The following is a 52,734-nucleotide window of genomic DNA, read 5'->3' on the forward strand; positions in this document are numbered from 1 at the left end:
GCTCCAGCAACTGTTCGGGCGGATCAAGGGAGATTCCGGCGTGGGCGCCAAGCTACATGGCGATCGTCGAGATCCAGGCTCGTACGGCGGCCCACGCCGGCTCTCGACACCTACGCTGACAGATTTTCATCAGATAAGGCTTGGCAGCCGCATCCATGCGGCTGACACCCCGCACTCCGGCACCGCCCCACCACCCACGAAATGCCTGCTTTTGCCGTTGCTGTTGCCTTGGCTTGAAGCCTCTGCAGGTGCAGGGCCGCAGGCCCTGCCGAACCACCCTCACTCCGCAACGTGCTCGACCTGCCGTGGCTCCGGCTTGGTATCGGGCAGCTGCCAGAAGATCATCGTAGAGGTCAGGGTGATCGCGCCCACGCACAGGAACGTGGCATGCAGCGCGGCGGTGGCGCTGTTGCTGTCCAGGTGGTTGCCGAACGCGGCCAGCAGGCTGCCGGCCGCAGCAGCACCAAAGCCGGCGGCGAGCATCATCACCATCGACAGCAGGCTGTTGCCGGAACTGGCGAACTCACGGTCCAGATCGCGCAGGGTCACGGTGTTCATCACGGTGAACTGCAGCGAATTGACCGCGCCGAAGAACGCAAGCTGCAATAGGCGCCAGGCCAGGTGCTGGCCGGGTGTCATCAGGATGAAGCTGGCCATCGCCAGGCCCACCAGCACGGTGTTGACCATCAGCACGCGGCGGTAGCCGTAGCGCTCCACCAGCTTCACCGCCAGTTTCTTTGAGACCATGCCGGCGGCTGCCACCGGCACCATCATCAGGCCGGCGTTCATCGGGCCCAGGCCCAGGCCGACCTGCAGCAGCAACGGGATCAGCATCGGCATGGCGCTGCTGCCGATGCGCGAGAAAAGATTGCCGAGAATGCCGATGCGGTAGCTGGGTACGCGGAACAGCGCCAGCGAGAACAACGGCGCCGTCGAATTGGCGGCGTGCAGCCAGTAACCCACCAGCGCCGCCAGCCCTGCAACGGTCATCAGCATCACCAGCGCGTGTGGCGTGCCCAGTCCGGAGATGCCGTCCAGCGCCAGTGACAGCACCACCATCGCGAAGGCCAGCATGATGTAGCCACGCAGGTCGAAACGGGTGCGATGGCTGGCGTAGTGGTCGGGCATGATCTTCATCGCGGCGATGAATCCGATCACGCCGATCGGCAGGTTGATCAGGAACACCCAGTGCCACGAGGCGATCTCCACCAGCCAGCCGCCCAGCGTGGGGCCGATCAGCGGGCCGACCAGGGCCGGGATGGCAATGAAGCTCATCGCGCGCAGGAAATCCTCGCGCGGCACTGATCGCATCACTGCCAGCCGGCCGACCGGCAGCAGCATGGCACCGCCGATGCCCTGCAGCACGCGCGCACCGACCAGCTGGTGCAGGTGCTGGGCCAGCGCGCAGGCCAGCGAGCCGAGGGTGAACAGAATGATCGCCACCAGGAAGGTGCGACGGGTGCCGTAGCGGTCAGCGATCCAGCCCGAGGCGGGAATGAAGGTGGCCACCGCCAGCGCGTAGCTGAACACCACCGACTGCATCTGCAGCGGGCTTTCGCCCAGGCTGGCCGCCATCGCCGGCAATGCCGTGTTGACGATGGTCGAGTCCAGCATCTGCATGAAGATCGCCAAGGACACCAGCCACAGCAGGGGGCGCTGGCGGTTGTAGGTCGATGGCGATGTGGACATGGGGTGCGGCCGGTGCAGCGTGGGGGATGCCATGATCGCGCACTGTGGGTCACGGCGCGATCAACATCGCGCCGCAACCGTATGCCGAATGCTCAGCGCTGGCTGTGCGCGTGCACCGCGTCGACCAGCACCTGCACGTGGGCCGGGTCCATGTCCGGCGACATGCCGTGGCCGAGGTTGAACACGTGGCCCTCGCGCGAACCGGCATTGCCGGCGGCGTAGGTGTCGAGCACCCGCGCTGCGGCTGCGGCGATCGCATCCGGCGAGGCGTACAGCGTGGTCGGGTCGAGGTTGCCCTGCAGCGCGACGCGGCCACCGGTGCGGCGCATCGCCTCGTCCAGGTCCAGCGTCCAGTCCAGGCCCAGTGCATCGGCGCCGGTCTGCGACAGCGCTTCCAGGTGCAGGCCGGTACCCTTGCCGAACAGGATCAGCGGCGTGCGCTCGCTGCCTTCGCCGCGCTCCAGGCCCTCGGCGATGCGCTGCAGGTAGCGCAGCGAGAACTCGCGGTACATGGCCGGCGACAGCACGCCGCCCCAGGTGTCGAACACCTGCAGCGCCTGCGCACCGGCCGCGCGCTGCGCGCCCAGGTACGCAATCACCGCGTCGGTGGTGACCTCCAGCAGGCGGTGCAGGGCCTGCGGATGGTTCAGCGCCATTGCCTTGATGCGCGCGAAATCCTTGCTGCCGCCGCCTTCCACCATGTAGCAGGCCAGTGTCCAGGGGCTGCCGGAGAAACCGATCAACGGTACCTGGCCGTCCAGCTCCCGACGGATCAGGCGTACCGCGTCCATCACATAGCCCAGGTCCTGTTCCATGTCCGGTACCGCCAGCCGGGCGATGGCCGCTTCGTCACGCACCGGATGACGGAACTTCGGGCCTTCGCCTTCAACAAAGTAGAGCTCCAGGCCCATCGCATCGGGAATGGTGAGGATGTCCGAGAACAGGATGGCTGCGTCCAGCGGGAATCGGCGCAGCGGCTGCAGCGTGACTTCGCAGGCGATCTCCGGGTTCTTGGCCATGGCCAGGAAGCTGCCGGCCTTGGCCCGGGTTGCGCGGTACTCCGGCAGGTAGCGGCCGGCCTGGCGCATCAGCCAGACGGGGGTGCAGTCCACCGGTTCGCGGCGCAGGGCGCGCAGCAGGCGATCGTTGCGGAGAGGGCTGGTCACGATGGGCATTCCTTGGACGAAAGTTGGCAGCGGCGTCAGTCGCCGTGCGAGAGGATCTGGAAGCCGCGATGCAGTTCGGCATCGCGGGCCTTCTCGAAGGCATGACGGGCTTCGTCAGCCTGCAGGAACAGCTCGCGCCGCAGCTGCGAGCGGTTGCCGACGCGGCCGCTCTCGCGCAGCAGCTCCCAGCCGCCGAACAGGTCCGGCTGCAGGCTCAGGCGCAGGAAGCGCGGTGCCTGCGCACCGGCGTCGGGATGTTGCAGGTAGACGTGCATGGGCCGATTGTAGCGGGGCCAGGGTGACCCCGGCCGCAACGCGGTCGTGCCGGCCGCTGGCCGGCTTCCTCGTTGCTGACGTTGCCGGCCAGCGGCCGGCACTACCGGGCCGACAGCACCTTCAGCACCGCCGCCTCATCCACGTCCGGCACCACTTCGGCGCGGCCCATGCCGCGCCACAGCACCAAGCGCAGGCGGCCGGCCACATTCTTCTTGTCCAGCCGCATGCGGCCGAGCAGGGCCTGCGGGTCCAGCCCGGCCGGGATCGACACCGGCAGGCCGAGCCGTTCCAGCAGCGCCTGCAGGCGTGCGCGATCGGCATCGTCGGCCAGGCCCAGGTGAGTGGACAGCTTCGCGGCCAGTACCATGCCCACCGCGACCGCTTCGCCGTGGTTCAGTGCATCGCGGCCCGGGGCCGAGTAGCCCTGCTCGGTCTCGATGGCATGGCCGAAGGTATGGCCGAGGTTGAGCAGGGCGCGCTCGCCCTTCTCGAACGGATCACGCTCGACGATGGCAGCCTTGTGCCGGCAGCTGCGCGCGATGGCTTCGGCCAGTACCGCATCCTCGCCGGCCAGCAGCGCATCGGCATGCTGCTGCAGCCATTCGAAGAACACGGCATCACCCAGCGCGCCGTACTTCACCACTTCGGCCAGGCCGGCACGCAGCTCGCGCGGCGGCAGGGTGGCCAGCACACGGGTATCGGCGATCACCGCGCGCGGCGGATGGAACGCGCCGACCAGGTTCTTGCCGGCCGGGATGTCGACCGCCGTCTTGCCGCCCACCGACGAATCGACCATCGCCAACAGGGTGGTCGGCAGCTGCACGCAGTCCACGCCGCGCATCCAGCAGGCCGCGGCGAAGCCGGCGAGATCACCGACCACGCCGCCGCCGAGGGCGAACACGCAGGCGTCGCGGGTGGCGCCGAGCGCGGCCAGGGCTTCGATGGCACGGCCGAATTCGGCCAGCGTCTTGGAGGCCTCGCCCGCGGCCAGCACATGCTCGCCGACGATCAGGTCGGGGCGTGCGGTCAGAAGGGTCTGCTTCACGGCATCCAGATAGCGCGGGGCCACTTCGCTGTCGCTGAGCAAAAGCACGTGGCGGCCACGCACATGCGAGGCCAGCGCGGTGCCGTCTGCCTGCGCACCGGCGCCGATGGTGATGGGGTAAGGGCGGTCGCCGCCGACGGCGACCTGCAGCAAGGCGGGGGAAGTCATAGGGTCAGGTCCTGGCGCTGCCATTGCGTGGCCAGCTTGACCACCAGGTGGGCGGTCGCGTCGGCAGCGGTGTACGGGTCGGTATCAAGGGTGATGTCGGCCAGTTCGCGGTACAGCGGGTCGCGGTGCGCGGCCAGATCGTGCAGCACCTGCTCACGGTCCGGGCGCTGCAGCAGCGGCCTGCCTTTGTCGCGGGCCAGGCGCTCCAGCTGCGCGGTCACGCTGACCCGCAGGTAGACCACGAAGCCGCGCTGGGCGATCAACGCGCGGTTGCCAGGATCCAGCACCGCGCCGCCACCGGTGGAGACCAGCTGGCCGCGACCCTCCAGCACGCGGGCAAGCGCCTCGCGTTCATGGCTGCGGAAGCCGGCTTCGCCGGAGTGCTCGAAAATGGTCGGGATGCTGGCGCCGGCGGCATCGACGATGGCCTGGTCGACATCGACGAAGTCCAGCGTGAAGCGCTCGGCCAGGCGGCGGCCGATGCAGGTTTTGCCGGCGCCCATCGGGCCGATCAGGATCAGGTTCGGAGCAGGATTCATGCCCTGTGATGCTAACACCTCCGTGCCCTGGCCTTTACGTCCTTCACGTCAGGGTAGGCGTTCCTGCGGGGTTTCCCGCGCCAACCGGAGTACAGGCCATGACGGTCGCGAAGGTCATCGAAATCACCGCCTCCTCGCCGAAGAGCGTGGAGGACGCCGTGCGCAGCGGTCTGAAGAAGGTCTCCGAGACGGTCAAGGGCATCCAGGGCGCCTGGGTGAACGAGACCAAGGTGGTGACCAATGGCAGCGGCGAAATCACCGAATGGCGGGTCAACCTGCGGGTGACCTTCTTGGTGGAATAGGCGCGCTCAGCGCACGTCCTGCACCTGTCGCTGGCCGTCCAGCACCACCACGTGGTCGGCCAGGGCGGGCAGGGCATGCAGCGCCTGGCGGCTGACCCGCTCGTAGTACTGCACGAAGCGCTCCAGCTGTGGCCGGCTCATGCCGTGCCGGCCCGGCTGCGCGGCCTGCAGGTTCTGCTCCTGCTGCCAGCGCCAGCGCGGTACCACCGAGAAATCCGGCGGCTGCAGGAACCACAGGCGGTCGCAGCGCTGCCACAGCGCCGGGTAGTCGCGGGCCAGCGCCTGGTTGCACCAGCGCCGCCAGCGACCATCGGCGTCGGCTTCGCGCTCCAGTGCGTTCAACGGGCTGTCCAGCGCGTCGTCATCCTGCGCGGGGGTGCCCAGGAACCAGCCTTCGAAGACCAGCAGGTCCAGCGGTTGCTGCAGGCGCGGCCAGTGCGCTTCGGGCAGGCGTTCATCGGCCAGCTTGTCGAAGCGCGGCATCGCGAAGGGCTGGCGTGTGGCCACGGCGTCCAGCACTGCATGGGCCAACGGCAGGTCATGGGTGCCCGGCGGGCCTCGGGTGATCAGCAGCGGGTGCACCTGGCGGGCCAGCCGCTGCCGCTGTGCGCGGGTCAGGTAGACGTCATCGATGGACAGCGTGGCGGCGTTCAGGCCGCGCGACTGGGCGCGCGCCACCACCTGCGCGGCCAGCGTCGATTTGCCGCTCCCCTGCAGGCCGCTGATCGCCAATACTGGAACCGCTGCAGCGTTGCCCAGTGCATCGTCCAGCACCTGTTCGGCCAATGTTTCGGGGAATCCTTTCACCTGGGGCATATACGCAGCAGCGGCCATGCAGCCACAATAGCCCAATCCGTGTGAGAAGAACGCAATCATGAGCGACCTGTACGCCGAAGCCCTGTCCACGTTTGCCGGCCTGTTCGAAGAGGCCAAGCAGAGCCGCGAGGTCGAGCCGAACGCGATGACCGTGGCCACCGCCGATACGGACGGGCGTCCCTCGGCACGTACCGTGCTGCTGAAGGCGTTCGATGAGCGTGGTTTCGTGTTCTACACCCACCTGGACAGCCATAAGGGCCGGGAGCTGCAGGCCAATCCGCAGGCCGCGCTGTTGTTCCTGTGGCGCAGCCTGCGCGAGGCCGGTATCCAGGTGCGCATTGAAGGCCGTGTCGAGCAGGTCGCCGATGCCGAAGCCGATGCCTATTTCGCCAGCCGCCCGCGCATGAGCCAGATTGGCGCGTGGGCCTCGCAGCAGTCGAAGACGCTGGCGACGCGCGAGGAATTCGATGCACGCGTGGCCGAGATCGAAGCCCGCTTCGAAGGCAAGGACGTGCCGCGCCCGGAAGGCTGGAGCGGGCTGCGCGTGGTGCCGGACCGCATCGAGTTCTGGTACGGCGCGCAGTTCCGCCTGCACGAGCGCTGGTGCTATGAAGCCGGTGCAGAGGGGCGCTGGAGCAAGCGCCTGCTGTACCCGTAAGGCCGCCCGATGCAACGCCTGCCGCTGTACCGCGTGGTGGTGTTCGTGCCGACTGCGGCACTGGACGAGGTGAAGCAGGGCATCCTGGCAGTGGACGCGCTGGCGGCCGGCGACTACGAGCATGGCATGTGGTGGTCGGCGCCAGGATTCGAGCAGTTCCGGCCGCACGCGGGTGCGTCGCCCGTGCAGGGTGAGGCGGGCCACACCGAAGTGGTCGACAGCGTGCGCCTGGAATTCTGCCTGCCACGCGATCCGCAGCGGCTGCAGCGCATCTTTGAACAGGGCATCGCGCCGCATCACCCGTGGCAGGTGCCGGTGGTGCAGGTGGAGGAGATCGAGCTGCTGTTGGCGGACGGGCTGCCGTTGTAGAGTCGAGCCATGCTCGACTGATGTTTCCGCACAAGCAGTCGAGCAAGCTCGACTTCTACAGGCCTTCAGCGCGCAACCAGCGCCACAGGGTGGTGCGGGATACCCCCAGCGCCTGCGCCATGCCCTCGCGGTCATTGCGATGTTCCTGCAGCAGTGCTTCAAGCTGTGGACGCGGCGGCCGCTTGCCGTTGTTGTCCACCGGCAACGCCGCGACGCCCTCATTCACCAGCTCGGGTGCCAGCTGCAGCAGTCGCGTGGCATCAATCAGCCCTTCAGCCGGCTGCCAGTGGATGCGCAGGCGATCCACCAGATTGCGCAGTTCGCGCACGTTGCCTGGCCAACTTGCGGCGGTCAGCACCGCCCGTGCATCCTCACCCAGTGGCGCGTCGATGCCGCGCAGCTGGCGGAAGAAGTGCTGTGCCAGCAACGGGATGTCACCACGTCGCGCGCGCAGCGCGGGCAGGGTGATGCGCAGCGCCGCCAGCCGGTAGTAGAGATCGCGGCGGAAGCTGCCGGTCGCCGCGCGCTGCTCCAGCGATTGCAGGGTGGCGGCCACCACGCGCAGGTCGACCGGGGTCGGTTCGGTGGCGCCCACGCGCAGCACTTCGCGTTCTTCCAGCACGCGCAGCAGGCGGGTCTGCAGCGGCAGCGGCAACTCGCCGATTTCATCCAGGAACAGGGTGCCGCCGTCAGCGGCCTCAACCAGGCCGACGCGGCCGCCACGGCGTGCGCCGGTGAAGGCGCCATCGCTGTAGCCGAACAGCTCCGCTTCCAGCAGCGATTCGCTGATCGCGCCACAGTTCAGTGCCACGAAGCGGCCACGGCGTCCGCTGGCGGCGTGCAGCTGGCGCGCCACCAGTTCCTTGCCGGTGCCGGTTTCGCCGGTGACCAGTACGGTGCTGTCATGCGGGGCGTACAGCGCGATCTGTGCGCGCACCTGTGCCATGGCCTCGCTGTCGCCGAGCAGGTCGTGGGCATCGCTGCGCGGTGCGGCACGGCGGCGCGGCGCGGGCCGGCTGCCGCCGGAGCGGGCCAGGGTCTGGGTCAGTTCCAACGCGTGCTCGAACGCTTGCCGTACCGAATCTGCCGAGTACAGCAGCACGCCGGGCAGGCCGGCCTGTTCGGCGTGGTCGATGGCCATGCCGGTGCCGACGATCACCTCGATGCCGTTGGCGCGCAGGTCGGCGATGCAGTCGCGGGCGTCCTCGCGGGTGACGAAGCGGCGGTGTTCGATGTCCAGGCCGAAACTCTGCTGGAAGTTGCTGAACACCGGCACGTCGCTGGCGTGGGTGACCAGGCCGATACGGCCGGCGATCCGCCGTGCGCGCGCCAAGGCTTCCATCAGGTCGAAGCCGTTGGCCTGGATCGGCACCAGCGGCAGCTCCAGCCGGCTGCGCAGCCAGGCCGCGTTGGAGCCGCCAGCGATGACCACGTCGCAGTGCTCGCGGCGCAGGCGCTGGCCGATCACGTCCACCGCTTCCTCGAAGCCGAGGTTGATCTGCTCGATACGCGCGCGGCGATCGAACTCGGGAATGACGTCGCCGAGAAGACCGGTCAGCCGCGAGACGCTGACGGTCCAGATCACCGGCCGACTGGGGTCGGCATCGGCGTGGCGCAGGGGCGAGCGGGGCAGGTACATGGCGGCGCGCGTTGGATGGGGTGTTTCATGATACATCTGTTTCAATGTTTCATATGTTTCACCGTTGCGTGGGAATCATTCCCGTGAAATCAACGGCTTGCAGCTTGGCATGGTGCTTGCGCTCTCTTTTCCGTACTTCAACCTGGATTGCCGCATGACCGCTTCCACTCCTTTCTCCGCCGGTGCCCGCTTCCGTGAGGCGCTGGCTGCCGAATCGCCGCTGCAGGTGATCGGCGCGATCAACGCCAACCACGCCCTGCTGGCCAAGCGCGCCGGCTTCCGCGCCATTTACCTGTCCGGCGGCGGTGTTGCCGCGGGCTCGCTGGGCCTGCCGGACCTGGGCATCAACACCCTGGAAGACGTGCTGGTGGACGTGCGCCGCATCACCGATGTCTGCGACCTGCCGTTGATGGTCGACATCGACACCGGCTTCGGCCCGAGCGCGTTCAACATCGCGCGCACCGTGAAGTCGCTGATCAAGGCCGGCGCGGCCGCCTGCCACATCGAAGACCAGGTCGGCGCCAAGCGCTGCGGTCACCGCCCGGGCAAGGAAATCGTCTCGCAGGGTGAAATGGTCGACCGCGTGAAGGCGGCTGCCGATGCCAAGACCGATCCGGACTTCTTCCTGATCGCGCGTACCGACGCCATCCAGGTGGACGGCGTGGACAAGGCCATCGAGCGCGCCATCGCCTGTGTCGAGGCCGGTGCCGACGGCATCTTCGCCGAGGCGGCCTACGACCTGGACACCTATCGCCGCTTCGTCGACGCGGTGAAGGTGCCGGTGCTGGCGAACATCACCGAGTTCGGCGCCACCCCGCTGTTCAGCCGCGATGAACTGGCTTCTGCCGGCGTTGCGATCCAGCTGTTCCCGCTGTCGGCCTTCCGCGCCGCCAACAAGGCCGCCGAGAACGTCTACCAGGCGGTGCGCCGCGATGGCCACCAGCGCAATGTGGTGGAGACCATGCAGACCCGCGAAGAACTCTACGACCGCATCGGCTACCACGCCTTCGAGCAGCAGCTCGATGCACTGTTCGCCGCCAAGAAATAAGCAGTACCCTGCACCATCAAGTTTTCGGAGGGAAACATGAACGATACGACCGCAACCCCGACCTTCAAGCCGAAGAAGTCCGTCGCCCTGTCCGGCACCGCTGCCGGCAACACCGCGCTGTGCAGCGTGGGCCGTAGTGGCAACGACCTGCACTACCGTGGCTACGACATCCTGGACCTGGCCAACACCAGCGAGTTCGAGGAAATCGCCTACCTGCTGGTGCACGGCAAGCTGCCGACCCGAGCCGAGCTGGTTTCGTACAAGGCCAAACTGAAGTCGCTGCGTGGCATTCCTGCTGCGGTGAAGGCGGCGCTGGAAGAGCTTCCGCCGTCGGCACACCCGATGGACGTGATGCGTACCGGCGTGTCCGTGCTCGGCTGCGTGGCGCCGGAGAAGGACGACCACAACCATCCGGGCGCGCGTGACATCGCCGACAAGCTGATGGCCTGCCTCGGTTCGATGCTGCTGTACTGGTACCACTGGAGCCACAACGGCCGTGCCATCGACGTGGAAACCGACGATGACTCGATCGGCGGCCACTTCCTGCACCTGCTGCACGGCGAGAAGCCGCAGGAATCGTGGGTGAAGGCGATGCACACCTCGCTGATCCTGTACGCGGAGCACGAGTTCAACGCCTCGACATTCACCTGCCGCGTCATCGCCGGCACCGGCAGCGACATGTACAGCGCGATCTGCGGTGGCATCGGCGCGCTGCGCGGTCCGAAGCACGGCGGCGCCAACGAAGTGGCGTTCGAAGTGCAGAAGCGCTACGACAGTCCCGATGAGGCCGAGGAAGACATCAAGGCCCGCGTCGAGCGCAAGGAAGTGGTGATCGGTTTCGGCCACCCGGTCTACACCGTCTCTGATCCGCGCAACAAGGTGATCAAGGACGTGGCCCGCGAGCTGTCCGAAGAGCAGTCGAGCATGAAGATGTACAACATTGCCGAGCGCCTGGAATCGGTGATGTGGGACATCAAGAAGATGTTCCCGAACCTGGACTGGTTCAGCGCCGTCAGCTACCACATGATGGGCGTGCCGACCGCGATGTTCACTCCCCTGTTCGTGATCGCCCGCACCGCCGGCTGGAGCGCGCACATCGTCGAGCAGCGTATCGACGGCAAGATCATCCGCCCGAGCGCCAACTACATCGGTCCGGAAGACCGCGACTTCGTCGCCATCGACAAGCGCGTCTGATCCACCTGCCGTACCCATCCGGCCGGCCGCGTGCCGGCCGGGTGCTTTCGCCGCCGCACCGCCGGCACCCGGCCCGCCCCAAGTACTCCGCCAGCCCATGAATACCGATTACCGCAAGAACCTCCCCGGCAGCGCGCTGGATTATTTCGACGCGCGTGCCGCTGTCGATGCGATCCAGCCCGGCGCCTACGCCACCCTGCCGTACACCTCGCGCGTGCTGGCCGAGAACCTGGTGCGTCGCTGCGATCCGGCCACGCTCGGCGATTCGCTGAAGCAGCTGATCGAGCGCCGTCGCGACCTGGATTTCCCGTGGTTCCCGGCGCGCGTGGTCTGCCACGACATCCTCGGCCAGACCGCGCTGGTGGACCTGGCCGGCCTGCGTGATGCGATCGCCGACAAGGGTGGCGACCCGGCCAAGGTCAACCCGGTTGTGCCGGTGCAGCTGATCGTCGATCACTCGCTGGCGGTGGAGTGCGGTGGTTTCGATCCGCAGGCGTTCGAGAAGAACCGCGCGATCGAAGATCGTCGCAATGAAGACCGTTTCCACTTCATCGACTGGACCAAGCAGGCATTCCAGAACGTGGATGTGATTCCGCCGGGCAACGGCATCATGCACCAGATCAACCTGGAGAAGATGTCTCCGGTGATCTACGTGCAGGACGGCGTGGCCTTCCCGGACACCTGCGTGGGCACCGACAGCCACACCCCGCACGTGGATGCGCTGGGTGTGATCGCCATTGGTGTGGGTGGTCTGGAAGCGGAGAACGTGATGCTGGGCCGCGCGTCGTGGATGCGCCTGCCCGACACCGTCGGTGTCGAACTGACTGGCCGCCCGCAGCCGGGCATCACCGCCACCGACGTGGTGCTGGCGCTGACCGAGTTCCTGCGCAAGGAACGCGTGGTCGGCGCGTGGCTTGAATTCTTCGGCGAGGGTGCCGCGGCACTGACCATCGGTGACCGTGCCACCATCTCCAACATGTGCCCCGAATACGGGGCCACCGCCGCGATGTTCTACATCGACGCACAGACCACCGATTACCTGCGCCTGACCGGGCGCGAGGAGTCGCAGGTAGCGCTGGTGGAAAACTACGCACGCACCACCGGTCTGTGGGCCGACGATCTGGCGACCGCGCAGTACGAGCGCGTGCTGCACTTCGACCTGTCCAGCGTGGTGCGCAACATGGCTGGCCCGTCCAACCCGCACAAGCGCGTGGCCACTGCCGAGCTGGCCGAGCGCGGCATCGCCGACGAGGCCAAGCTGGAAGCGGGCAAGGCCGAGCAGGCGCAGGGCCTGATGCCCGATGGCGCGGTGATCATCGCGGCCATCACCAGCTGCACCAACACCTCCAATCCGCGCAACGTGATCGCCGCCGCACTGCTGGCGCGCAACGCCAACGCGCGCGGCCTGCAGCGCAAGCCGTGGGTGAAGTCGTCGCTGGCGCCGGGTTCCAAGGCCGTCCAGCTGTACCTGGAAGAATCCGGTCTGCTGCCCGACCTGGAACAGCTCGGCTTCGGCATCGTCGCCTTCGCCTGCACTACCTGCAATGGCATGAGTGGTGCGCTGGATCCGAAGATCCAGCAGGAAATCATCGACCGTGACCTGTATTCCACGGCTGTGCTGTCGGGTAACCGCAACTTCGATGGCCGCATCCATCCGTACGCCAAGCAGGCCTTCCTGGCCTCGCCGCCGCTGGTGATTGCCTATGCCATCGCCGGCACCGTCCGCTTCGATATCGAGAAGGACGTGCTGGGCGTGGATGCCGACGGCAACGAAGTGCGCCTGAAGGACATCTGGCCCAGCGATGCCGAGATCGACGCGGTGGTGAAGGCCTCGGTGAAGCCCGAGCAGTTCCGCAAGGTCTACAACCCGATGTTCAACGTGCGCGTGGAGCACGGCACCGCGGTCAGCCCGCTGTACGACTGGCGCCCGCAGAGCACCTACATCCGTCGTCCTCCGTACTGGGAGGGCGCACTGGCCGGCGAGCGCACGCTGGCAGGCATGCGCGCGCTGGCGGTGCTGCCGGACAACATCACCACCGACCACCTGTCGCCGTCCAACGCGATCCTGGCGTCCAGTGCCGCCGGCGAATACCTGGCGAAGATGGGCCTGCCGGAAGAGGACTTCAATTCCTACGCCACGCATCGCGGTGACCACCTGACCGCGCAGCGCGCCACCTTCGCCAATCCGAAGCTGTTCAACGAAATGGTGCGCAATGACGACGGCAGCGTGAAGCAGGGTTCGCTCGCGCGCGTAGAGCCGGAAGGCAAGGTGATGCGCATGTGGGAGGCGATCGAGACCTACATGCAGCGCAAGCAGCCGCTGATCATCATCGCCGGTGCCGACTACGGCCAGGGCAGCTCGCGTGACTGGGCCGCCAAGGGGGTGCGCCTGGCCGGCGTGGAGGCGATCGTGGCCGAGGGCTTCGAGCGCATCCACCGCACCAACCTGATCGGCATGGGCGTGCTGCCGCTGGAGTTCAAGCCGGGCACCACCCGGCTGACCCTGGGGATCGATGGCACCGAGACCTTTGACGTGATCGGCGAGCGTACCCCGCGTGCCGAGCTGACCCTGGTCATCCACCGCCGTGACGGCCAGGACGTGGTGGTGCCGGTCACCTGCCGCCTGGACAGCGACGAGGAAGTGGCGATCTACGAGGCCGGCGGCGTGCTGCAGCGCTTCGCCCAGGACTTCCTGGAAGGCGCCAAGGTGGCGTAAGACATCCGACGGCCCGGCAACGGGCCGTCTTTCTTTGCAAGGAACACATCCATGACCTTCCTCCCGCAACTCCGTATTCCCGCCACCTACATGCGCGGCGGCACCAGCAAGGGCGTGTTCTTCCGCCTGCAGGACCTGCCCGAAGCCGCTCAGGTGCCGGGCGCCGCGCGCGATGCGCTGCTGATGCGCGTGATCGGCTCGCCCGATCCGTATGGCAAGCAGACCGACGGCATGGGCGGTGCCACCTCCAGCACCAGCAAGTGCGTGATCATCTCCACCGCCTCGGTGCCGGACCACGATGTGGACTACCTGTACGGCCAGGTCTCGATCGACACCGCCTTCGTCGATTGGAGCGGCAACTGCGGCAACCTCAGCACCGCGGTGGGTCCGTTTGCGATCGCCCATGGGCTGATCGATCCGGCCCGGGTGCCGCGCGATGGCCTGTGCACCGTACGCATCTGGCAGGCCAACATCGGCAAGACCATCATCGCCCACGTGCCGATGCGCGATGGCGAAGTGCAGGAGACCGGCGATTTCGAGCTGGATGGCGTGACCTTCCCGGCGGCCGAGATCCAGCTGGAATTCATCGATCCGTCCGATGACGGTGATGCGGGCGCGATGTTCCCGACCTGCAATCTGGTCGATACATTGGACGTGCCCGGCGTGGGCAGCTTCGAGGTGACCATGATCACCGCCGGCATCCCGACCATCTTCCTCAACGCCGCCGACCTCGGCTACACCGGTATCGAGCTGCAACCGGCGATCAACGAGGACAAGGGAGCGCTGGAGCGCTTCGAGAAGATCCGCGCCTACGGCGCCTTGCGCATGGGTCTGATCAAGAACCTGGAGGACGCGGCGACGCGCCAGCACACGCCGAAGGTGGCGTTCGTTGCACCGGCTCAGGACTATGTGTCGTCCAGTGGCAAGGCCATCCCGGCCTCGGCGATCGACCTGCATGCGCGCGCGTTGTCGATGGGCAAGCTGCACCACGCGATGATGGGGACTGCCGCCGTGGCGATCGGTACCGCCGCGGCGATTCCGGGCACGCTGGTCAATCGCGCCGCCGGTGGCGGCGAACGCGAAGCGGTGACGTTCGGTCATCCCTCGGGCACGTTGCGCGTGGGTGCGCAGGCAGGTCTCGTTGACGGCCAGTGGACAGTGACCAAGGCCATCATGAGCCGCAGCGCCCGCGTATTGATGGAAGGCAAGGTGCGGGTACCGGCCGAGTAACCAGCCGAACGGCGCCGGCATCACATGCTCTGGTGGATGCCAACCGTGGTTGGCATTGCATTGGCACCGCCCGGGTACGGTCCAGCGCCAACCTAGGTTGGCGATTACCGGGAGGCGCGGCCTGACCTGCTTCTGAAGAGGAGATCGACGATGTCCGACAGCCACACCCCATCCAACGAGCGTGCAGCGTGGGATGCGCTGCTGGTGGACATCGTCGATTACGTGCGCGACGCACGCATCGACTCACCGCTGGCGTTCCAGACCGCGCACCACTGCCTGCTCGATGCGCTGGGCTGCGGCCTGGAAGCGCTGGCCTTCCCGGCCTGCAGCAAGCTGCTCGGTCCACTGGTGCCGGGCATCAGCGTGGTCAACGGCGCGCGCGTGCCGGGCACGCACTACGTGCTGGACCCGGTGCAGGCCGCCTTCAATCTCGGCGCAATGGTGCGCTGGCTGGATTTCAACGACACCTGGCTGGCTGCCGAGTGGGGCCATCCCTCAGACAATCTGGGCGGCATTCTTGCCGTCTGCGATTGGTTGGGGCGCAACACGCAGGCCCTGCGTCGTCCGCCGCCGACCGTGCACGACGTTCTGTTGGCGATGATCAAGGCGCACGAGATCCAGGGCGTGCTGGCGCTGCAGAACTCCTTCAACCGGGTGGGGCTCGACCACGTGGTGCTGGTCAAGGTGGCGACCACGGCCGTGGTCGCCCAACTGCTCGGGCTGGACCGCGAGCGCATGCTCAATGCGCTGTCACTGGCCTGGGTCGATGGCCAAGCGCTGCGCACCTACCGGCACGCTCCCAACACCGGCTCGCGCAAGAGCTGGGCGGCCGGCGATGCGACCAGCCGTGGCGTGCGCCTGGCCTTGATGGCGGCCAGTGGTGAGATGGGCTATCCCAGCGTGCTCAGCGCGCCAACCTGGGGCTTCGAGGCCGTGTCCATGCGCGGTCAGGCACTGACGCTGGGGCGACCGCTGGGCAGCTATGTGATGGAGAACGTGCTGTTCAAGATCAGCTACCCGGCCGAGTTCCACGGCCAGACCGCAGTGGAGGCCGCGGTCATGCTGCACCAGCAGTTGCGTGCGATGGGGCGGCGGGTCGAGGACATCGCGCACATCGCGATCCGGACCCAGGAAGCCTGCATCCGCATCATCGACAAGCAGGGCCCACTGCATAACCCGGCCGACCGCGACCACTGCGTGCAGTACATGGTCGCCATCGCGCTGCTGCACGGGCGGTTGACGGCCGAGGATTACGAGGACGACGTTGCCGCCGACCCGCGCATCGACGCACTGCGCGCGAAGATGGCCTGCCATGAAGACCCGCAGCTCAGCGCCGATTACCTGGACCCGGACAAGCGCAGCATCGCCAACGGCCTGAGCGTGCGCTTCACCGATGGCACCGAGCTGCCCGAGGTACTGGTGGAGTACCCGCTGGGCCACGCGCGCCGTCGCGAGGAAGGCATTCCGCTGTTGATGGACAAGTTCCGCCGGCACCTGGCCCATCGCTTCCCGACCGCCCAGCAGCAGCGCATCCTGGCGGCATCGCTGGACCTGGTGGCGCTGGCGGCGATGCCGGTGACCGACTACGTGGACCTGTACCTGCCGGGCTAGGGCGATCGGTAGAGCCGGCCGCTGGCCGGCAATTCCATCCAACCTGCCATGCCGGTTGCCGGCCAGCGGCCGGCACTACCCGCACTTGGGGCAATTGCCGAAATCGCGTCAACACCTTGACGCGGCCTGCCTATAATGGCCGCCTCGATCAAGGAGTGACGACATGAGCGGTCCGGCACGGCGGAAGCGGTGGGGATGGGCGGCGGTGGTACTGGCAGGAGGCCTGTTGCTGGGCCTGGCCGGCTGCCGCAATGACAGCGGGCAGCTGCCCAAGGCCAGCGGTGAAGCCATCACCACCAAGGCCGAGCAGGTGAAGGAATTCACCCTGCTGCGTGCCTACCCGGACCAGAAGAATGACGGCCTGTCGCTGGCGCTGGAGTTCTCGCGCCCGCTGGTCGGTACCCAGGATTTCGACAAGCTGGTGCGCTTCGAAGAGAAGGTCGGCACCGACGACAGCAGCTGGACGCTGTCCGATGACGGCCTGACCCTGCGCTACCCGTTCGTCGAGGCCGGCAAGGAGTTCAGCCTGGTGGTCTCGTCGGACCTGCTGGCCGCCGATGGCAGCCGGCTGGGCAAGGAGCTGAAGCAGAAGGTGTTCAGCGGCGAGCTGAAGCCGGTGGTCGGTTTCGCTTCGCAGGGCAGCGTGCTGCCGGCCAAGGACAGCCGCGGCCTGCCGGTGGTCTCGGTGAACGTGCCGGAGGTCGATGTCGAGTTCCTGCGCGTGCGCGAGAAGGACCTGCCGACCTTCTTCAGCCAGTATCAGCGCGGCGGCCGCCGTGGCAGCTGGGAGCTGAGCAGCGACTACGAGCGCAGCCCGATCAACAAGCTGGCAGAGCCGGTCTACGTCAACCGCTTCATCCTGGGGGGCAAGAAGAACGAGCGGGTGCTGACCTACCTGCCGACCCAGGACATCAAGGAACTGCAGGAGCCGGGCCTGTACTTCGCCCTGCTCAAGCGCACCGGTGACTACGAAGGCGAGTTCGATACCGCGTTCTTCTCGGTCAGCGACATCGGCCTGCATACCCGCGCCTACAAGGACAAGCTGTTCGTCCATACCGCCGGCCTCAAGGACGGCGCGCCGCTGAAGGGCATCGACCTGCGCGTGCTCGATGCCAAGGGCGAGGTGGTGCTGAAGGGCAGCACCGACGGCAATGGCAATGCGCTGCTGAACTACACCCTGGATGCCACCCACGTGCTGGTCGCCAGCACCGGCAAGGACACCAGCTTCCTGCCGTTCAACCAGCCGGCGCTGGATCTGAGCGAATTCGCCGTGGCCGGCCGTGACAATGCCTGGTTCGACGTCTACGCCTGGTCCGGTCGTGACCTGTACCGCCCGGGCGAGACCGTGCGCCTGTCCGCCCTGCTGCGCGACAACGACGGCAAGCCGGTCAAGGCGCAGCCGGTATTCCTGCGCCTGAAGCAGCCCGACGGCAAGACTTTCCGCGAGACCCGCCTGCAGCCGGGTGACCAGGGCTACATCAACTTCGAGCAGGTCATTCCCGCCGAGGCGCCGACCGGGCGCTGGCAGGTCGAGTTCCGCACCGACCCGGCCAGCAAGGAAGCGATCCAGGGCATGACCCTGCGCATCGAGGAGTTCCTGCCCGAGCGCATGAAGCTGGACCTGGACAGCGCGCAGAAGACGCTGAAGCCGGGTGAGGACCTGCGCCTGCAGGCCAATGGTGCCTATCTGTACGGGGCGCCGGCCGATGGCAACCGCTTCACCGCGCGCATGGCGGTGGCCGCCGAGCAGAAGCCGGTGGAAGGCCTGCCGGGCTATTTCTTCGGTGACCCGACCCAGCAGCTGCCGCGCGAGGCCAAGGACGTGATCGATACCACGCTGCCGGGCAACGGCCAGCTGCGTGAGGACGTCGCGTTGCCGGAAGAGGCAGCCAAGGCCAAGGCGCCGATTGCCGTAGTGCTGTCCGGCAGCCTGTATGAAACCGGTGGCCGCACGGTCACCCGTACCCTGAAGCGGGTGATGTGGCCGGCCAACGCCCTGGTTGGTGTACGCCCGCTGTTCAACCCGGAGGACGGTGCCGATTCCAACGGCAACGCGCGCTTCGAATTGATGCGCGTGGATGCTGCTGGTACGCCGCAGCCGGCCAAGGGCCTGAAGATCACCCTGGTGCGCGAGCTGCGCGACTACCACTGGACCTTCAACGACAATCGCTGGGACTACGATTTCACCCGCCGTTTCGAGAATAAGGAAACCCGCACCGTCGATGCCGGCAGCAGTGCGGTCGCCTTCGATTTCCCGGTGGAGTGGGGCGAGTACCGGGTGGACGTGTTCGACCCGTCCACCGGCCTGACCAGCCGTTACCCGTTCCGCGCCGGCTGGAGCTGGGGTGATGACAACCGCGGCCTGGACGCGCGCCCTGACAAGATCAAGCTGGGCCTGGACAAGAGCGGCTACAAGGCAGGCGACACGCTAGAGGTGACGGTGACCCCGCCGCACGCCGGCAAGGGCATCCTGATGGTCGAGACCGACCGCATGCTGTACGTGCAGGACATCGACGCCAAGCCGGGTTCGACCTTCAAGATTCCGGTCACCGCTGACTGGGAGCGCCACGACGTCTACATCACCGCGCTGGTGTTCCGCGGCGGCAGTGCGCCGAGCAAGATCACCCCGGCCCGTGCGGTGGGCGTGGTGCACGTACCGATGGACCGCAAGGGGCGCACCGTGGCCGTCGGCCTGGCAGCGCCCAAGCAGATGCGACCGGAACAGGACCTGCCGGTGACGGTCAGCGCACCGCAGCTGGCCGGCAAAATGGCGCACGTCACGGTCTCGGCGGTGGACGTGGGCATCCTCAACATCACCCGCTTCCCGGTGCCCGACGCCGGTGCGCACTTTTTCGCCCAGCGTCGTCTCGGCATTGATGCCTACGACATCTACAGCCGGGTGATCGAGAGCTTTGACGGCGGTGCCGGCAAGCTGAAGTTCGGTGGCGACATGGCGCTGCAGGCGTTGCCGCAGGCCAAGCGCCCGACCGCGCGCGTGCAGACCGTGGACCTGTTCTCTGGCCCGGTGCAGCTCGATGCCAAGGGCATCGCCCGCATCCGCCTGAAGGTGCCGGACTTCAACGGCACCCTGCGGGTGTCGGCACTGGTCTACAGCGATGACCAGTACGGCAAGCGCGACGTGGAAACCGTGGTGCGTGCGCCGATCCTCGCCGAAGCCAGCATGCCGCGCGTGCTCGCTCCGGGCGACCGCAGCACCGTGACCCTGGATGTGCAGAACTTCACCGGCAAGCCGGGCCAGTTCAACGTGAAGGTGGAAAGCGAGGGCCCGCTGAACCTGGGCGAGGGCAGCCGCAGCGTGCAGTTGAATGCCGACGCCAAGACCACGTTGAGCTTCCCGCTTTCGGCACGCGAGGGCCACAGCGTGGCCAAGGTGCGGGTGCGGGTGGACGGCAACGGCTTCAAGGCCGATCGCCGTTACGACCTGCCGGTGCGTGCGGCGTGGCCGCAGGTGCTGCGTTCGCAGGTGCGCACGCTTGATCCGTTGGCCGCGGTCAGCCTCGATAACAGCCTGACCGATGGCCTGATGGCCGAGTCGGTGAATGCCCGCCTGCTGGTCAGCCCGCTGCCGCCGATCCCGTTCGCCAGTGCGCTGCAGGGTGCATTGAACTACCCGTATGGCTGTGCCGAGCAGACCACCAGCAAGGGCTACGCCGCGCTGATCCTGGACCAGGCAACATCGTCGATGCTCGGTGCCGACGGGCTGGATGCCAAGACCCGCCGCGAGCGCATGGAAGGTGCGTTTGGCCGCCTGGCGTCGATGCAGGTGGCCAATGGCAACTTCTCGATGTGGGGTGACGACGGCTACGTGAACCCGTGGCTGACCCCGTACATCACCGAGTTCCTGCTCGATGCCAAGGACGCCGGCTTCGCCGTGCCCGACAACGTGCTGCAGAAGGCACTCAACCGCCTCAGCGAGGATCTGTTGTCCGGTGGCAACCAGTTCTATGGCCAGGACGACCGCGAGAAGCTGAAGTTCGCCAACCAGGCGTACTCGGGCTACGTGCTGGCCAGGGTCAACCGTGCGCCGCTGGGTACCCTGCGCACGCTGTACGACAACGAGCGCAGCAAGGCGGTCGGCGGCCTGTCGCTGGTCCACCTGGGCGTGGCGCTGTCGTTGCAGGGCGATGCCAAGCGCGGCCAGGCCGCGCTGGCGGCGGCCTTCGCCAAGTCCAGCAGCGAACGCCCGTCGTACTTCGGCGACTACGGCAGTGCGATCCGTGATGACGCGCTGATGATCGCGCTGACCCACGAAAACAAGCTGGCCAAGCCGGCCTGGGATGCACGTGCGGTTGACCTCGGCCGTGGCCTGGATGCGCGCCGCAATGCCGGCTGGATGTGGCTGAGCACGCAGGAACAGGTAGCGATTGCCCGCCTTGGCAAGGCACTGGCCGCCAACCAGAAGGCGCTGGTGGCCGGTGAACTGGTGATCGGTGGCAACACCGAAGCCATCGGCGAACGCAAGCTGTTCGGCCGCAACTTCAGTGCAAATGAACTCGCCAGCGGCGTGCGCTTCACCCCGCAGGGCCAGCCGCCGATGTTCGCCAGCATCGACGTGGCCGGTATCCCGCGCAGCGCGCCGGCACCGGATAACAGCGTGCTGGGCGTCGAGCGCAGCTACTACGGCACTGATGGCAAGCCGTGGTCGCCGCGGCCGCTGAAGGAAGGCGAAGCCCTGATCGTGCGCGTCACCGTCACTGCCGACACCACGATGCCCGATGCACTGCTGACCGACCTGCTGCCGGCCGGCCTGGAGATCGAGAACTTCAACCTGGGCGATGCCAAGCAGTGGGCCGACGTGGTGGTCGATGGCATCACCATCAGCGACCGGGGTGAAGCGGCCGATACCAAGCACGAGGAATTCCGCGACGACCGCTACGTGGCCGCGCTGAAGCTCTCGCGTGGCAGCAAGGCCAACGTGTTCTACCTGGTGCGCGCGGTGACCCCGGGTACCTACTCGGTGCCGCCGCCGCTGGTGGAGGACATGTACCGGCCGCAGCTGCGCGGCGTCGGCCGCAGCAACCCGACCACGATCACGGTGGTACAGCCGTGACCGCGCGGACGGGCCGCGACGGTGCGGCCCGTCCAGCTGGCAAGCTCCAATGCGGCACGCTGCAATGACGAACACGATGACGACCCGGCTGGCGGCCCTGCGCCGCCGGCTGCGGCCGCTGTGGCCGTGGCTGCGCTGGGGTACGGCCGCCACGCTGGCACTGCTGCTGGTGCTGGATTTCGCCTTCCCGCCGCCGCTGCCGAAGCAACGCGATACCAGCACCCTGGTGGTGGCTGCCGATGGCACGCCGCTGCGTGCGTTCGCCGATGCCGAGGGCGTGTGGCGTTATCCGGCATCGACCGACAGCGTCTCGCCGCTGTACCTGCAGGCGCTGCTGACCTACGAAGACCGCTGGTTCTGGCGCCATCCGGGCATCAACCCGCTGGCGATCCTGCGTGCCAGTGGCCAGCTGCTGCGCGGTGGTCGCATCGTGTCCGGTGGCTCGACCCTGACCATGCAGGTCGCACGCATCCTCGATCCGCATACGCGCACGCCCTGGGGCAAGCTCAAGCAGATGCTGCGCGCGGTGCAGCTGGAAGTGCACCTGAGCAAGCAGCAGATCCTGGCCCTGTACCTGGAACGCGCACCCTACGGCGGCACCATCGAGGGCGTGGAAGCGGCCAGCTGGGCCTACCTGGGCAAGCCGGCGGCGCAGCTGTCGCATGCCGAGGCGGCGTTGCTGGCGGTGCTGCCACAGGCGCCGAGCCGGCTGCGCCCGGACCGCCATCCGGAAGCGGCGCAGAAGGCGCGCGACAAGGTGCTGTCACGCATGGCCGAGCTGGGCGCGTGGACAGCGGAAGAAGTGGAAGATGCGCGCATCGAGAACGTGGTCGCACGCTCGCTGCGGCCGCCGCTGCATGCCGCGTTGCTGGCACAGCGCCTGCACTCGGCGCATCCGGGCCAGGCACGCATCCAGAGCAGTATCGACATCGGCCTGCAGCGCACCCTGGAAGAGCGCGTGGCCAGCTACTTCTCCACGCTGCCCGAGCGCACCTCGGCGGCCCTGCTGGTGGTCGATAACCAGACCCTGCAGGCGCGTGCCTATGTCGGCACGCTGGCGTTCGGTGACCGCCAGCGGCTCGGCCACGTGGACATGGTGCAGGCCTGGCGTTCGCCGGGCTCCACGCTCAAGCCGTTCCTGTATGCAATGGCGCTGGACGATGGCCTGATCCATTCGGAAAGCCTGCTGGTCGATGCGCCGCAGAGTTTCGGCAGCTACCGCCCCGGCAACTTCGACATGGCCTTCAATGGACCGATCGGCGCCTCCAGCGCGCTGCGGCTGTCACTCAACGTGCCCTCGGTGGACCTGTTGCAGCGGGTCGGTCCGGCGCGCTTTGCTGCGCGCCTGTCGCACTCCGGCATCCAGCTGCGCTTCCCGCCGGGCAGCACGCCCAACCTGTCACTGATCCTGGGCGGCACCGGTGCGCGGCTGGAAGATCTGGTCGGTGCGTTCGCAGCGCTCAACCGCAACGGCATCGCCGGGCGCGTGCGCTACACCGATGAAGAACCGATGATCGAGCGGCGCCTGGCCTCGCCAGGCGCCAGCTGGATCGTGCGCGAGATGCTGGAATCGAATCCGCGGCCGGGGTATAGCGTCGGGACGTTCGATGTCGGTGGCCGCCCGCGCGTGGCGTGGAAGACCGGCACCAGTTACGGGTACCGCGATGCGTGGGCGATCGGCAGCACCCGCCACTACACCGTGGGCGTGTGGGTGGGTCGACCGGACGGCACACCGCTACCGGGCCAGTACGGCGCGGTGACCGCGTTGCCGCTGATGTTCGAGGTGGTGGACAGCCTGCCGCGCCAGCGCGGTGACTCGGCCGCTGCGCCGATGCCGGCCAGCGTCAGCCAGGAAGACATCTGCTGGCCGACCGGTGAGCGTGCCGAAGGCCTGCCTGCTGCGCTCTGCCAGCGGCTGATGCCAGCCTATCTGCTGGAAGGGGCAGCACCACCGACCTTCCCCGAACGCGAGGCACGGCGCTGGCAACCAGGTCGGCAGCGCTACCTTGCCGATGCGCGTACCGGTCTGCGCGTGTCAGCCGATTGCCGCTTGCCGCACGAAGAAGTCGCGCGCGAGATCGCGCGCTGGCCAGCGTTGCTGTCGCCGTGGCTGTCCAAGGCCACGCGCGAAGCCTCGCAGCTGCCGGCGCTGTCGCCGGACTGCCGTGATGATGGCCGCGAGGCCAGCGTTGCGCTGCACATCGATGGGCTCAACGATGGCGCCACGCTGGCGCGCGCGCCGAATTCGGAACATGGCGTACGTCTGCAGCTGCGCGCGCTGGGCAGCGAGCAGGCGGTGGACTGGTTGCTCGATGGACGCTGGATCGCACAGACGCACGGCGCGCAGCTGATGCAGCGCGAGTTCGTCGAGCCGGGCGCGCACACCTTGACCGCGCTGGCGGCAGATGGCGCGTGGACACAGGTAAGGTTCAACGTCCTGCGGTAGGTGCCAACCTTGGTTGGCACGCGACACATGCGCCCACCAGGGTGGGCATCTACCACGGCGTATGCGGGGCCGCTATTCCCCGATCCACCCATCCAGCAGGTCGGCGAACTCGTCGGCGTGCTCTTCTTCCTGCGCCAGGATCTCTTCAAGGATGCGCTTGGTGGTGGTATCGCGGTCGCCGATGAAGTTGATCATCTCGCGATAGCTGTCGATGGCGATGCGCTCGGCCACCAGGTTCTCGCGCACCATGTCGCGCAGGTCGCTGCCTTCCTTGTATTCGGCGTGCGAACGCGCGGTCAGCGTATCCGGGTTGAGATCCGGCTCGCCGCCCAGCTGGACGATGCGCTCGGCCAGCTTGCCGGCGTGCGCCTGTTCCTGCTGTGCATGTTCCAGGAACTCGGCCTTGACCGCGTCGGCCAGCATGCCCTTGGCCATGAAGTAGTGCCGGTAGTAGCGCAGAACGCAGACGTACTCGGTGGCCAGTGCGTCGTTGAGCAGCTTGATCACCACCTCGCGGTCAGCGCTGTAGCTGTCTGTGATCGCGCCGTCTTCGAGGTTGCGGCGGGCGCGCTCGCGCAGGGTTGCGCGAGCGCTGATGCCAGGAACGTTCGCGGCGGGCTTGCTGGCTTTGGCTGGCTTGCTGGACATGGCTGGCCGTTTCCTTCTGCGGTGGGGAATCAGGTGGGGAGATGCTCCAGCACGTACTCGGCCGAAGACACTTCGAACTGGCCGGGCTGTTCAACCCAGGCCTCTCGAACTACGCCGTCGTCGACGTACAGGGCAAAACGACGCGAGCGGATTCCCATGCCCGACGCGCTCGCATCAAGCTCCAGACCCAGGGCGCGGGTCAGCTCGGCATTGCCGTCGGACAGCATCAGAAGGCCGTCGGGCACGCTCTGGTCGGCGGCCCAGGCCTTCATCACGAACGGGTCGTTGACGGCCATGCAGTAGACGTCGATGCCGCGCTGGCGGAAGGCCTCGAACTTTTCGACGTAGCCGGGAAGGTGACGTGCCGAGCACGTCGGGGTGAACGCACCGGGCACGGCGAACAGCACCACCTTGCGCGCATCGAACAACGAATGCGTATCAAGCGTTTCAATGCCCTCGCGGATGCGCTTGAGGGTCACTTCCGGAATGCGGTCGCCGACATGGATGGTCATGGGAACTCCTTGCTGGGGCAGGCTAGTGGGCCGGATGGGACAGGGGCGTCAAGACATTGGAAACCCGGTGTGCAGGCCCCATCTTCCGGCTTTGTGGCAGGGGCTTCCAGCCACAGCGTGGCGCACGGGGATGGCAGCCGCATTGCGCAGGATCAGTCGGCCTCACCGGGGCCGCACGAGGGGCGGCGTAGCCTCGCAGGCGCGTAGAATGAACCCGGGGCGGCGCCACCGGCGCGGCCGAAGCGAATCGAGGTAGCTGGATGGAATTCAAGGATTACTACGCCACCCTGGGGGTGGAACCGAGCGCGGGCGAGGCGGAGATCAAGACCGCCTACCGCCGGCTGGCACGCAAGTACCACCCGGACGTCAGCAAGGAGGCTGGGGCCGAAGACAAGTTCAAGGCGGTCAACGAGGCCTACGAGGCGCTGCGTGATCCGGAAAAGCGCGCGGCCTACGACCAGCTGCGCGCGCAGGGCTATCGCCCGGGCGAGGAGTTCAATGTGCCGCCGAACTACGGCGGCGCCGGTGGTTTCAATTTCGAGGAAGTGTTCGGTGGCGGCGGCCCCAACGGCGGCTTCAGCGACTTCTTCGAAAGCCTGTTCGCGCGCCAGCGCGGTGGAGCGGGCGCGGGGGCCGGTCCGGGCTTCAGCAGCCAGGGCCATGCGCCCAACCGCGATACCCGCGCCAAGCTGTCGGTGCCACTGGAAGCGGCCTACAGCGGCGACAGCCTGCGCATCACCGTCAACGGCAAGCAGCTGGACGTGCGCGTGCCCAAGGGCATCCGCCCGGGCCAGGTGATCCGCCTGGCAGGGCAGGGCAACCATGGCGGCAACCTGCTGCTGGAAGTGGAATACGCCGCCCACCCGCAGTTCGAGGTCGATGGCCGCAACATCCTCTATACGCTGCCGCTCACGCCGTGGCAGGCCGCGCTGGGCACCAGCATCAGCGTGCCGACCCTGGGCGGCGCGGTGGAACTGAAGATTCCGGCCGATTCCGATGCCGGCCGCAAGCTGCGCCTGCGCGGGCGTGGCCTGCCGGGCAACCCGGATGGCGACCAGATCGTCGAGATCGAGATCGTGGCCCCGGCTGCGACCGATGAGGCGCAGAAGAAGGCGTACCGCAATCTGGCCAAGGCGTTCGGCGAGACCATTTGAAGGTACTGCCGGCCGCTGGCCGGCAACTTCATTGCCCTGGACGGTGATGCGTGGTTGCCGGCCAGCGGCCGGCACTACCGCGCGCGTCTCAGCCCTGGCCCGCGAACACGCGCTCCAGCACCTCGGACAGCTCGTCCTCCGAGAACGGCTTGGTGATGTAGGCCTTGGCGCCCTGGCGCATGCCCCACATGCGGTCGGTGTCCTGGTCCTTGGTGGTCACCAGGATCACCGGAATATGCCGGGTCGCCTCGTCGCGGGCGAGGGTACGGGTGGCCTGGAAGCCGTTGAGGTTGGGCATCACCACGTCCATCAGGACCAGGTCGGGCAGCTCGGCCTTGGCGGTTTCGACCCCGGCGGCGCCATCGGTGGCGGTCAGGATCTGGTGCCCGAGCTTCTCGACGATGCGCTGTATCCCCAACAGCTGCGACGGTGAGTCGTCGACGATCAGAATGCGTGCCATGTTGTTCCCCATGTAATGCCCGCAGTGTAGTGCGGGCCCATTACCGGCGGGAGGGCCGCGTCTGCCGTCCGTCGCCTGCCTGCGACGTTCAGTCGATCCGTACCACGGTGCGACCCAGCGAACCGCCCGCCAGCATCCGTTCGAACACGGCAGGAAGGCCATCGAGGCCGACTTCGGCGGTGCAGATGCGGTCCAGGTGCTGCGGCTTCCAGTCACTCCCCAGCCGCGACCACACTTCCTCACGCAGTCCGCGTGGCGCATTGGCCGAGGACACGCCCAGCAGCGAGACACCGCGCAGGATGAACGGCATCACCGTCATGTCCAGCGTCGGACTGGCTGCCAGGCCGGCACTGACCACGCTGCCGTAGGGCACGGTCTGCGCCAGCAGGCTGGCCAGCATGTCACCTCCGGCATTATCGAGGCCACCCCCGAAGCGGGCCGACTGCAGCGCGCCGGTGTCGGCCAGCGCGTCGCGCGGCAGTACCTCGGTGGCGCCGATGCTGCGCAGGAATCCTGCCTGGTCCGGCTTGCCGCTGACCGCGTGCACGCTGTAGCCGGCACGGCTGAAGATGGACAGTGCCAGCGCACCGACACCGCCGCTGGCACCGGTGACCGCCAGCGGGCCGAGTTCCGGGGTCTGGCGGTTGTCCTGCATGCGCAGCAGGGCCAGCGCCGCAGTGAAGCCGGCGGTGCCCAGCACCATCGCCTCGCGTGGGGTCAGCCCGGCCGGCTGGGCGATCACCGCGCGCGATTCCAGCCGCACGTACTGGCTGTAGCCGCCGTCGCGGGTCTCGCTGAGGCCGCAGCCGGTGGCCAGCACCGCGTCGCCTTCACGCCAGTCCGGGTCGGTGCTGGCGACCACGGTGCCGGCCACATCGATGCCGCCCACCAGCGGGAAGCGGCGCAGGATCTTCCCTTTTCCAGTACCGGCCAGCGCGTCCTTGTAGTTGACCGAGGACCAGTGGGCGCGGATCAGCACCTGGCCGGGGTTGAGGTCGTCGACCCCGAGCCGGACCAGGCCGCTGCGGTAGCCGGCGTCGTCGTTTTCGATGCGGAAGGCGGTGAACGGGGTGGTGGGGGCCATCGGCGTTGCCTGACTTCGAGGAAAACGCCACCTTACCCCGTTGCCCCCCTTTCGATCCTGCCGATCCGCCCCATCTTGTATGATCGGTGATGGTTTCACGGCTGGCGGTGCGGGAAGGGCCCGCGCCGCAGCCCAAATCTTGATGGAGCGTGCATGGCCTGGAATACACCCGGCGGCAACAAGGGCGGACAAGGCCCCGAGGACAATCGACGCGGGCCGTTCGGGTCACGCGGCGGTGGCAATGGTGGTGGCTGGGGCGGTTTGCCCGGGCCGCTGAAGGACCTGTTCGACGGCGGCATCGTGCGTTGGGTGGTGGCAGCCGTGGTGCTGCTGGTGCTGTTCTCCAGCTTCCAGCTGATCGGCGAACAGCAGCGTGGCGTGGTGCTGCGCTTCGGCCAGTTCTCGCGCATCCTGCAGCCCGGCCCGAACTTCAAGCTGCCGTGGCCGATCGAATCGGTCACCAAGGTCAACGCCACCGAGATCAAGACCTTCTCGATCCAGGTGCCGGTGCTGACCCGCGACGAGAACATCGTCAACGTCTCGCTGAACGTCCAGTACCGCATCGATGACCCGCAGCAGTACCTGTTCGGCACCGTCGATGCCAACCAGGTGCTGGAGCAGTCGGCGCAGAGCGCCGTACGCGAGGAAGTCGGCCGCGCCGATCTCAACGCCGTGCTGAACAACCGTGGCCCGCTGGCCGTGGCCGCCGAGGAGCGCCTGCAGGCGCTGCTGAAGGCGTTCAAGACCGGCCTGACCGTGACTGGCCTGACCCTGCAGGATGCCCGTCCGCCGGAAGAAGTGAAGCCGGCTTTCGACGAGGTCAACGGTGCCCAGCAGGTCAAGGAACGCCTGATCAACGAAGCCCAGGCCTACGCCGCCAAGGTCGTGCCGGAAGCCCGGGGCCAGGCCTCGCGCGCCCGTACCACCGCCGAAGGCTACAAGCAGGCCGTGGTGTCCAAGGCCGAGGGTGACGCGCAGCGCTTCAGCCTGTTGCAGGCCCAGTACAAGGACGCTCCGGAAGTGACCCGCAAGCGCCTGTGGCTGGAGACCGTGCAGCAGGTGCTGAGCGAGAACCGCAAGGTGATCGGTGGCGATGGCCGCCAGCTGATCTACGTGCCGATGACCGGCGATACCCGTCCGAGCACGTCGGCTCCGGCCGCAGTGGCCAACCCGGACGTGGTGATGCCGTCGCTGCCGGGTGCAGCGACGGAAGCTTCCCGTGATCCGGGCCGGCCGGTGGGCCGCCCGACCGGGCGACCGAGCGGCCGTGAGGAGGGCAGCCGATGAAGAGTCCTATCTGGATCGCCGTGATCGTGGCGGTGGTGCTGGGCCTGCTCGGCTCGGTGTACGTGGTCCGTGAGGACCAGACCGCCATGGTGCTGAACCTGGGCAAGGTGGTGCGTTCGGACATCAAGCCGGGCCTGCACTTCAAGGTGCCGGTGGTGGAAACGGTGAAGGTCTTCGACCGCCGCTTCCAGGTGCTCGACACCGCGCCGGCGCGCTACTTCACCGCCGAGCAGAAGGACGTCAGCGTCGACTTCTTCGCCATCGGCTACATTTCCAACGTGGGTGACTACTTCCGTGCCACCGGCGGCGATCCGCGCATCGCCAACGCCCGCCTGGCACCGATCATCACCGACTCGCTGCGCAACCAGATCAACTCGCGCACCCTGCAGCAGCTGGTCTCCGGCGACCGCAGCGAGCTGATCGCCGAGCAGCTGAAGGGGATCAACGAAGCGGTGGCCGGCCTGGGCATGCAGATGATCGACCTGCGCATCAAGCAGGTGGACCTGCCGACCGACAGCCAGGTGATCAACGATGTGTACGAGCGCATGCGAGCCCAGCGCAAGCAGGAAGCCGCAAAGCTGCGCGCGGAGGGCGAGGAGCAGTCGCTGACCATCCGCGCCCAGGCCGACCGTGACAGCACCGTGCTGATCGCCGAGGCCGAGCGTGATGCCCAGCGCCTGCGCGGTGAAGGCGATGCCGAGGCGGCCCGCATCTACGGCAAGGCCGGCTCGGCCGATCCGTCGTTCTATGCGTTCTACCGCAGCCTGGAGGCCTACCGTGGCTCCATGACCGACGGCAACGGTGTGATCGTGCTCGACAAGAACGACCCGTTCCTGCAGTACCTGAAGAACGACCGCTGAGGTCGCAGGGCAGTACCCCACGGGGCCCGGCCATATGCCGGGCCCCGTGCTTTTTCCGGAGTCCCCCATGAAAGATCTGTTTGCCGCTGTCTGCCTGGTCGCGGTGCTGGAAGGCCTGTTCCTGTTCGTCGCCCCGTTCGCCTGGAAGCGCATGGCCGAACGCCTGCTGGACCTGCCCAGCCCGGCCCTGCGCAGCTTCGGTGGGCTGGTGCTGCTGGCCGGCCTGAGCCTGCTGTGGTGGGTGCGGCATTGAAAGGGTAGTGCCGGCCGCTGGCCGGCAACCCGGGATTGCCGGCCAGCGGCCGGCACTACCGGGCGGGGCCTGAGCGGCCGGCACGACCGGGCGGGGCGGCTGACCGGCCGGTAAAGCCACCCGTCGGAAAGGTGGCACCCGACCCCGGAAACCCGGATAATGCACAAAAGCCGGACGGGCCTCCCCGTTCGGCTTTTTCCGTGTCTGGGCCTTCCATCGCCGGCCGCTCCCCGTTTGGAGCCGCCTTGCAGGTGCTGGCCAGCCCCGCCACGGTTTACCCGTCCGCGGCCCCGATGGCCGCAACAAATCGAGGAGCCCGTCATGGGTCAGTCTGTCGTAGTGTTGGGTGCCCAGTGGGGCGATGAAGGCAAGGGCAAGATCGTCGATCTGCTCACTGAGGAAATCGGCGCCGTCGTGCGCTTCCAGGGCGGCCACAACGCCGGCCACACCCTGGTCATCAATGGCAAGAAGACCGTCCTGCACCTGATCCCGTCGGGCATCCTGCGTGACGACGCGCTGTGCCTGATCGGCAACGGCGTGGTGATCTCGCCGGCCGCGCTGCAGAAGGAAATCGCCGAGCTGGAAGCCTCCGGCGTGGAAGTGCGTTCGCGCCTGAAGATCTCCCCGGCCGCGCCGCTGATCATGCCGTACCACATCGCCCTGGACCAGGCGCGCGAGCGCGCTGCCGGTGGCAAGGCGATCGGCACCACCGGTCGTGGCATCGGCCCGGCCTACGAAGACAAGGTGGCGCGTCGCGGCATCCGCATCGCCGACCTGCATTACCCGAAGCAGCTGGAAGAACTGCTGCGCACCGCGCTGGATTACCACAACTTCGTGCTGACCAAGTATCTGAACACCGATGCGGTCGACTTCCAGAAGACCTTCGACGAAGCGCTGGCCTTCGGCGAATACGTGCAGCCGATGAAGTCCGACGTGGCCGGCATCCTGCACGACCTGCGCAAGCAGGGTAAGCGCGTGCTGTTCGAAGGCGCGCAGGGCGCGCTGCTGGACATCGACCACGGCACCTACCCGTACGTCACCAGCTCCAACACCACCGTCGGTGGCGCGCTGGCCGGTTCTGGCGTCGGCGCCGATTCGATCGACTACGTGCTGGGCATCGCCAAGGCCTACGCCACCCGCGTCGGCGGTGGCCCATTCCCGACCGAGCTGGACGACGAAGTCGGCCAGGGCATCCGTGACCGCGGCGCCGAGTACGGTGCGTCGACCGGCCGTCCGCGTCGTTGCGGCTGGATGGACATCGTCGCGCTGAAGCGTGCCGTGGCCATCAACGGCATCAGCGGCCTGTGCATCACCAAGCTGGACGTGCTGGACGGCATGGAAAAGCTGAAGGTCTGCATCGCCTACGAATACAACGGCAAGCGCACCGAGTACGCGCCGCTGGACGCGCAGGGCTGGGAAGAGTGCACGCCGGTGTACCTGGAGTTCCCGGGCTGGAGCGAGAACACCCACGGCATCACCAACTGGGACGACCTGCCGCCGGCTGCGCGCGCCTACCTGCGTTCGCTGGAAGAGCTGGCCGGCTGCCCGATCAGCATCGTCTCCACCGGCCCGGACCGCGACCACACCATGGTTCTGCAGGATCCGTTTGCCTGAGGTAACGCCGGGCGCTGCCCGGCGTAGGTGACAGGAAAAGCCCCGCGCAAGCGGGGCTTTTTCGTTACTGTGTCAGCGGGGTCGGCGAGGAAGCAAAGCGATGACCAGGATGTCAGCGTGAAGGGCGAAACGGTCGTGCGGATCACCCTGTGGGTGTTGTGGAGCCTGTGGGGCATCGCCTGCCTGGTACTGGTGCTGGGCGCGGCCGCCAATACCCTGGCTTCGCGCACGCAGACGGTGCCGTTGGTGCTGAGCCCTGGCGCAACCGCCCAGATCACCGTCTACCGCCTCATCGATGATCAACTGCGGCTGCGCCTGCGCTATGCCGCGGACGGTACGGACGCTGACCCCGAGGTGCTGCTGCGCATCGAAACTCCGACCGATCATGGAGACTTCCGCGCAGGGGAGCGTTCGGGAGTGGCCGGGCAGGGTATCAATCGTGGGCTGGCTTCGGTTGAGTCCAGCGGCCTCATAGCGTCCTACTTCGGCTATGGCCGTGGCGACGCATTGCCACGCGGCCGCTCATGGGTGCGGGTAACCGTGCTGGAGGTGGACCCGGCGCTGGCCGATCGCGCGGCCACCGTCGAGCTGCAGCCGCCACTGGACCTGTTGAAGCTGACTGACCTGGATTATGTCTGGTTGTGGCCGTTCTTCTTCTGGAAAGTGGCGGCACTGCTCCTGCTGATTCCAGGAGCTGCCTTGGCGGTGTTCACGTTCACTTTGCGGCGCTGGCAGCACCGGGCTTCGAAGCAGGCGGATTCAGCAGTGGGTACGGATTGATCGATTCGCCCTTCCACCACTGTTTCTCCGGTCCCAGCACGTGCACCTCGAAATGCAGGTGCGGGGCCTCAGCGCTGGCGTTGCCGGTACTGCCCACATAACCGATCACCTCCCCGCGCCTGATCACCTGCTTTTCGGTCAGGCCATCGGCATAGCGCTGCAGGTGCGCGTAGTAGTAGCACCAGCGTCCGCTGGGCTCGAACTGGTAGATCGTCAGGCCACCGCGCTCGCTGTCGAACAGTTTTTCCACCGTGCCATCGGCCACTGCCAGCACCGGCGTACCGGCATCGGCCATGATGTCGATGGCATCGTGCACGCGGCCTTCGCTGCGCGCATCGGTGAACGTGTCGCGCAGCTGGGAGGCCAGGACGCCCTGTACCGGCAGCAGCAGACCCGACGGCGCATCCGCAGTCCGCGCGGCTGACGGTACGGTGGCGGCGGGGGCAGGGGCCGTGTCGAGCGGCGCTACCGATCCCTTGGCCGGCGCCACAGCGGCTGCCGGTTGTGCTTCCGGCAGCGAGGCGGCTACCGGCTCGCCTGCATCGCGGTGCAGCCACCAGCCTGCACTCAGCCCCAGCAGAACGCCCACTACGATCAGCTGCGAAAGACGCATCGGCTCACTCCTGCATCACCACGGGTACCGAGGTATCCACCGCATCGGCCACACGCAGCGCATCCCAGTTGGTCATGCGCACGCAGCCATGCGACTCGGTCTTGCCGACATGGCCGGGCTCGGGCGTGCCATGCAGGCCGTAGTGTGGCTTGGACAGGTCGATCCAGACCCGGCCGACTGGATTGTTCGGGCCCGGCGGCAGTGTCGCCTTCTTTTCGCCCTTGCGCGCATCCCAGAACAGCTTGGGGTTGTAGTGGAACGGCGGGTCGCGATACACGCCCAGGATCTTCCATTCGCCAATCGGCAGCGGATCATGCTGGCTGCCGGAGGAAACCGGCACCTGAGCGATCACCTTGCCCTGCGCATCCAGCAGCTGCAGGCTGGAATCGGACTTGTCGACGACCACCTTGGCCGCCTTCGGTAGCGGCGATGGTGCGACATTGGGCACCTGGATGCGGTTGCCCGCCTTGCTCAGATCCACGCCCGGATTGAGCAGCTTCAACAGCTCAGGGGATGCGTGGAAGCGTTCGCCCAGCGACTCTTCGACGTTGTTGAAGCCCAGCGATTTCAGTTTGGCCTGTGCGGCGGGGCCCTTCGGCATCGCCTGGAACGGCCCGGCGACATCCTCGCTGGTCAGCGTGTAGCTGGCCAGGGGGGTGACCCTATCAGCCTGCAGGGCCTGCCAGGTCGCGTCGTCCAGTTCACCGGTGACGGTCAGGCCGTGCGCCGCCTGGAAACCCGACACCGCGCGCCGCTGGTTGCTGCCCACTTCACCGTCGATCTGGCCGGGCGAGAAATTCGCGCGATCCAGCAGCACCTGGGCATGCAGGGCGGAACGTGCTGCGGTGTCCGGTCCGGCCTTCTCGGCAATGGGGGCGGGCAGTCCAGGCGGCGGTGCCTGCGCGAACGCCGGCGATGCCAGCAGCGAGAGAGCGAGCAGGGTGGATCGGTACACGGGTAATGGCATTGGGAACTCCAGCAGATGACGCCACCACCTTGCCTGCAGGCCGCGCCGAGCCGCCGTGAAAGAGATCTGACGTCTGCATGAGCAGTCGGGTCGTTGCGCCACCGTCCCCGCGCGGGTGCCGCCGGCCAAGGGCTCACCAAGGTGAATGGTGCCCCACGCCATTGGCGGTTGGCGATCAAGATTGCCTGGCGGGCCGCCGATAACGCCACATCCCCCCGTTTTGGATGTACCGATGAACTACTTGAGGAATGTCAGGGTTGCCTGGCGTCTTGGGCTGGGCTTTGGCCTGTTGCTGCTGTTGGTTGCGGCCGTGGTGGCCACCGGCGCCACCGCCAGTGTCGTGCAGAAGCGCGCGATGCAGCAGGTGGTCGATGTCAGCGTGGCCAAGGTGCGCCTGCTCTCGCAGATGCTCGATGCCAACAACCAGATGATGGTCGTTCGCCGCGAGATGCTGATCCGCCAGGGCGATGACCGTGGCCATGATGAGCAGCGCATCGCCGATCTGGTCAAGCGCTATGAGGCCAGTTGGACGGCCTACCAGGCGCTGCCCAGCGACGCCGAGGGCAAGGCCATTGCCGAAACCATCGCCGCCAAGCGTGCCATCGCGCGTCCGCTCAACAAGCAGACCAGCGAACTGATGGAGCAGGGCGACTACCCGGGCGCCGTGGCGCTGACCCTGGGCCCGGTGCAGGAAGCCGCCAACGGCTGGAACAAGGCGCTGTCCGATGGCGTGGACTTCGAGGAGAAGGAAAGCCGTGAGGCGGCCGCCGAGGCAATCCGCCTGGGCGAGCGCAGCCTGCTGCAGTTGCTGGTGCTGGGCGGCGTTGCACTGCTGGTCGGCATCGCCGCCTCGGTGATGATCGGGCGCAGCCTGACCGGCCCGCTGGCCCGCGCGGTGAACCTGGCCGAGCGCCTGTCCAAGGGCCAGCTGGATCAGGAGTTCCGCCTCGGCGGCCGTGACGAACTGACCCAGTTGGGCGAGGCGATGGCCAGCGTGCGCCAGAGCGTGCAGGCAGCGATCGGCGCGCAGCTGCAGATGGCCGAACAGCACGAGGCCGGTGCGATCCGTTACCGCATGGACGCCAGCGCCTTCCCCGGTGATTTCGGCCGCATGGTGCAGGCCACCAACAGCCTGGTCGAATCGCACGTGCAGGTGGAACTGTTGATGGCCGAAGTGATGCAGCGTTACGCCATCGGTGACCTCAGCCGCGACCTGCCGGACTACCCGGGCGAGAAGGGCACGCTGACCCGCACCCTGGCCGCAGTGAAGCAGAGCCTGATGGCGATCAACGCGCAGATCGATGAACTGGCCCGGGCCGCGCGCGCCGGTGATTTCAGCATGCGTGGCGATGCCGCTGCGTTCCAGTTCCAGTTCAAGGCGATGGTCGAGCACCTCAACGGCATGATGGCCAGTTCGCAGGCCAGCATCGCCGACGTTTCCGACGTGCTACGCGCGATCTCGCACGGCGACCTGACTGCACGCATGGACGGCGAGTACGACGGTGTATTCGCCCGCATGCGTGACGACGCCAACACCACCACCGCGCAGCTGACCGGCATCGTGCGTGGCATCCAGGTGGCCGCCGACAGCATCAACAACGCGGCGCAGGAACTGGCCGCCGGCAACAACGACCTGTCGCGCCGCACCGAGCAGCAGGCCGCCAACCTGGAAGAAGCCGCCGCATCGATGGAGGAACTGACCTCGACTGTGCGCCAGAATGCCGAGCTCGCTCGTCAGGCCGACAGTGAAGCGCACGCCGCCGGTGCCGCCGTACGCGAAACCGAGCAGGCGATGGCGCAGATGGCGTCGGTGATGGGTGAGATCGATCAGTCCTCGGCACGCATCTCGGAAATCTCCACCGTGATCGACGGCATCGCGTTCCAGACCAACATCCTGGCGCTGAACGCTGCGGTTGAAGCCGCGCGTGCAGGTGAGCAGGGCCGTGGTTTTGCCGTGGTCGCCAGCGAGGTACGCACGCTCGCACAGCGTGCCGGTGTCGCCGCCAAGGAGATCAAGGAGCTGATCGAAGACGCCGCTGCCAAGGTGAAGAGTGGCCTGGCGGTGACCGTTGAATCGGAAGCCGCGATCGCCCGCGTGGCCCAGGCCAGTTCGCGCACCACGCAGCTGATGAGCGACATCGCAGCGGCCAGCAAGGAACAGGCCGCCGGTATCGAGCAGGTCAACCAGGTGGTGGTGCAGATGGACCAGGTGACCCAGCAGAACGCTGCGCTGGTGGAAGAAGCCACTGCCGCCAGCCGCGCGCTGGAGGAACAGGCGCATGCGCTGACCACGTCGGTGGCGGTGTTCAAGGTGGAGCAGGGCGCGCGCATGCCCATCGTGCCTGCGCAGGCGGCGTAAGCAACCTGCGATTGGATGTTGGATGACGCCCTGCATGCGATGCCCCGCATGCAGGGCACCGCATGTACGCAACCGGTCGGTGCCGCTGGCTAGCGGCCGCCCGCGGCGCGTTCGATCAGCCAGCCGGCTGCGTACAGCAACAGCAGTGTTGGCGGAACCAGTACTGCATACGCGGTCGACCAGGGTTTGCCGTACAGCAGGCTGCCTGCGCCGATGGCATCGAGTGCAGCAGACTGCAGGGTGATGGGGAGCGACATCAGGATATAGGCCCCCTTCGGGTCCGCATCCGACTGCGCGCCGTGAACCAGCCATGCGGTCAACAGCAGGTAGACCACGCAAAGCGCAAGACCGGTCCAGCTCAGTAATCGCCGCATCTTCATCCGCACGCCTCCGTTCAACGGACGTCGAAGTGAGCCTGCAGAGGCAGGCTCACATTCCGCAGCAGATCCCTGACCACCACCTGCGCAGTCCACGTGCCTTTCGGATCACTGGCCTCGGCCACGAACTTCAGGTGCAGGTTGGTCATGTACAACAGGGTTGGCGGGCCGGGCAGGGCAGCGGTGCAACAGGGAACATCGCGTTCGTCGATGCTGGTACTGCCGTCCGGGCGCAGCATGCGCAGATCGCAGTGCACCTTGGGTACGCGGTTCTCATCCAGTTGCGGGTTGGACAGGAATGTCAGCAGGAACAATTCACCGCCCGGGTGGACTTCGTCGGCCTGGGTAAAACCGGGAGTGGTCTCTGGTGGGGTTTCCCACTTGGCCTGCCAGTCGGCATCGGAGGTGACCAGCAGCGATGCCGCAAAGCCACCGCTGGATTTCATGGCATCGGTCTCCGGCATCGCCTTGCCTGCCCCGTTTATCCAGCCATCGTTGGCGGAACTGTTCAGTGGCAGCATCATGGCCATCATGGCCATCATGGCCAGCGCGTAGGTCCATCGCATCAGAGGCTCTCCTTGGCAGCCGCGTCCCGCGGCAGAGCGGGGAGTATCGCTCAACCTTGACCGGCAAAGCAGCAGGAGAGCCGGAGCGGAGGTTCCGCTGCCTGCCGATGTGGGCGATGCTTGCCAGCAAAGGAGGTGACATGGGAATCGGGAGCGAGGAAAAGCCGGGCTGTGATTCAGCATCACCCACGCCGCAGCACGTGCTGATGCTGCCCGGGCTGGATGGCTCCGGCAGGCTGTCGATCCCGTTTCTGTCAGCACTCCAGGCTCATGGGCTGACGACGCAGGCGATTACGCTGCCTGCGCAGGGAGGGCAGGATCACGCCACGCTGGCCCAACGGCTGTGGTCGCAGCTACCCGGCCATCCCTTCATCCTGCTTGCCGAGTCCTTCTCGGGCCCGTTGGCGGTTGAACTGGCCACGCGACAGCCCGCTGGGCTGCGCGGACTGGTGCTTGCCGCGACCTTTGCGTGTCGGCCGGTGCCATTGCCGGCAGCCAGCGCAGCCCTGCTGACGTCGGCCTGGCCTCTGCCTCCCGTGGCGTTGCTGGCGCGCCTTCTGCTGGGGCGGTGGCGCACCCGCGAGCACCTGTCGATGCTGCGCGATGCGCTGGCCCGGATTCCGGCGGCCACACTGCGGCAACGCGCCGCAGCGACCCTGCGCGTCGACGTACGCGCATTGCTGCCGGCAATCGACGTGCCGACGCTGTGCCTGCACGCGTGCCATGACCGCCTGCTGTGGCCGCCCAGCGTGGCAGAACTGCAGGCCCTTTTGCCGGATGCCCGGCATGTTTCGCTGGAAGGGCCGCATCTGCTGCTGCAGGCACGCGCTGACGCAGCCGCAGCCGAAGTTGCCGCGTGGATGAGGACGCTGTCGCCCTGATCGAAGGACTCAGCCGCGCGCGCGGGTACGCGCGGCCTTCTTCGCCGCCACCTTGCGCACGGTCTTCTTCGCCGCACGTGTCTTCGCCGCCTTCTTCGCTGCAGCACTGCGCGAGGCGGCTGTACCGGCCTTCTTGGCCGCTGTCTTCTTTGCGGTTTTCTTTGTGGCTGTCTTGCGAGCCGGTGCCTTCTTTGCCGCCGCCTTCCTGGCTGTCGTCTTCTTCGCAGGTGCCTTCTTCGCCGCCGTCGTCTTGGTCGTGGCCTTCTTTGTGCCCGACTTCCTGGCAGGCGCCTTCTTGGCAGCCTTCTTGCTGGTCGCCTTCTTCGTACCCTTGCGCGCGCTGCCGCTACGCTTGCCACCACCATCCTGCTTGTTCACGGTCGCCCAGGCAATGCGCTCGGCCGTGCCTTCGCTGGCACCGCGCTCGCGCTCGCTTTCCTCGATGTGCTCGGCCTGGCGCTTCTGTTTATCGGAGTATGCGGATTTGTCACCACGGGGCATGACAGTTCTCCTGTTGTTGTAGTCAGGCCAGCAGGCGCAGCTTGGGTTCGCGCGCCCACTGGCGGGTGGCGGCCGCCGCCAGGAATGCCTTGGCGTCTTCCGCTTCGACGATGCCGGCGTCGTTGCCGACCCTTGCCGCCTTCAGCAGCGTCTGGCCGCCCGCATCGCTGGCGATGGCCTTCAGGTGCGCCCACGCCTGGCTGACGAATTCGATGGCTGCACTCTCTTTCGACAAGGCCTTCGCCGCTTCCGGGCTGAGCACCACGGCTACTGCATCGAACACGGCCGACGGGGTGCCCGCCAGTTGCCCATCCGCCGCCTGCAGCGCGCCATCGCTGAGCGTGGCGCCACCCACTCTGGGGGCGACCAGCTTCACATCCGCACCTGCTTTCCTGGCTGCCTTGCTCAGGCTGGCAATGATCCGGGCATCAGAACCCTCATCGAACAGGATGCCGATGCAGCGACCCTGCAGGGTAGGCTTGTTGCGCCCAATCACGCGCACCTCGGGGGCGGGGGGCATGTCCCGCACTGGAGTAGCGGTCGGCGCCGGGTCGGGCAGTGCAGGCAACGCCAGACCATCGGCCACGCGCTGCGCCAGTGAGTCATCGATGTTGCGCAGGTGACTGACGGTGCGTACCCGCACCTTCAGCGTTTCCACCTTGGACAACTCGAACACCAGCGCCGATGCCAGGTGGGCCTGCTCCGGCTTTTCGAGGCTGCGGAAGAACATTCGGGCCTGGCTGTAGTGGTCGGCGAAACTCTCCGCGCGGGTGCGACCCTTGCGGCCATCGTCGGCGCTGGCATGGCTGCGGAATCCGGCAGGCGTCTCGCGCGGGGTGTCCTCCTGCAGCGAACTGGGATCGTAGGCCACCCGGCCCTTGGGAACCTGCATCTGCATGTGGCCGTCGCGCTGATGATTGGCAAACGGGCACTTGGGCGCATTCACCGGGATCTGGTGGAAGTTCGGGCCGCCCAGGCGCAGCAGCTGGGTGTCCAGGTAGGAGAACAGGCGCCCCTGCAGCAGCGGGTCGTTGCTGAAGTCGATGCCCGGCGGCACGTTGGCCGGGCAGAAAGCCACCTGCTCGGTCTCGGCGAAGAAGTTGTCCGGCCAGCGGTCCAGCACCATGCGCCCGATGACCTGCAACGGTACCAGCGATTCGGGAATGATCTTGGTCGGGTCCAGGTGGTCGAACGGGAATGCGTCGGCGTCTTCTTCGGTGAACAACTGCACCGCCAGTTCCCATTCCGGGAAGTCGCCGCGCTGGATGGCCTCGAACAGGTCGCGGCGATGGAAGTCATTGTCGGCCGACTGCAGCTTCAGCGCTTCGTCCCAGACCGTTGACTGGATGCCCAGCTTGGGCCGCCAGTGGAACTTGACGAACGTTGACTCGCCGGCCTCGTTCAGCAGGCGGAAGCTGTGCACACCGAAGCCTTCGATCATCCGCAGCGAACGCGGTATGGCGCGGTCGCTCATCGCCCACATGATCATGTGCATCGATTCGGGCATCAGCGAAATGAAGTCCCAGAATGTGTCATGGGCCGACGCGGCCTGCGGGAAGGCACGGTCCGGTTCCATCTTCACCGCGTGCACCAGGTCCGGGAATTTCATGGCGTCCTGGATGAAGAACACCGGGATGTTGTTGCCGACCAGGTCCCAGTTGCCCTCCCTGGTATAGAACTTCACCGCGAAGCCGCGCACGTCGCGCGGGGTGTCCACCGAACCTGCGCCACCGGCCACGGTCGAGAAGCGGGTGAACACGGGTGTCTTCACGCCAACCTCGGTCAGGATGCGCGCGCGGGTATGCGCCTTCAGTGATCGGGTCAACTCGAAGTAGCCATGCGCAGCGCTGCCGCGGGCGTGCACGATGCGCTCGGGAATGCGCTCATGGTCGAAGTGGGTGATCTTCTCGCGCAGGATGAAGTCCTCCAGCAGCGTAGGCCCCCGAGGTCCCTGGCGCAGGGAGTTCTGGTTGTCTGCCACCGGGATGCCCTGATCGGTGGTCATCGCCGGATGACTGCCCCCGGCCTGCTGGTGCAGTTCATCGCCGTTGCCGCGGTGGTGGTTCTCGGCGTGGGTGGTTGCGCGCTTGCCGGTCGGCTTGCTGGCGGCCATTGACGTTGGCTCCGGATGCTCAAAGAGAACCACGACACTGGAACCGGGCCCGTTAAACCGAGGTCCGGCAAAGGTGAACGTACAGGCAAAAGCAGGCTCGGGTATGCTTGTTCCATGCGAGTCGAGCCCGCCGACATCGAAGCCCTGTTCGACGCCATCCCGGATGTGCTGTTCTTCATCAAGGACCTTCAGGGGCGTTACACCCACGTCAACCAGACCATGCTGCGGCGGCTGGGCCTGCGCGCCCGCAAGGACGTGATCGGGCGTACCGCGGCGGAGATCTACCCGACCGGGCTGAGCGCCGACTACGTGGACCAGGACGCCCGCGTGCTGGCCGGTGAGGTGATCGAGAACCTGATGGAGCTGCACCTGTTCGCCAACCGCGAACCGGGCTGGTGCCTGACCTGCAAGCGTCCGCTGGTGGTCGATGGGGCCATCGAGGGCCTGATCGGCATTTCCCGCGACCTTGGCCAGAAGGACAGCCTGGGTACTCAGTACGAGCAGCTGCGGCTGGCGCTGGCCCACCTCAACGCGCACTACGCCGAGAACGTGCGCATGCAGACCCTGCTGGACATCACCGGCTTCTCGCTGTCCAAGCTGGAGCGCAGCTTCCGCAAGGTGTTCCAGATGACCCCGCAGCAGGTGCTGACCCGGCTGCGGATCCAGATGGCCATGCACCTGCTGCACGGTGACGAGAGCATCGCCAGCATCGGCCAGGCCTGCGGTTTCAGCGACCAGAGCGCCTTTACCCGCAAGTTCAAGGCTGAAACCGGTTTCTCGCCGCGTGCCTACCGCGCCCGTATTGGTGGCAGTGTCGGAGAGCCGGCACTGGCCTGAGCCGCCTGCTGCGCTGTGCCTATCCCCGCGGGCATGGGACAGGGTAAGGTGTCGCCCCTGTAGCCCGCCGCCAGCCCTGCCGATGCCCAACTCGATTCCGACCGCTTCGCCGTCCCGCCTCGGACATTCGCTCAAGCCCCGCCAGCTGATCATGATGGGCCTGGGCAGCGCCATCGGCGCCGGCCTGTTCCTCGGCTCGGGCGTGGGTGTGCAGGCGGCCGGTCCGGCGGTCCTGGTGTCGTATCTGGTCGCCGGCGCGCTGGTGATCATCGTGATGAACGCTCTGGGCGAAATGGCGGCGGCCAAACCGACCAGTGGCGCGTTCTCGGTCTATGCCGCCGATGCCATGGGCGCCACCGCCGGTGCCACCGTCGGCTGGTTGTGGTGGGTGCAGCTGGTGATCGTGATCGCCGCCGAGGCGGTGGGAGCGGCCGGGCTGCTGGCCACCGTCTGGCCAGCAGTACCTGTACCGATGGCGGCGCTGGCCTTCATGCTGTTCTTCACCGCGATCAACCTGCTCGGGGTGAAGAACTTCGGCGAGTTCGAATTCTGGTTCGCCATCCTCAAAGTGGCGGCGATCCTGGCCTTCATCGCCATCGGCGTGGCGCTGCTGATGGGCTGGCTGCCGCAGGTGACCTCGCCGGGCCTGAGCAACTTCACCGAGCATGGTGGCTTCGCGCCGAAGGGCCTGGCGGGTATTGGCGCTGCACTGCTGGTTGTCGTTTTTGCCTTCGGTGGCACCGAGATCGTGGCCGTTGCGGCGGCGGAGACCGAAGATCCGGAGCGCAGCATCGCCCGTGCCATCCGCACCGTGGCGTGGCGCATCCTGGTGTTTTACATCGGCTCGCTGAGCGTGATCATCGCCGTCGTGCCGTGGACCAGCGAAGCGTTGAAGTCGCCGTTCGCCGCCGTGCTGGACATTGCCCGTATTCCGGGCGCCGGCACCGCCATCACCCTGATCGCGGTGATCGCGCTGCTGTCGGCACTCAATGCCAACCTCTACGGCGCCTCGCGCATGATGTATTCACTGGCGCAGCGCCGCGAAGCGCCGGCGGTGCTGGGCTGGACCGATCCGCGCCAGGTGCCGGTGATTGCCGTGCTGGCCAGCGTGCTGTTCGGTTTCGCCGCCACGGTGATGGAACTGCTGTTCCCGGACCGGGTGCTGCCGGTGCTGCTGAACATCGTCGGTTCCACCTGCCTGCTGGTGTGGACGCTGTCGCTGGTCTCGCAACTGGTGTTGCGCCGCCGCGCGGATCGCCTGGGTACCCGGCTGCCGTTCCGCATGGCGGGCTTCCCGTGGCTGACCTGCTGCGCGCTGGCGATCCTGGCGCTGATCTTCGGCCTGCTGCTGAGCGAGTCGCACACCCGCCTGCAGTTCCTGTCGATGGTGGCGCTGACCGCCACGATCGCCGCCGGCAGCGCCATCGCGCGGCGCATGCGCGAGGCGTGACTGAAGCTGCCGGCCAGCGGCCGGCACTACCACGGGAGCTGCACATCCGCCGTGCCATCCTGATCGTGTGGGCCGTCATCGGCCCGTCGACCGGGAGTACCGCATGCTGCGCAGTCGCCCCTTCCTGATGTTTACCGGCCAGGCCGAGGCCGCCCTGGCCCTGTACGCCGAGGCCTTCGCCGATTTCCGCCTGCTGGCAATGCAGCGCCATCCGGACGGCGCCGGTGCCGGCGTGCCCGGGCAGGTCCGACAGGCCATCTTCCTGCTCGGTGGCACCCACTACCTGTGCTTTGACAGCCTGGACGTGCACGATTTCACCTTCAGCCCGTCGATCTCGCTGTTCGTCGAGTGCTCCGGCGCCGAGCAGTTCGAGCGCGCCGCGCGCGTGCTGGGCGAGGGCGGCCACTGGCTGATGCCGGTGGGCGACTATGACTTCAGCAACCGCTACGGCTGGGTGCAGGATCGCTTCGGCGTGTCGTGGCAGTTGAGCCTGGGGCAGATGCCGGACCCGTGATCGGGATTACCGTGGGTGTGGACCCTGGTCCACCCGCCCTCATGAAAACGGCCCGCTTGCGCGGGCCGTTCTCTTTACCGATGCCGCGAGGAATCAAGCCTCGACTTCATCATCCTTGTAGGCATCGACCGGGATGCAGGCGCACATCACGTTCTTGTCGCCGTACACGTTGTCGACGCGCGCCACCGGCGGCCAGTACTTGCTCTGCTTCAGGCTGGCCAGCGGGAAGGCAGCCAGTTCGCGCGGGTAGGCGTGGGTCCACTCGCTGGCGGTCACCGCGGTGGCGGTGTGCGGCGCGTTCTTCAGCGGGTTGTCCTCGCGGTCCAGGCGGCCGTCTTCGATCGCGGTGATCTCCTCGCGGATCTGGATCATCGCGTCGATGAAGCGGTCCAGCTCGTGCAGCGATTCGCTCTCGGTCGGTTCGACCATCAGCGTGCCGGCCACCGGGAAGCTCAGGGTCGGGGCGTGGAAGCCGAAGTCGATCAGGCGCTTGGCGACGTCCTCGGCGCCGATGCCGCTGGTCTTCTCCAGCGGGCGTACGTCGAGGATGCACTCGTGTGCCACCAGGCCGTTGCGGCCGGTGTACAGGGTCTTGAAGTGCGGGGCCAGGCGCTTGGCGATGTAGTTGGCGTTGAGCTGCGCGACCTGGGTGGCCTTGCGCAGGCCTTCGCGGCCCATCATCGCGATGTACATCCAGCTGATCGGCAGGATCGAGGCGCTGCCGAAGCTGGCGGCGCTGACCATGCCGACCGGGCCGTTGTCACCCAGCTTGCCCGGCAGGAACGGGGCCAGGTGCTCCTTGACCGCGCACGGGCCGACGCCCGGGCCGCCGCCGCCGTGCGGGATGCAGAAGGTCTTGTGCAGGTTCAGGTGCGAAACGTCCGAACCCCACTTGCCGGGCTTGGCCACGCCGACCAGGGCGTTCATGTTGGCGCCGTCGGTGTACACCTGGCCGCCGTGCTGGTGGATGATCTCGCAGATCTCGACCACCTCTTCCTCGAACACGCCGTGCGTGGACGGGTAGGTCATCATGATCGCGGCCAGGCGGTCGCTGTACTTCTCGGCGTTGAGGCGGATGTCTTCCACATCGACGTTGCCGTTGGCATCGGTCTTGGTGACCACCACCTTCATGCCGCACATCTGCGCCGAGGCCGGGTTGGTGCCGTGCGCCGAATCCGGGATCAGGCAGATGTCGCGGTGGCCTTCGCCGCGCGAGCGGTGGTAGGCGCGGATCGCCAGCAGGCCGGCGTACTCGCCCTGTGCGCCGGAGTTCGGCTGCAGGCTGACCGCGTCGTAGCCGGTGCATTCGACCAGCATCGCTTCCAGCGTGTCGATCAGTTCCTTGTAGCCCAGCGCCTGGTCGGCCGGCACCAGCGGGTGGATCTGCGAGAACTCCGGCCAGGTCACCGGGATCATCTCGGCGGTGGCGTTGAGCTTCATGGTGCACGAACCCAGCGGGATCATCGTGCGGTCCATCGCCAGGTCCTTGTCGGCCAGCGAACGCAGGTAACGCAGCAGTTCGTGCTCGCTGTGGTGGGTGTTGAACACCGGGTGGGTCAGGAACGCGGACTGGCGCAGCAGGCCGGCCGGCAGCGCGTCGGCGGTGCTGGCATCCAGCGCGTCGACGTCCAGCGAGGCACCGAACACCGCAGCCACGGCGACGATGTCGGCGCGGGTGGTGGTCTCGTCCAGGCTGATGCCGACCGAGTCGCTGTCGATCGCGCGCAGGTTGTAACCGGCGGCGCGTGCCTTGGCATGGATTTCATCGGCATGCACGCCGGTGACGTGCAGGGTGTCGAAGAAGTCGCCACCGACCTGCACGCCGGCATTGCGCAGCGCTGCGGCCAGGATCGAGGCCAGGCGGTGCGTGCGGCGGGCAATGCGGGTCAGGCCTTCCGGGCCGTGGTAAACGGCGTACATCGAGGCCATCACCGCCAGCAGCACCTGCGCGGTACAGATGTTGGAGGTGGCCTTCTCGCGGCGGATGTGCTGTTCGCGGGTCTGCAGGGTCAGGCGGTAGGCCGGGTTGCCCTGGGCATCGATCGAAACGCCGATCAGGCGGCCCGGCATCGAGCGCTTGTAGGCGTCACGGCAGGCCATGAAGGCGGCGTGCGGGCCACCGAAGCCGAACGGCACGCCGAAACGCTGGCTGTTGCCGACCACGATGTCCGCGCCCCATTCGCCCGGGGCAGCCAGCAGGGTCAGGGCCAGCAGGTCGGTGGCCACGGCCACCAGGCCGCCGCGTGCGTGCACGGCATCGACCAGCGCCTTGTAGTCGCCGACCTGGCCGAAGGTGTCCGGATACTGCAGCAGCAGGCCGAACGCTTCTGCTTCCAGTGCTTCGGCCGGGGTGCCGACGCGCAGCACGATGCCCATGGGCTCGGCGCGGGTACGCAGCAGTTCCAGGGTCTGCGGGTGCACGGCGTCGTGCACGAAGAAGGTGTCCGACTTCGACTTGGCCGAACGCTTGGCCAGAGTCATCGCTTCGGCGGCGGCGGTGGCTTCGTCCAGCAGCGAGGCGTTGGCGATTTCCATGCCGGTCAGGTCGGCGCACAGGGTCTGGAAGTTGATCAGCGCTTCCATGCGGCCCTGCGAGATTTCCGCCTGGTACGGGGTATAGGCGGTGTACCACGCCGGGTTTTCCAGGATGTTGCGCAGGATCACGTTCGGCGTGTGGGTACCGTAGTAACCCTGGCCGATGAAGCTGCGCAGCACGGTGTTCTTGTCGGCGATCGCACGGATCTTCGCCAGTGCCTGCACTTCGGTCATCGACTCCGGCAGTGCCAGCGGTGCCGGCGACTTGATCTTGGCCGGCACGATGGCGTCGGTCATCGCATCCAGCGACGCGTGGCCGACGACGTCGAGCATCTGCGCGATCTCGGCGTCGTTGGGGCCGATGTGGCGCTCGACGAACGCGTTGTGGTGCTCGAGCTCACGCAGGGAAGGGGTGTTCTGGGACATGGCGAAGGATCCGTCAGGAAAGGGCACACGCACGGGCACAAGCCGCCGGTCGGCGGTCTGCGGGGCGCCCCTCTGTCCTTTTGCCTGAGAGTTTAAAAGCTCGGCGGACCGCAGCTTCGTGCCCCTTCGGCGCCGGATCGAACCGGTCTCTCCAGAGTTGTGTTACGGGTGGTATCGGGCCTGAGCGATTACGGGCGTTGCGCCTTCGGCAGCGGTGTTCCGCTTCTCCCACCGTGTTGCCCGCCGATTATAGCCCGTTGCGGGCGCGGCGGCCGCTTTCGGACCTGGAGGCCGCGCCTGAATGGCCGATGGCCCGTCCGTGCATTTCGTGCACTGCTGCATGGCATCAGGCGCAATCCCCACCTATGATGGGCGGATACCCGAATTCATCTGGCGCCGTCCCTGCTGCAGGGGACCGGCGCCCGCCGTGCGTGCCGCGCATGGCCCTGCCGGACGCCTTTCCCATGACCGCCGCTGTTGCTCCCTCCACCCGCCGCATGGCCCTGCTGCTCGCCGGCTTGGCCATGTTCGGTCCGTTCTCGATCGACACCATCTTCCCGGCGTTCCCGCAGCTGGCCCAGCGCCTGGCGGTGGACGAGGTGGCGGTGCAGCAGACCATCAGCGTGTACCTGCTGTTCTACGGCCTGATGAGCCTTGCGCACGGCCCGCTGTCCGACGCCTGGGGCCGCAAGCGGGTGATCCTCGGTGGCCTGGTGGTGTTCGTCGGCGCTTCGGTCGGCTGCGCGCTGTCCACCGACCTGACCACGCTGCTGGCGTTCCGTGCGCTGCAGGGCCTGTCAGCAGGCGTCGGCATGATCGTCGGCCGCGCGGTGATCCGCGACCTGTACCACGGACACGACGCGCAGCGCCTGATGAGCCAGGTATCGATGCTGTTCGGCATCGCTCCGGCCATCGCACCGATCATCGGCGGCTGGATCCTGCTCAGCGGCGCCGGCTGGCCACTGATTTTCTGGTTCCTGGTGGTGTTTGCGCTGCTCCTGCTGGCGGCCACTGCACGCTACCTGCCGGAAACCCATCCGGTGGAGGCACGGGTGCCGTTGTCGCCGCGCGTGCTGCTGCGTGATTACGTGCGCATCGGTTTCAACCCGCGGTTCCTGCGCCTGGCGCTGGCCGGCAGCATCGGTTTCGGCGGCATTTTCCTGTACATCTCCTCGGCGCCGGTGTTCGTGATGCAGCACCTGCATCTGGGCGAGGGTGGTTTTGCCTGGCTGTTCATCCCCACCATCGGCGGCATGACCACCGGCTCGTTCCTGTCCGGGCGCATGGCCGGGCACACCACGCCCACCCGCCAGGTGTCCATTGGTTTCGGCCTGTGTGCGCTGTCGGTGCTGCTGAATGTCGGCTACGTGGCGCTGTCGCCGCAGTTCGTGCTGCCGTGGGCGGTGCTGCCGATCTTCCTGGGCGGCATGGGCATGGCATTGATCTTCCCGATCCTGGCGCTGGCGGTGCTGGACATGTACCCGCACCAGCGCGGCCTGGCTTCGTCGCTGCAGGCCTTCGTGCAGCTGATGATCAGCACGGTGGTGGCCGGCGTGGTGTCGCCGCTGCTCAGCGCCAGCCCGCTGCACCTGGCGCTGGGGCAGGCCGCGTTCTTCGCCGCCGGCTTCGTGTTCTGGTACTGGGAACACCAGCGTGAACGCGCGGCACAGGCGGCCTGCACGGGCCATTGAGCAGCGCGCAGGGGTAGGGCCGGCCGCTTTGCCCGCAACGCTTGCGAAGAGGAACGACCGGACTAGGCTGGGCACTCCAGCCAGCCGGTGCGTGGATGCACGACAGCCAGCCAATCCGATGTCGTTGCATGAGGTTCCCCATGGCTGCGCAGCAGACCTACCGCCTGTTCGAGGTGGCGCTGAAGGAGCGCCGCGTTCTTTCCCCTTCCCTGGACCGCATGGTGTTCACCGGTGCCGACGTGGCGCGGATGAAGACCGAAGGCCCTGACCAGCGCATCAAGGTGTTCTTCCCCTTGCCCGGCCAGGAGGTGCCGCAGGTCCCCAGCGGTGAAGACTGGTACCCACGCTACCGGGCCCTGCCGGACGACAAGCGCCCGCCGATGCGTACCTACACCATCCGCCAGTTGCGCGCCGAGCAGGGCGAGGTCGACGTCGATTTCGTCATCCATGGCGAAACCGGTCCCGCCTCGCGCTGGGCCATGCACGCCCGCCCTGGCGACCGCGTGGTGCTGCTGGCCCCGGACGCCGACTGTGCCGGGAGCAGCGAGGGCTGGGAGTGGAAGCCACCGGCCGGTGTCGGCCAGGTGCTGCTGGTGGCCGATGAAACCGCGTTGCCTGCGGTGGCCGGCATCCTCGAGGAGCTGGCGGCCATGGTCGACCCACCGCGCACGCTGGCGCTGCTGGAGGTGGCGCAGGCCGGTGATGCGGTGCACCTGAAGGCGCCCTCCAGCGCCGAGCTGGTCTGGCTGCCGCGCGGGCAGGCCGCCTACGGACAGCGGTTGCTGCAGGCGGTCCAGGCGCGGTTGGCAGGGACCTCGGGCGTGGCTGCCGGCGATGCGCTGGAGGAGATCGACGTCGATACGCAGATCCTCTGGGAGCAGGCCGATACCCGGGTGGCCGGGCCGCTGTACGCCTGGGTGGCGGGCGAGGCGGGGGCCGTGATGGCGATCCGTCGCCATCTGGTGCGCGATTGCGGGCTGGACCGCCGCGCGATCACCTTCATGGGCTACTGGCGGCACGGCAAAGTGCTGGACTGAGGGGTGTGAAGCGGTGCTGCGGGCGGGGTGCGCTATCCTTGCGCCCCCCTTCGCAGCGGTACCGCACCATGTCCACCAGCTCCAAGACCCGCCGCGACCAGCGCCGTCGCCAGGAAAAGCAGGCCGCCAACAAGGCCGCCGCGCAGGCCTCGCCGGTGGAGCCGCATGCGGAACTGCGCGATGCACAGCGCACCCTGCTGGCCGGTGTCGTGCGCCGCGACGGCGAATGGGTGCTGGGCATGGATGGCCGCATCGCGGGCCACAGCGAGAGCGCTGCGCAGGTGCTGGCGCTGATCATGCAGGCCGGTGAACTGCACGAGCGCAACGGCACGCCGGTGCGCCTGATGTACTCCGATGCACTGCGCGATGCCGCACAGGCCGAAGCCAGGGAGAAGGGCCAGACCTTCGAGGAATTCAAGGCCGAGCTGGCCGCAGCGATGGCCGCGAAGAAGAACAGCTGACCGTTGTTGCGGTAGAGCCGGCCGCTGGCTGGCTGCCAGACGGATTTCCACCGTGCAGTTGCCGGCCGGCGGCCGGCACTATCGGAAAGGTGCGGATCCTTTCGGACCCGCCCCTTTTTTCATTTCGCCGCCGGGGCCGCGCTGGCCTGCCAGCCGCACATCTGGCCTTTGACTGCTGTTTCGGTAGAGCCGGCCGCTGGCCGGCTGCCCGTTGGGTCTTCATCGCGTAGTTGCCGGCCAGCGGCCGGCACTACCGGAAAGGGGCGGATCCTCGCGGACCCGCCCCTTTTTTCATTTTGCCGCCGGGGCCGCGTTGGCCTGCCAGCCGCACATCTGGCCTTCGTTCTGCTGCTTCAGCCACTCGTTGACCGGGGTGAAGTACTCGATCATCGGGCCGGCATCGAGCTTGTCGGTACCGGTCAGCTCCTTCAGCGTGGCCTGCCACGGCTGGCTGGCACCCTTGCTCAGCATCGCCCAGTACTTCTGGCCGGCTTCCTTGTTGCCGTAGAAGGTGCACTCATGCAGCGGGCCCTTGTAGCCGGACGCGTCGCACAGGCCCTTGTAGAACTGGAACTGCAGGATGCGCGCCAGGAAGTAGCGGGTGTACGGAGTGTTGCCCGGCACGTGGTACTTCGCGCCCGGATCGAAGAACTCTTCGCCACGGGTGCTGGCCGGCGCCACGCCCTGGTACTTGGCCTTCAGGTCCCACCACGCCTTGTTGTAGTTGTCGGCAGTGATCGAGCCATCGAACACGCCCCAGCGCCAGCGGTCGATCATCAGCCCGAATGGCAGGAACGACACGCCTGACAGCGCCATGCGCATCTGGTTGTTGATGACCGCCTCGCGGCTTTCGGTCGGCGCATCGACCAGGCCGATCGAGCTGAGGTACTTGGGCGTCATCGCCAGCACGATGGTGTCGCCGATCGCTTCATGGAAGCCATCGTTGGCACCGCCCTGGAACAGCGGCGGCAGCGGGTTGTAGGCCAGGTCGTAATAGATGTGGCCCAGCTCGTGGTAGATGGTGGTGAAGTTCTCTTCGTTCGGCTTGATGCACATCTTGGTGCGCACGTCGCCTTCCATGTTCATGTCCCAGGCGCTGGCGTGGCAGACCACGTCGCGGTCGTCAGGCTTGATGAACTGGGTTTTTTCCCAGTAGGACTGCGGCAGCGACGGCATGCCCAGCGACACGTAGAAGTCCTGCGCGCGCTCGGTCATCTGCTTGGCGGTACGCAGTTCGGCCTCGCGCTGCGCCTTGTACTGCGCGGCCACGTTGGCATCCTTGCCGGCCTTGGCCAGCGCCGCGCTCAGGTTGGTCTGGTACTGCTTTTCCAGCGCCGCGGTGATGTCCAGGCTGCCGGCGCCCGGGTACGGTTCCAGCTGGTCCCACAGGTTCGACCAGTCCTGCTGCCACATGTTGCCCAGCAGGTGCGCGGCGATCAGGCCATTGCCAACTTCGGCCTTGTCCTTGCCATAGGTCTTGTCCAGCTTGCCGCGCGCGTAGCAGTGCAGCTGCTCGTACATCGGCTTGACCTGTTCCCACAGGCGGTCGGTTTCCGGGCCGATCTGCTCCGGCGGCATGTCGTAGCCGCTGCGCCACATCTGGCCGGCATCGGTGAAGCCCATGCCCTTGGCGCCTTCGTTCACCAGGCCGACGAACTTCTGGTAGTCGCCGCGCATGCTCTTGGTGGTGCTGTGCCAGCCCTGCCAGGCGTCAAGCTGCTTGTCGTAGTCGCGGCTGCGCGCCAGTACCTGTTCCAGCTCGCCCAGCTGGCGGCAGGAGTTCGGATCGTTGGCGTCGGTGCAGTACTTGCCGGCACCGTAGCTGCCTTCCATGCGGGTGGCGATCTGGGTCAGCTCGGCCAGCTTGGCCGGATCGCGCGGCGCCGGCATCGAGGACATCAGTTTCAGCAGGTGGATCGCACGCTTGCTGTCCTCGCTCATCGGCTTGCCGTCGAACTTGGCGGCCTGCTCGATCCAGCTGTTGAGCTGGGTCAGCGAGCGCTCGTTGGCCTTGGCCGCGATGCGTTCGGAATCACTGTTGATGTAGGTGGAAGACAGCCACTGCGCCGAGGTCATCTCCGGGTAGGCGGCCTTGAATTCGGCATTGATGCGGGCCACGAACTGGTCGGCGGTTTCGCCGGCCGGGGCGCTGCTGCTGGCGGTATCGGTGCCTGGGGCAGCTTCCTTTTTGCAGGCGGCCAGGGCCAGCGTGGCGGCGGCGATTGCCGAGGCCAGCAGGAGATGACGGTGTTTCACGGGCGGTCCTTGGGTGGTGAACGACGGCCGAAGGCTAGTGGGCAGTGGCTGCGACCGCAAGTGGCGGAAGTCGGCCGGGTTCGGCAGGGCTGCGCCCTGCACCCGCAGAAGCAACGGCAACGGCCAAAGCAACAGCAGAAGCGGGCTATCCGTGGGATGGCGGGGCGGTGTGGGCTTGCAGGACACGCCGTAAACCCATCCATGGGGGCTCGATGGCGCCATCCATGGCGCCAACGGTCCTGCAAGCCCACACCGCCCCACCTCTGACAGATCGCGGCGGCCGTTGGTGGGTGTCGACCTTGGTCGACACATCTGTCAGGTATCGAAAATCAAAATGGGGTCGGATCCGTTTTCCTCAGGAAAACGGATCCGACCCCAAGGTCGTTCCAACAGATCGCGGAAATCTGTCGAAGGCGGGGTGGGTCCGGTTGCGGGGGCGTGAGCCGCATGGATGCGGCGACCGAGCTTACATGGACGTACTTGCAGCGTCCCCCGCAACCGGACCCACCCCGCCA

The 52,734-nt window shown here is 67.2% G+C and carries 43 protein-coding genes and 1 riboswitch; of the genes, 24 read left to right on the plus strand and 19 right to left on the minus strand.

Annotation, left to right across the window (positions count from 1 at the left end; all coding sequences use genetic code 11):
- Nucleotides 1–279 precede the first annotated feature (279 nt).
- From mdtD to AC5P9F_RS18230, 5 genes are all read right to left on the minus strand, one after another.
- Complete coding sequence (gene mdtD, locus AC5P9F_RS18210) at nt 280–1,689, minus strand: multidrug transporter subunit MdtD (protein WP_010482759.1); 1,410 nt, start codon at nt 1,687–1,689, stop codon at nt 280–282.
- Nucleotides 1,690–1,781: 92 nt separating this feature from the next.
- A complete protein-coding gene (gene hemE, locus AC5P9F_RS18215; protein WP_076739158.1) occupies nt 1,782–2,864 on the minus strand; it encodes a uroporphyrinogen decarboxylase in 1,083 nt (360 codons plus the stop codon).
- Between the two features lie 26 nt (nt 2,865–2,890).
- Complete coding sequence (locus AC5P9F_RS18220) at nt 2,891–3,130, minus strand: WGR domain-containing protein (RefSeq protein WP_005410666.1); 240 nt, start codon at nt 3,128–3,130, stop codon at nt 2,891–2,893.
- A gap of 101 nt (nt 3,131–3,231) precedes the next feature.
- Nucleotides 3,232–4,344, minus strand: a complete 1,113-nt coding sequence (gene aroB / locus AC5P9F_RS18225) for a 3-dehydroquinate synthase (RefSeq protein WP_062607948.1) — start codon at nt 4,342–4,344, stop codon at nt 3,232–3,234.
- On the minus strand, nt 4,341–4,883 hold the full coding sequence (locus tag AC5P9F_RS18230) for a shikimate kinase (protein ID WP_062607945.1): 543 nt from the start codon (nt 4,881–4,883) through the stop codon (nt 4,341–4,343). The genes aroB and AC5P9F_RS18230 overlap by 4 nt, the downstream gene beginning before the upstream one ends.
- Before the next feature lie 98 nt (nt 4,884–4,981).
- Here AC5P9F_RS18230 and AC5P9F_RS18235 point away from each other — a divergent pair, with 98 nt between their 5' ends.
- A complete protein-coding gene (locus AC5P9F_RS18235; protein WP_005410663.1) occupies nt 4,982–5,185 on the plus strand; it encodes a dodecin family protein in 204 nt (67 codons plus the stop codon).
- 6 nt (nt 5,186–5,191) lie between these two features.
- Here the strand turns inward: AC5P9F_RS18235 and AC5P9F_RS18240 are convergent, their stop codons facing one another.
- The gene (locus AC5P9F_RS18240; RefSeq protein ID WP_060380704.1) at nt 5,192–6,019 is read right to left on the minus strand and encodes a hypothetical protein; all 828 of its coding nucleotides are present in this window, start codon (nt 6,017–6,019) and stop codon (nt 5,192–5,194) included.
- A gap of 40 nt (nt 6,020–6,059) precedes the next feature.
- On the opposite strand from AC5P9F_RS18240, the gene pdxH reads away from it, so the two are divergent.
- Both pdxH and AC5P9F_RS18250 read left to right on the plus strand, forming a co-directional pair.
- Nucleotides 6,060–6,659, plus strand: coding sequence for a pyridoxamine 5'-phosphate oxidase (pdxH, locus tag AC5P9F_RS18245; RefSeq protein ID WP_076739160.1), 600 nt, complete (start codon nt 6,060–6,062; stop codon nt 6,657–6,659).
- A 9-nt stretch (nt 6,660–6,668) separates the two neighbouring features.
- A complete protein-coding gene (locus AC5P9F_RS18250; RefSeq protein WP_060380702.1) occupies nt 6,669–7,028 on the plus strand; it encodes a YqfO family protein in 360 nt (119 codons plus the stop codon).
- A gap of 55 nt (nt 7,029–7,083) precedes the next feature.
- On the opposite strand, the gene prpR is transcribed toward AC5P9F_RS18250, so the two are convergent.
- A complete protein-coding gene (gene prpR, locus AC5P9F_RS18255) occupies nt 7,084–8,667 on the minus strand; it encodes a propionate catabolism operon regulatory protein PrpR (protein WP_076739161.1) in 1,584 nt (527 codons plus the stop codon).
- 154 nt (nt 8,668–8,821) lie between these two features.
- On the opposite strand from prpR, the gene prpB reads away from it, so the two are divergent.
- The 7 genes from prpB to pbpC all read left to right on the plus strand — a co-directional run bounded on the left by prpB (nt 8,822) and on the right by pbpC (nt 23,983).
- Entirely contained in the window at nt 8,822–9,715 is an 894-nt protein-coding gene (prpB, locus tag AC5P9F_RS18260) for a methylisocitrate lyase (protein ID WP_010482769.1), read from the plus strand.
- A gap of 36 nt (nt 9,716–9,751) precedes the next feature.
- Nucleotides 9,752–10,909, plus strand: a complete 1,158-nt coding sequence (prpC, locus tag AC5P9F_RS18265; RefSeq protein ID WP_005410655.1) for a bifunctional 2-methylcitrate synthase/citrate synthase — start codon at nt 9,752–9,754, stop codon at nt 10,907–10,909.
- Nucleotides 10,910–11,006: 97 nt separating this feature from the next.
- Nucleotides 11,007–13,625 (plus strand): Fe/S-dependent 2-methylisocitrate dehydratase AcnD, encoded by a 2,619-nt coding sequence (gene acnD / locus AC5P9F_RS18270; protein ID WP_133050352.1) that lies wholly within the window; start codon nt 11,007–11,009, stop codon nt 13,623–13,625.
- Nucleotides 13,626–13,676: 51 nt separating this feature from the next.
- Entirely contained in the window at nt 13,677–14,855 is a 1,179-nt protein-coding gene (gene prpF, locus AC5P9F_RS18275; RefSeq protein WP_133050353.1) for a 2-methylaconitate cis-trans isomerase PrpF, read from the plus strand.
- A 150-nt stretch (nt 14,856–15,005) separates the two neighbouring features.
- Complete coding sequence (locus AC5P9F_RS18280) at nt 15,006–16,466, plus strand: bifunctional 2-methylcitrate dehydratase/aconitate hydratase (protein ID WP_111193904.1); 1,461 nt, start codon at nt 15,006–15,008, stop codon at nt 16,464–16,466.
- A 163-nt stretch (nt 16,467–16,629) separates the two neighbouring features.
- Nucleotides 16,630–21,537, plus strand: a complete 4,908-nt coding sequence (locus AC5P9F_RS18285) for an alpha-2-macroglobulin family protein (protein WP_495232015.1) — start codon at nt 16,630–16,632, stop codon at nt 21,535–21,537.
- Nucleotides 21,538–21,601: 64 nt separating this feature from the next.
- A complete protein-coding gene (gene pbpC / locus AC5P9F_RS18290) occupies nt 21,602–23,983 on the plus strand; it encodes a penicillin-binding protein 1C (RefSeq protein WP_111687563.1) in 2,382 nt (793 codons plus the stop codon).
- Nucleotides 23,984–24,055: 72 nt separating this feature from the next.
- On the opposite strand, the gene AC5P9F_RS18295 is transcribed toward pbpC, so the two are convergent.
- Together AC5P9F_RS18295 and AC5P9F_RS18300 are read right to left on the minus strand one after the other, a co-directional pair.
- On the minus strand, nt 24,056–24,631 hold the full coding sequence (locus AC5P9F_RS18295) for a ferritin-like domain-containing protein (protein ID WP_049431659.1): 576 nt from the start codon (nt 24,629–24,631) through the stop codon (nt 24,056–24,058).
- Between the two features lie 29 nt (nt 24,632–24,660).
- Complete coding sequence (locus AC5P9F_RS18300; protein WP_005410646.1) at nt 24,661–25,143, minus strand: peroxiredoxin; 483 nt, start codon at nt 25,141–25,143, stop codon at nt 24,661–24,663.
- Nucleotides 25,144–25,403: 260 nt separating this feature from the next.
- On the opposite strand from AC5P9F_RS18300, the gene AC5P9F_RS18305 reads away from it, so the two are divergent.
- On the plus strand, nt 25,404–26,297 hold the full coding sequence (locus AC5P9F_RS18305; protein ID WP_005410645.1) for a DnaJ C-terminal domain-containing protein: 894 nt from the start codon (nt 25,404–25,406) through the stop codon (nt 26,295–26,297).
- An 88-nt stretch (nt 26,298–26,385) separates the two neighbouring features.
- On the opposite strand, the gene pilH is transcribed toward AC5P9F_RS18305, so the two are convergent.
- Both pilH and AC5P9F_RS18315 read right to left on the minus strand, forming a co-directional pair.
- Nucleotides 26,386–26,757: a twitching motility response regulator PilH gene (gene pilH / locus AC5P9F_RS18310; protein ID WP_005410644.1), complete on the minus strand. Its 372-nt coding sequence runs from the start codon at nt 26,755–26,757 to the stop codon at nt 26,386–26,388.
- 88 nt (nt 26,758–26,845) lie between these two features.
- On the minus strand, nt 26,846–27,841 hold the full coding sequence (locus tag AC5P9F_RS18315) for a YhdH/YhfP family quinone oxidoreductase (protein ID WP_005410643.1): 996 nt from the start codon (nt 27,839–27,841) through the stop codon (nt 26,846–26,848).
- Between the two features lie 153 nt (nt 27,842–27,994).
- Between AC5P9F_RS18315 and hflK the strand changes: the two genes are divergently transcribed.
- From hflK to AC5P9F_RS18340, 5 genes are all read left to right on the plus strand, one after another.
- Nucleotides 27,995–29,128: an FtsH protease activity modulator HflK gene (gene hflK / locus AC5P9F_RS18320; RefSeq protein ID WP_005414168.1), complete on the plus strand. Its 1,134-nt coding sequence runs from the start codon at nt 27,995–27,997 to the stop codon at nt 29,126–29,128.
- Nucleotides 29,125–29,988: a protease modulator HflC gene (gene hflC, locus AC5P9F_RS18325; protein ID WP_005414169.1), complete on the plus strand. Its 864-nt coding sequence runs from the start codon at nt 29,125–29,127 to the stop codon at nt 29,986–29,988. The genes hflK and hflC overlap by 4 nt, the downstream gene beginning before the upstream one ends.
- Nucleotides 29,989–30,055: 67 nt before the next feature.
- Nucleotides 30,056–30,241: a DUF2065 domain-containing protein gene (locus AC5P9F_RS18330; protein WP_005414170.1), complete on the plus strand. Its 186-nt coding sequence runs from the start codon at nt 30,056–30,058 to the stop codon at nt 30,239–30,241.
- A gap of 321 nt (nt 30,242–30,562) precedes the next feature.
- Complete coding sequence (locus AC5P9F_RS18335; RefSeq protein WP_005410639.1) at nt 30,563–31,855, plus strand: adenylosuccinate synthase; 1,293 nt, start codon at nt 30,563–30,565, stop codon at nt 31,853–31,855.
- Between the two features lie 117 nt (nt 31,856–31,972).
- Complete coding sequence (locus AC5P9F_RS18340) at nt 31,973–32,635, plus strand: hypothetical protein (RefSeq protein ID WP_087802784.1); 663 nt, start codon at nt 31,973–31,975, stop codon at nt 32,633–32,635.
- Here the strand turns inward: AC5P9F_RS18340 and AC5P9F_RS18345 are convergent.
- Together AC5P9F_RS18345 and AC5P9F_RS18350 are read right to left on the minus strand one after the other, a co-directional pair.
- Entirely contained in the window at nt 32,571–33,248 is a 678-nt protein-coding gene (locus AC5P9F_RS18345; RefSeq protein ID WP_076739169.1) for a M23 family metallopeptidase, read from the minus strand. The genes AC5P9F_RS18340 and AC5P9F_RS18345 overlap by 65 nt on opposite strands.
- Before the next feature lie 4 nt (nt 33,249–33,252).
- Complete coding sequence (locus AC5P9F_RS18350) at nt 33,253–34,215, minus strand: L,D-transpeptidase family protein (RefSeq protein WP_065183425.1); 963 nt, start codon at nt 34,213–34,215, stop codon at nt 33,253–33,255.
- A gap of 232 nt (nt 34,216–34,447) precedes the next feature.
- Here AC5P9F_RS18350 and AC5P9F_RS18355 point away from each other — a divergent pair, with 232 nt between their 5' ends.
- Nucleotides 34,448–36,574: a methyl-accepting chemotaxis protein gene (locus AC5P9F_RS18355; protein WP_005414173.1), complete on the plus strand. Its 2,127-nt coding sequence runs from the start codon at nt 34,448–34,450 to the stop codon at nt 36,572–36,574.
- 89 nt (nt 36,575–36,663) lie between these two features.
- On the opposite strand, the gene AC5P9F_RS18360 is transcribed toward AC5P9F_RS18355, so the two are convergent.
- A complete protein-coding gene (locus tag AC5P9F_RS18360) occupies nt 36,664–36,954 on the minus strand; it encodes a hypothetical protein (RefSeq protein WP_044570698.1) in 291 nt (96 codons plus the stop codon).
- Between the two features lie 14 nt (nt 36,955–36,968).
- A complete protein-coding gene (locus AC5P9F_RS18365; protein WP_012480992.1) occupies nt 36,969–37,517 on the minus strand; it encodes a hypothetical protein in 549 nt (182 codons plus the stop codon).
- Between the two features lie 140 nt (nt 37,518–37,657).
- Between AC5P9F_RS18365 and AC5P9F_RS18370 the strand changes: the two genes are divergently transcribed.
- A complete protein-coding gene (locus AC5P9F_RS18370; RefSeq protein WP_060380133.1) occupies nt 37,658–38,398 on the plus strand; it encodes an alpha/beta fold hydrolase in 741 nt (246 codons plus the stop codon).
- A gap of 9 nt (nt 38,399–38,407) precedes the next feature.
- Here the strand turns inward: AC5P9F_RS18370 and AC5P9F_RS18375 are convergent, their stop codons facing one another.
- Both AC5P9F_RS18375 and AC5P9F_RS18380 read right to left on the minus strand, forming a co-directional pair.
- Nucleotides 38,408–38,899 (minus strand): hypothetical protein, encoded by a 492-nt coding sequence (locus tag AC5P9F_RS18375; protein ID WP_012480990.1) that lies wholly within the window; start codon nt 38,897–38,899, stop codon nt 38,408–38,410.
- A 22-nt stretch (nt 38,900–38,921) separates the two neighbouring features.
- Entirely contained in the window at nt 38,922–41,012 is a 2,091-nt protein-coding gene (locus AC5P9F_RS18380; RefSeq protein WP_005414177.1) for a catalase, read from the minus strand.
- A 114-nt stretch (nt 41,013–41,126) separates the two neighbouring features.
- Between AC5P9F_RS18380 and AC5P9F_RS18385 the strand changes: the two genes are divergently transcribed.
- From AC5P9F_RS18385 to AC5P9F_RS18395, 3 genes are all read left to right on the plus strand, one after another.
- Nucleotides 41,127–41,849 (plus strand): helix-turn-helix transcriptional regulator, encoded by a 723-nt coding sequence (locus tag AC5P9F_RS18385; protein WP_005410629.1) that lies wholly within the window; start codon nt 41,127–41,129, stop codon nt 41,847–41,849.
- Nucleotides 41,850–41,931: 82 nt separating this feature from the next.
- Nucleotides 41,932–43,299 carry an amino acid permease gene (locus AC5P9F_RS18390; protein WP_005410628.1) on the plus strand — a complete coding sequence of 456 codons (1,368 nt, stop codon included), beginning with the start codon at nt 41,932–41,934 and terminating at the stop codon, nt 43,297–43,299.
- 103 nt (nt 43,300–43,402) lie between these two features.
- The gene (locus AC5P9F_RS18395) at nt 43,403–43,813 is read left to right on the plus strand and encodes a VOC family protein (RefSeq protein ID WP_005410627.1); all 411 of its coding nucleotides are present in this window, start codon (nt 43,403–43,405) and stop codon (nt 43,811–43,813) included.
- A 93-nt stretch (nt 43,814–43,906) separates the two neighbouring features.
- On the opposite strand, the gene gcvP is transcribed toward AC5P9F_RS18395, so the two are convergent.
- A complete protein-coding gene (gcvP, locus tag AC5P9F_RS18400; RefSeq protein ID WP_024956945.1) occupies nt 43,907–46,774 on the minus strand; it encodes an aminomethyl-transferring glycine dehydrogenase in 2,868 nt (955 codons plus the stop codon).
- Nucleotides 46,775–46,836: 62 nt separating this feature from the next.
- A riboswitch (glycine riboswitch) is annotated at nt 46,837–46,939 on the minus strand.
- A gap of 299 nt (nt 46,940–47,238) precedes the next feature.
- On the opposite strand from gcvP, the gene AC5P9F_RS18405 reads away from it, so the two are divergent.
- The 3 genes from AC5P9F_RS18405 to AC5P9F_RS18415 all read left to right on the plus strand — a co-directional run bounded on the left by AC5P9F_RS18405 (nt 47,239) and on the right by AC5P9F_RS18415 (nt 49,963).
- Entirely contained in the window at nt 47,239–48,465 is a 1,227-nt protein-coding gene (locus AC5P9F_RS18405) for a multidrug effflux MFS transporter (protein WP_032966071.1), read from the plus strand.
- Between the two features lie 140 nt (nt 48,466–48,605).
- Nucleotides 48,606–49,502, plus strand: coding sequence for a siderophore-interacting protein (locus AC5P9F_RS18410; protein WP_099497724.1), 897 nt, complete (start codon nt 48,606–48,608; stop codon nt 49,500–49,502).
- Between the two features lie 68 nt (nt 49,503–49,570).
- Entirely contained in the window at nt 49,571–49,963 is a 393-nt protein-coding gene (locus AC5P9F_RS18415) for a hypothetical protein (protein ID WP_005410623.1), read from the plus strand.
- A gap of 291 nt (nt 49,964–50,254) precedes the next feature.
- On the opposite strand, the gene AC5P9F_RS18420 is transcribed toward AC5P9F_RS18415, so the two are convergent.
- The gene (locus AC5P9F_RS18420; protein WP_005410621.1) at nt 50,255–52,219 is read right to left on the minus strand and encodes a M2 family metallopeptidase; all 1,965 of its coding nucleotides are present in this window, start codon (nt 52,217–52,219) and stop codon (nt 50,255–50,257) included.
- Nucleotides 52,220–52,734: the final 515 nt, after the last annotated feature.

It is taken from the genome of Stenotrophomonas sp. YJH_SMC_4, assembly GCF_059371575.1.

What these genes read in the sequence shown, in the direction of transcription:
- mdtD (WP_010482759.1), bottom strand. Translation starts at nt 1,689, where the DNA reads ATGTCCACATCGCCATCGACCTACAACCGCCAGCGCCCCCTGCTGTGG.
- hemE (WP_076739158.1), bottom strand. Translation starts at nt 2,864, where the DNA reads ATGCCCATCGTGACCAGCCCTCTCCGCAACGATCGCCTGCTGCGCGCC.
- AC5P9F_RS18220 (WP_005410666.1), bottom strand. Translation starts at nt 3,130, where the DNA reads ATGCACGTCTACCTGCAACATCCCGACGCCGGTGCGCAGGCACCGCGC.
- aroB (WP_062607948.1), bottom strand. Translation starts at nt 4,344, where the DNA reads ATGACTTCCCCCGCCTTGCTGCAGGTCGCCGTCGGCGGCGACCGCCCT.
- AC5P9F_RS18230 (WP_062607945.1), bottom strand. Translation starts at nt 4,883, where the DNA reads ATGAATCCTGCTCCGAACCTGATCCTGATCGGCCCGATGGGCGCCGGC.
- AC5P9F_RS18235 (WP_005410663.1), top strand. Translation starts at nt 4,982, where the DNA reads ATGACGGTCGCGAAGGTCATCGAAATCACCGCCTCCTCGCCGAAGAGC.
- AC5P9F_RS18240 (WP_060380704.1), bottom strand. Translation starts at nt 6,019, where the DNA reads ATGGCCGCTGCTGCGTATATGCCCCAGGTGAAAGGATTCCCCGAAACA.
- pdxH (WP_076739160.1), top strand. Translation starts at nt 6,060, where the DNA reads ATGAGCGACCTGTACGCCGAAGCCCTGTCCACGTTTGCCGGCCTGTTC.
- AC5P9F_RS18250 (WP_060380702.1), top strand. Translation starts at nt 6,669, where the DNA reads ATGCAACGCCTGCCGCTGTACCGCGTGGTGGTGTTCGTGCCGACTGCG.
- prpR (WP_076739161.1), bottom strand. Translation starts at nt 8,667, where the DNA reads ATGTACCTGCCCCGCTCGCCCCTGCGCCACGCCGATGCCGACCCCAGT.
- prpB (WP_010482769.1), top strand. Translation starts at nt 8,822, where the DNA reads ATGACCGCTTCCACTCCTTTCTCCGCCGGTGCCCGCTTCCGTGAGGCG.
- prpC (WP_005410655.1), top strand. Translation starts at nt 9,752, where the DNA reads ATGAACGATACGACCGCAACCCCGACCTTCAAGCCGAAGAAGTCCGTC.
- acnD (WP_133050352.1), top strand. Translation starts at nt 11,007, where the DNA reads ATGAATACCGATTACCGCAAGAACCTCCCCGGCAGCGCGCTGGATTAT.
- prpF (WP_133050353.1), top strand. Translation starts at nt 13,677, where the DNA reads ATGACCTTCCTCCCGCAACTCCGTATTCCCGCCACCTACATGCGCGGC.
- AC5P9F_RS18280 (WP_111193904.1), top strand. Translation starts at nt 15,006, where the DNA reads ATGTCCGACAGCCACACCCCATCCAACGAGCGTGCAGCGTGGGATGCG.
- AC5P9F_RS18285 (WP_495232015.1), top strand. Translation starts at nt 16,630, where the DNA reads ATGAGCGGTCCGGCACGGCGGAAGCGGTGGGGATGGGCGGCGGTGGTA.
- pbpC (WP_111687563.1), top strand. Translation starts at nt 21,602, where the DNA reads ATGACGAACACGATGACGACCCGGCTGGCGGCCCTGCGCCGCCGGCTG.
- AC5P9F_RS18295 (WP_049431659.1), bottom strand. Translation starts at nt 24,631, where the DNA reads ATGTCCAGCAAGCCAGCCAAAGCCAGCAAGCCCGCCGCGAACGTTCCT.
- AC5P9F_RS18300 (WP_005410646.1), bottom strand. Translation starts at nt 25,143, where the DNA reads ATGACCATCCATGTCGGCGACCGCATTCCGGAAGTGACCCTCAAGCGC.
- AC5P9F_RS18305 (WP_005410645.1), top strand. Translation starts at nt 25,404, where the DNA reads ATGGAATTCAAGGATTACTACGCCACCCTGGGGGTGGAACCGAGCGCG.
- pilH (WP_005410644.1), bottom strand. Translation starts at nt 26,757, where the DNA reads ATGGCACGCATTCTGATCGTCGACGACTCACCGTCGCAGCTGTTGGGG.
- AC5P9F_RS18315 (WP_005410643.1), bottom strand. Translation starts at nt 27,841, where the DNA reads ATGGCCCCCACCACCCCGTTCACCGCCTTCCGCATCGAAAACGACGAC.
- hflK (WP_005414168.1), top strand. Translation starts at nt 27,995, where the DNA reads ATGGCCTGGAATACACCCGGCGGCAACAAGGGCGGACAAGGCCCCGAG.
- hflC (WP_005414169.1), top strand. Translation starts at nt 29,125, where the DNA reads ATGAAGAGTCCTATCTGGATCGCCGTGATCGTGGCGGTGGTGCTGGGC.
- AC5P9F_RS18330 (WP_005414170.1), top strand. Translation starts at nt 30,056, where the DNA reads ATGAAAGATCTGTTTGCCGCTGTCTGCCTGGTCGCGGTGCTGGAAGGC.
- AC5P9F_RS18335 (WP_005410639.1), top strand. Translation starts at nt 30,563, where the DNA reads ATGGGTCAGTCTGTCGTAGTGTTGGGTGCCCAGTGGGGCGATGAAGGC.
- AC5P9F_RS18345 (WP_076739169.1), bottom strand. Translation starts at nt 33,248, where the DNA reads ATGCGTCTTTCGCAGCTGATCGTAGTGGGCGTTCTGCTGGGGCTGAGT.
- AC5P9F_RS18350 (WP_065183425.1), bottom strand. Translation starts at nt 34,215, where the DNA reads ATGCCATTACCCGTGTACCGATCCACCCTGCTCGCTCTCTCGCTGCTG.
- AC5P9F_RS18355 (WP_005414173.1), top strand. Translation starts at nt 34,448, where the DNA reads ATGAACTACTTGAGGAATGTCAGGGTTGCCTGGCGTCTTGGGCTGGGC.
- AC5P9F_RS18360 (WP_044570698.1), bottom strand. Translation starts at nt 36,954, where the DNA reads ATGAAGATGCGGCGATTACTGAGCTGGACCGGTCTTGCGCTTTGCGTG.
- AC5P9F_RS18365 (WP_012480992.1), bottom strand. Translation starts at nt 37,517, where the DNA reads ATGCGATGGACCTACGCGCTGGCCATGATGGCCATGATGGCCATGATG.
- AC5P9F_RS18370 (WP_060380133.1), top strand. Translation starts at nt 37,658, where the DNA reads ATGGGAATCGGGAGCGAGGAAAAGCCGGGCTGTGATTCAGCATCACCC.
- AC5P9F_RS18375 (WP_012480990.1), bottom strand. Translation starts at nt 38,899, where the DNA reads ATGCCCCGTGGTGACAAATCCGCATACTCCGATAAACAGAAGCGCCAG.
- AC5P9F_RS18380 (WP_005414177.1), bottom strand. Translation starts at nt 41,012, where the DNA reads ATGGCCGCCAGCAAGCCGACCGGCAAGCGCGCAACCACCCACGCCGAG.
- AC5P9F_RS18385 (WP_005410629.1), top strand. Translation starts at nt 41,127, where the DNA reads ATGCGAGTCGAGCCCGCCGACATCGAAGCCCTGTTCGACGCCATCCCG.
- AC5P9F_RS18390 (WP_005410628.1), top strand. Translation starts at nt 41,932, where the DNA reads ATGCCCAACTCGATTCCGACCGCTTCGCCGTCCCGCCTCGGACATTCG.
- AC5P9F_RS18395 (WP_005410627.1), top strand. Translation starts at nt 43,403, where the DNA reads ATGCTGCGCAGTCGCCCCTTCCTGATGTTTACCGGCCAGGCCGAGGCC.
- gcvP (WP_024956945.1), bottom strand. Translation starts at nt 46,774, where the DNA reads ATGTCCCAGAACACCCCTTCCCTGCGTGAGCTCGAGCACCACAACGCG.
- AC5P9F_RS18405 (WP_032966071.1), top strand. Translation starts at nt 47,239, where the DNA reads ATGACCGCCGCTGTTGCTCCCTCCACCCGCCGCATGGCCCTGCTGCTC.
- AC5P9F_RS18410 (WP_099497724.1), top strand. Translation starts at nt 48,606, where the DNA reads ATGGCTGCGCAGCAGACCTACCGCCTGTTCGAGGTGGCGCTGAAGGAG.
- AC5P9F_RS18415 (WP_005410623.1), top strand. Translation starts at nt 49,571, where the DNA reads ATGTCCACCAGCTCCAAGACCCGCCGCGACCAGCGCCGTCGCCAGGAA.